The 57,671-nt window shown below is 60.1% G+C and carries 51 protein-coding genes and 1 pseudogene (1 of these 52 running past the window's edge); 16 read left to right on the plus strand and 36 right to left on the minus strand.

From position 1 onward, the window contains the following. On the plus strand, window positions 1–193 hold a 193-nt coding region (locus tag CLV78_RS21735), incomplete at its 5' end, for a transposase (protein WP_146136752.1). A 9-nt stretch (window positions 194–202) separates the two neighbouring features. Here the strand turns inward: CLV78_RS21735 and CLV78_RS21740 are convergent. The 17 genes from CLV78_RS21740 to CLV78_RS21820 form a co-directional block, all read right to left on the minus strand. Beyond that, entirely contained in the window at window positions 203–1,243 is a 1,041-nt protein-coding gene (locus CLV78_RS21740; protein WP_245925241.1) for a response regulator, read from the minus strand. A 55-nt stretch (window positions 1,244–1,298) separates the two neighbouring features. Beyond that, window positions 1,299–2,678 (minus strand): sensor histidine kinase, encoded by a 1,380-nt coding sequence (locus tag CLV78_RS21745; protein WP_245925243.1) that lies wholly within the window; start codon window positions 2,676–2,678, stop codon window positions 1,299–1,301. Beyond that, window positions 2,630–3,781 carry a methionine adenosyltransferase gene (metK, locus tag CLV78_RS21750; protein ID WP_106207972.1) on the minus strand — a complete coding sequence of 384 codons (1,152 nt, stop codon included), beginning with the start codon at window positions 3,779–3,781 and terminating at the stop codon, window positions 2,630–2,632. The genes CLV78_RS21745 and metK overlap by 49 nt, the downstream gene beginning before the upstream one ends. A gap of 29 nt (window positions 3,782–3,810) precedes the next feature. Then, on the minus strand, window positions 3,811–4,728 hold the full coding sequence (locus tag CLV78_RS21755) for a glycyl-radical enzyme activating protein (protein ID WP_106207974.1): 918 nt from the start codon (window positions 4,726–4,728) through the stop codon (window positions 3,811–3,813). A 54-nt stretch (window positions 4,729–4,782) separates the two neighbouring features. After that, a complete protein-coding gene (locus tag CLV78_RS21760; protein WP_106207976.1) occupies window positions 4,783–5,085 on the minus strand; it encodes a BMC domain-containing protein in 303 nt (100 codons plus the stop codon). 15 nt (window positions 5,086–5,100) lie between these two features. Next, entirely contained in the window at window positions 5,101–6,780 is a 1,680-nt protein-coding gene (locus tag CLV78_RS21765; RefSeq protein ID WP_106208075.1) for an aldehyde dehydrogenase family protein, read from the minus strand. After that, a complete protein-coding gene (locus CLV78_RS21770) occupies window positions 6,780–7,283 on the minus strand; it encodes a GlcG/HbpS family heme-binding protein (RefSeq protein ID WP_158263631.1) in 504 nt (167 codons plus the stop codon). Before CLV78_RS21770 ends, CLV78_RS21765 begins: the two co-directional genes overlap by 1 nt. A gap of 22 nt (window positions 7,284–7,305) precedes the next feature. After that, complete coding sequence (locus CLV78_RS21775) at window positions 7,306–7,572, minus strand: EutN/CcmL family microcompartment protein (RefSeq protein WP_106207980.1); 267 nt, start codon at window positions 7,570–7,572, stop codon at window positions 7,306–7,308. 10 nt (window positions 7,573–7,582) lie between these two features. Next, window positions 7,583–8,371 carry a hypothetical protein gene (locus CLV78_RS21780; protein ID WP_106207982.1) on the minus strand — a complete coding sequence of 263 codons (789 nt, stop codon included), beginning with the start codon at window positions 8,369–8,371 and terminating at the stop codon, window positions 7,583–7,585. 1 nt (window position 8,372) lies between these two features. Next, the gene (eutJ, locus tag CLV78_RS21785) at window positions 8,373–9,203 is read right to left on the minus strand and encodes an ethanolamine utilization protein EutJ (RefSeq protein ID WP_106207984.1); all 831 of its coding nucleotides are present in this window, start codon (window positions 9,201–9,203) and stop codon (window positions 8,373–8,375) included. A gap of 16 nt (window positions 9,204–9,219) precedes the next feature. Then, a complete protein-coding gene (locus tag CLV78_RS21790; RefSeq protein WP_106207986.1) occupies window positions 9,220–9,897 on the minus strand; it encodes a phosphate propanoyltransferase in 678 nt (225 codons plus the stop codon). A gap of 84 nt (window positions 9,898–9,981) precedes the next feature. Continuing rightward, the gene (locus tag CLV78_RS25010; RefSeq protein ID WP_281261161.1) at window positions 9,982–10,452 is read right to left on the minus strand and encodes a BMC domain-containing protein; all 471 of its coding nucleotides are present in this window, start codon (window positions 10,450–10,452) and stop codon (window positions 9,982–9,984) included. A 44-nt stretch (window positions 10,453–10,496) separates the two neighbouring features. Beyond that, window positions 10,497–11,318, minus strand: a complete 822-nt coding sequence (gene pduB / locus CLV78_RS21800; protein ID WP_106207990.1) for a propanediol utilization microcompartment protein PduB — start codon at window positions 11,316–11,318, stop codon at window positions 10,497–10,499. A 27-nt stretch (window positions 11,319–11,345) separates the two neighbouring features. Next, entirely contained in the window at window positions 11,346–11,639 is a 294-nt protein-coding gene (gene pduA, locus CLV78_RS21805; protein ID WP_106207992.1) for a propanediol utilization microcompartment protein PduA, read from the minus strand. A gap of 82 nt (window positions 11,640–11,721) precedes the next feature. Continuing rightward, on the minus strand, window positions 11,722–12,846 hold the full coding sequence (locus tag CLV78_RS21810) for a 1-propanol dehydrogenase PduQ (RefSeq protein WP_106207994.1): 1,125 nt from the start codon (window positions 12,844–12,846) through the stop codon (window positions 11,722–11,724). A gap of 157 nt (window positions 12,847–13,003) precedes the next feature. Beyond that, on the minus strand, window positions 13,004–15,544 hold the full coding sequence (locus CLV78_RS21815; RefSeq protein WP_106208077.1) for a glycyl radical protein: 2,541 nt from the start codon (window positions 15,542–15,544) through the stop codon (window positions 13,004–13,006). A 28-nt stretch (window positions 15,545–15,572) separates the two neighbouring features. After that, window positions 15,573–16,163, minus strand: a complete 591-nt coding sequence (locus tag CLV78_RS21820) for a DJ-1/PfpI family protein (RefSeq protein WP_106207996.1) — start codon at window positions 16,161–16,163, stop codon at window positions 15,573–15,575. Between the two features lie 660 nt (window positions 16,164–16,823). On the opposite strand from CLV78_RS21820, the gene CLV78_RS21825 reads away from it, so the two are divergent. The 3 genes from CLV78_RS21825 to fucO all read left to right on the plus strand — a co-directional run bounded on the left by CLV78_RS21825 (window position 16,824) and on the right by fucO (window position 20,309). Next, window positions 16,824–17,735: a DUF7973 family transport facilitator gene (locus tag CLV78_RS21825; RefSeq protein ID WP_106207998.1), complete on the plus strand. Its 912-nt coding sequence runs from the start codon at window positions 16,824–16,826 to the stop codon at window positions 17,733–17,735. Window positions 17,736–17,840: 105 nt separating this feature from the next. After that, window positions 17,841–19,049, plus strand: coding sequence for an acetate/propionate family kinase (locus CLV78_RS21830; protein ID WP_106208000.1), 1,209 nt, complete (start codon window positions 17,841–17,843; stop codon window positions 19,047–19,049). A 111-nt stretch (window positions 19,050–19,160) separates the two neighbouring features. Beyond that, the gene (gene fucO / locus CLV78_RS21835; RefSeq protein ID WP_106208002.1) at window positions 19,161–20,309 is read left to right on the plus strand and encodes a lactaldehyde reductase; all 1,149 of its coding nucleotides are present in this window, start codon (window positions 19,161–19,163) and stop codon (window positions 20,307–20,309) included. Between the two features lie 166 nt (window positions 20,310–20,475). Here the strand turns inward: fucO and CLV78_RS21840 are convergent, their stop codons facing one another. The 9 genes and pseudogenes from CLV78_RS21840 to CLV78_RS21880 all read right to left on the minus strand — a co-directional run bounded on the left by CLV78_RS21840 (window position 20,476) and on the right by CLV78_RS21880 (window position 28,470). Beyond that, window positions 20,476–21,183, minus strand: a complete 708-nt coding sequence (locus CLV78_RS21840) for an IS6 family transposase (protein ID WP_106208004.1) — start codon at window positions 21,181–21,183, stop codon at window positions 20,476–20,478. Between the two features lie 56 nt (window positions 21,184–21,239). After that, a pseudogene (locus CLV78_RS24650) lies at window positions 21,240–21,413 on the minus strand (isomerase); the annotation flags it as partial. A 1-nt stretch (window position 21,414) separates the two neighbouring features. Then, window positions 21,415–22,068, minus strand: a complete 654-nt coding sequence (gene otnC / locus CLV78_RS21850) for a 3-oxo-tetronate 4-phosphate decarboxylase (RefSeq protein ID WP_106208006.1) — start codon at window positions 22,066–22,068, stop codon at window positions 21,415–21,417. Next, window positions 22,065–23,342 carry a 3-oxo-tetronate kinase gene (gene otnK / locus CLV78_RS21855; protein ID WP_106208008.1) on the minus strand — a complete coding sequence of 426 codons (1,278 nt, stop codon included), beginning with the start codon at window positions 23,340–23,342 and terminating at the stop codon, window positions 22,065–22,067. The genes otnC and otnK overlap by 4 nt, the downstream gene beginning before the upstream one ends. A gap of 50 nt (window positions 23,343–23,392) precedes the next feature. Then, window positions 23,393–24,013: a hydratase gene (locus CLV78_RS21860; RefSeq protein ID WP_245925244.1), complete on the minus strand. Its 621-nt coding sequence runs from the start codon at window positions 24,011–24,013 to the stop codon at window positions 23,393–23,395. 174 nt (window positions 24,014–24,187) lie between these two features. Then, complete coding sequence (locus tag CLV78_RS21865) at window positions 24,188–25,069, minus strand: dihydrodipicolinate synthase family protein (RefSeq protein ID WP_106208012.1); 882 nt, start codon at window positions 25,067–25,069, stop codon at window positions 24,188–24,190. Between the two features lies 1 nt (window position 25,070). Further along, the gene (locus CLV78_RS21870) at window positions 25,071–27,029 is read right to left on the minus strand and encodes a TRAP transporter permease (protein ID WP_158263632.1); all 1,959 of its coding nucleotides are present in this window, start codon (window positions 27,027–27,029) and stop codon (window positions 25,071–25,073) included. Window positions 27,030–27,036: 7 nt separating this feature from the next. Next, the gene (locus CLV78_RS21875) at window positions 27,037–27,414 is read right to left on the minus strand and encodes a hypothetical protein (RefSeq protein ID WP_106208016.1); all 378 of its coding nucleotides are present in this window, start codon (window positions 27,412–27,414) and stop codon (window positions 27,037–27,039) included. A 72-nt stretch (window positions 27,415–27,486) separates the two neighbouring features. Next, on the minus strand, window positions 27,487–28,470 hold the full coding sequence (locus CLV78_RS21880) for a TAXI family TRAP transporter solute-binding subunit (RefSeq protein ID WP_158263633.1): 984 nt from the start codon (window positions 28,468–28,470) through the stop codon (window positions 27,487–27,489). A gap of 168 nt (window positions 28,471–28,638) precedes the next feature. Between CLV78_RS21880 and CLV78_RS21885 the strand changes: the two genes are divergently transcribed. Continuing rightward, complete coding sequence (locus CLV78_RS21885; RefSeq protein ID WP_106208019.1) at window positions 28,639–29,430, plus strand: FadR/GntR family transcriptional regulator; 792 nt, start codon at window positions 28,639–28,641, stop codon at window positions 29,428–29,430. A gap of 708 nt (window positions 29,431–30,138) precedes the next feature. On the opposite strand, the gene CLV78_RS21890 is transcribed toward CLV78_RS21885, so the two are convergent. The 6 genes from CLV78_RS21890 to CLV78_RS24830 form a co-directional block, all read right to left on the minus strand. Continuing rightward, window positions 30,139–31,935 carry a DUF3604 domain-containing protein gene (locus tag CLV78_RS21890; protein ID WP_106208021.1) on the minus strand — a complete coding sequence of 599 codons (1,797 nt, stop codon included), beginning with the start codon at window positions 31,933–31,935 and terminating at the stop codon, window positions 30,139–30,141. Between the two features lie 4 nt (window positions 31,936–31,939). Beyond that, window positions 31,940–33,859: a DUF3604 domain-containing protein gene (locus CLV78_RS21895; protein WP_106208023.1), complete on the minus strand. Its 1,920-nt coding sequence runs from the start codon at window positions 33,857–33,859 to the stop codon at window positions 31,940–31,942. 235 nt (window positions 33,860–34,094) lie between these two features. Next, on the minus strand, window positions 34,095–34,946 hold the full coding sequence (locus tag CLV78_RS21900; protein WP_211301053.1) for a SphA family protein: 852 nt from the start codon (window positions 34,944–34,946) through the stop codon (window positions 34,095–34,097). Window positions 34,947–35,687: 741 nt separating this feature from the next. Then, window positions 35,688–37,352 (minus strand): alkaline phosphatase family protein, encoded by a 1,665-nt coding sequence (locus CLV78_RS21905; RefSeq protein ID WP_106208027.1) that lies wholly within the window; start codon window positions 37,350–37,352, stop codon window positions 35,688–35,690. Between the two features lie 113 nt (window positions 37,353–37,465). Continuing rightward, the gene (locus CLV78_RS21910) at window positions 37,466–39,106 is read right to left on the minus strand and encodes a sulfatase-like hydrolase/transferase (protein ID WP_106208029.1); all 1,641 of its coding nucleotides are present in this window, start codon (window positions 39,104–39,106) and stop codon (window positions 37,466–37,468) included. Window positions 39,107–39,129: 23 nt separating this feature from the next. Further along, window positions 39,130–39,261, minus strand: coding sequence for a hypothetical protein (locus CLV78_RS24830; RefSeq protein WP_281261162.1), 132 nt, complete (start codon window positions 39,259–39,261; stop codon window positions 39,130–39,132). A gap of 103 nt (window positions 39,262–39,364) precedes the next feature. Here CLV78_RS24830 and CLV78_RS21915 point away from each other — a divergent pair, with 103 nt between their 5' ends. Then, the gene (locus CLV78_RS21915; RefSeq protein ID WP_146136754.1) at window positions 39,365–40,363 is read left to right on the plus strand and encodes an AraC family transcriptional regulator; all 999 of its coding nucleotides are present in this window, start codon (window positions 39,365–39,367) and stop codon (window positions 40,361–40,363) included. Between the two features lie 846 nt (window positions 40,364–41,209). Here the strand turns inward: CLV78_RS21915 and CLV78_RS21925 are convergent. Beyond that, window positions 41,210–42,730: a winged helix-turn-helix domain-containing protein gene (locus CLV78_RS21925; protein ID WP_146136755.1), complete on the minus strand. Its 1,521-nt coding sequence runs from the start codon at window positions 42,728–42,730 to the stop codon at window positions 41,210–41,212. A gap of 675 nt (window positions 42,731–43,405) precedes the next feature. Here CLV78_RS21925 and CLV78_RS21930 point away from each other — a divergent pair. Next, complete coding sequence (locus tag CLV78_RS21930; RefSeq protein WP_158263634.1) at window positions 43,406–44,191, plus strand: transglutaminase-like cysteine peptidase; 786 nt, start codon at window positions 43,406–43,408, stop codon at window positions 44,189–44,191. Window positions 44,192–44,550: 359 nt separating this feature from the next. Here the strand turns inward: CLV78_RS21930 and CLV78_RS21940 are convergent, their stop codons facing one another. Continuing rightward, window positions 44,551–45,258: an IS6 family transposase gene (locus tag CLV78_RS21940; protein ID WP_106208039.1), complete on the minus strand. Its 708-nt coding sequence runs from the start codon at window positions 45,256–45,258 to the stop codon at window positions 44,551–44,553. Between the two features lie 260 nt (window positions 45,259–45,518). Between CLV78_RS21940 and CLV78_RS21945 the strand changes: the two genes are divergently transcribed. From CLV78_RS21945 to CLV78_RS21955, 3 genes are all read left to right on the plus strand, one after another. Further along, window positions 45,519–46,136, plus strand: coding sequence for a TetR/AcrR family transcriptional regulator (locus CLV78_RS21945; protein ID WP_146136756.1), 618 nt, complete (start codon window positions 45,519–45,521; stop codon window positions 46,134–46,136). A 64-nt stretch (window positions 46,137–46,200) separates the two neighbouring features. Further along, window positions 46,201–47,760 carry a DUF1254 domain-containing protein gene (locus CLV78_RS21950; RefSeq protein WP_106208043.1) on the plus strand — a complete coding sequence of 520 codons (1,560 nt, stop codon included), beginning with the start codon at window positions 46,201–46,203 and terminating at the stop codon, window positions 47,758–47,760. 507 nt (window positions 47,761–48,267) lie between these two features. Beyond that, window positions 48,268–49,212, plus strand: a complete 945-nt coding sequence (locus CLV78_RS21955) for a Vgb family protein (protein WP_146136757.1) — start codon at window positions 48,268–48,270, stop codon at window positions 49,210–49,212. Between the two features lie 71 nt (window positions 49,213–49,283). Here the strand turns inward: CLV78_RS21955 and CLV78_RS23725 are convergent, their stop codons facing one another. Then, complete coding sequence (locus CLV78_RS23725; protein WP_146136758.1) at window positions 49,284–49,985, minus strand: M48 family metalloprotease; 702 nt, start codon at window positions 49,983–49,985, stop codon at window positions 49,284–49,286. Between the two features lie 479 nt (window positions 49,986–50,464). Between CLV78_RS23725 and CLV78_RS21965 the strand changes: the two genes are divergently transcribed. Then, window positions 50,465–50,845, plus strand: a complete 381-nt coding sequence (locus CLV78_RS21965; RefSeq protein ID WP_146136759.1) for a hypothetical protein — start codon at window positions 50,465–50,467, stop codon at window positions 50,843–50,845. Window positions 50,846–51,143: 298 nt separating this feature from the next. Here the strand turns inward: CLV78_RS21965 and CLV78_RS21970 are convergent, their stop codons facing one another. Continuing rightward, window positions 51,144–51,551, minus strand: a complete 408-nt coding sequence (locus CLV78_RS21970; protein ID WP_245925245.1) for a c-type cytochrome — start codon at window positions 51,549–51,551, stop codon at window positions 51,144–51,146. Between the two features lie 958 nt (window positions 51,552–52,509). Here CLV78_RS21970 and CLV78_RS21975 point away from each other — a divergent pair. The 5 genes from CLV78_RS21975 to CLV78_RS21990 all read left to right on the plus strand — a co-directional run. Then, window positions 52,510–53,157: a hypothetical protein gene (locus CLV78_RS21975; RefSeq protein ID WP_170111685.1), complete on the plus strand. Its 648-nt coding sequence runs from the start codon at window positions 52,510–52,512 to the stop codon at window positions 53,155–53,157. Beyond that, the gene (locus tag CLV78_RS21980; protein WP_211301054.1) at window positions 53,157–54,473 is read left to right on the plus strand and encodes a hypothetical protein; all 1,317 of its coding nucleotides are present in this window, start codon (window positions 53,157–53,159) and stop codon (window positions 54,471–54,473) included. Before CLV78_RS21975 ends, CLV78_RS21980 begins: the two co-directional genes overlap by 1 nt. Window positions 54,474–54,520: 47 nt before the next feature. Then, window positions 54,521–55,084: a hypothetical protein gene (locus CLV78_RS24320; protein WP_211301055.1), complete on the plus strand. Its 564-nt coding sequence runs from the start codon at window positions 54,521–54,523 to the stop codon at window positions 55,082–55,084. Window positions 55,085–55,105: 21 nt separating this feature from the next. Beyond that, window positions 55,106–57,019 (plus strand): hypothetical protein, encoded by a 1,914-nt coding sequence (locus CLV78_RS21985; RefSeq protein WP_106208051.1) that lies wholly within the window; start codon window positions 55,106–55,108, stop codon window positions 57,017–57,019. Between the two features lie 150 nt (window positions 57,020–57,169). Beyond that, window positions 57,170–57,671: the 5' portion of a tyrosine-type recombinase/integrase gene (locus CLV78_RS21990; RefSeq protein ID WP_106208053.1), read on the plus strand. 761 nt of this gene lie beyond the right edge of the window; the window shows 502 of its 1,263 coding nt (coding positions 1–502); the start codon lies at window positions 57,170–57,172; its stop codon lies beyond the right edge, outside the window.

The raw sequence follows: 57,671 nt of genomic DNA on the forward strand, positions 1-57,671 counted from the left end.
CCCGCCCAGGGCGAAACGAAAGAAGCCCGCATCCTACAACAGGCGCCTCTACAGGAAGCGCCACCGCATCGAGAATGCCTTTGCTCGCTTGAAGACTTGGCGCCGCATCGCCACCCGCTACGACAGATGCGGAGACCTGTTCCCGTCTGCCATCTGCATCGCAGCCATCGTCTTCTTTTGGCTGCCAAAATGAGTCCTGACCCTAGTTCGCCAGGCGGGCTTTCGGATCTTTCAGCTTGCGTCGGTATTCTGTCGGAGACAGGCCCACTTCTTTCTTGAAAGCCTTGCAGAAGTAATTTGCATCACTGAACGAAAGGTCGAGTGCGACATTGCCGATCGGAAGATCGCTGCCGCCCAAAAGCTCCTTGGCCCGGGTGATGCGCTGCTCTCTGATATAGGAGACGAAAGTGGCGTCCATTTCCTTTCGGAATAGCCGGCTCAGGTAGCACGGGCTGATATGGGCAAAGTTCGCCGCACCCTCGAGGGTGACCCGCTTATGAAGGTTGCGCTCGATGAAGTTCAATACATCCTGAACATGGTCCGATGTGCGCGCACCACCCTGGCCCTTCACCTGGAAAAGTTGGTCGACGACCTGGAAGGCAAGCTCCTGCACCTGGAAATGGCTTTGGATGTCAAGATTCTGGTCCAGGAGATGCCGGATGCTCCCGGCAAGTTCGGGCGTCACCTCCAGACCACGGGATTGCAGGCTGTCTGTCAGAGCATCGAACAGGTCTCGCACAGCGCGATGCAAAGGCGCCCCTTCCGTGCCGAAAATATCCTGCAAGTGGCTGCGCGCCATCGAGAGGCAGTCGCGGTAGCGGTTCTCGTCGGCCAGTCGCGCAAACTCGTCGGTCGCCTTGCGAGCTTCCTGTTCTTGCCGCGGCGCGGCGTCGCCAATGCAGGCCGTCACGGCACTCAGAAGTTCCGCGGTTCTGATCGGCTTGAGCAAAAAATTGTCGGCCTTTAAGTGAATCGCCTCTTTCATGATGTCGAAATGGTCATAGGCGGTAAGGATGATGACGCGCGTCGGAAGCCCGCGGTCGCGGATGATCTGGATGATCTCCAGACCGTTCGGACGCGGAATGCGAATATCCACCAACATAAGGTCGATATGCGTCGTCTCGATCAGTCTGACCGCCTCGGCTCCATTGCGCGCCTCGCCGACGACCCTTACGCCGTCATGCTTTTCTTCGAGGATTTTTCGCAGCGCCCTGCGCTCCAGTTCCTCGTCCTCGACGATCACGACATCGAACATTTTCTGTCTCTCGTTTCCTGTTCGCATGTCCGGTCGGTAAAGCTCATACGGCCCCCGGATCAAAGTCGACCGGAAGCCGCAGACGAACAAGCGTTCCCTTGCCGTCGCGATAGGGGCTCACGATCTCAAGCCCATGATCCTCGCCGTAGTAATGACGCAACCGGCTATCGATGTTGCTGATGCCAATGCTGCGGCGCTTTCCGTCGCCCGCGGTTCCAGCCAGTGCCTGCATCTTGCGTTCGTGCGTGATGCCTTCACCGTTGTCGCTGATATCCACGACGACATCCGATCCCGTCAAATTCGCCGAAATCTCTATCAGACCGTCGCTTTCGCAAGGCTCGATGGCATAGTTGATGCAATTCTCGACAATCGGTTGCAGCGCCATGAAAGGACAGGACACATCGCAGACCTCATCCGGAAACGCGATCTTGAAGGTAAAACGATCCCCAAGGCGAACCTGCAGCAGATAGAGATAGTTTTTTACGTGCTCCAGTTCGGTGCCGAGCGACACGAAGGGCGATCCGCTCTTGCGAAGGATATACCGCATCATGTCGGCGAAGGCATGAACCGTCGATTCCGTCTGCTCGGCATCCTCGACGAGGGCCAGCCTGCCGATCGTGTTGAGGACGTTGAACAGGAAATGCGGGTTGACCTGGTATGAAAGCGCCTGAAGTTCCGCCTCCCGGAGAGAGCTTTCCAGTTCTGCCCGAAGCTTGGATTCCTCCATCAGTTTCAGCTGGTTACGATAAAGTTCCTCGGAGATTGTCTTGTTGTAGCTCTCTTCCACGATATAGGAGGCGAAGTAGTGGAGCGAATAGGCCGCCGCGCGCAGCTGTTCGTAGGTGATCTCGCCGGTCTGCCCAAAGAGACCAAGCAGTTCCTTGTTCTCTCGCCAGGCCTGCTCTGTCGGGAACAGCCCGGAGAGGTCCATCAGATTGGGCATCGTTTCGCCGGGCGCCAGTTTCACTTGTCCACAGGTTGCCGCTCCCAGATATTCGCCGCGGATCGAAATCGGCGCGGAAAAATCCATCAGCCCGCAATGGCATTTGTAGATTGACGGCTCACCAGTCGACAGTGCCGCCTGACCGCCGACCGCATCACAATGGAAACACCGTTGCTGCCACTCGGGGTGCTTTCGGATCGCATTGCAAAAGGAACTGAACCCGCTCGGCTTGGTGATCGGTTCGCCCTTCGGGTCGACGATCACCATAGCAACGCCGACGGCCGTGCTGAAATTGTCCTGAATTTTCTGAAGCGTCTCGACGCTCATCAGGTCTTCCAGCTTGCGCCGACGCGCCTTCTTCGCAAGCAGGTCATCGCCCATGAGCGCGAAATCGGGATCTGCCGGCGCGCGTGGCTCCAAAGCGGGAGGACTCAGTGGCAGGCTCTGCGCAGCTCCTTGGTCCGATCCGTCCGTTCCCATGCGAAATCCTCCACTTCGCGCCCAAAATGACCGTAGCTCGCGGTCTTGCCGAAGATCGGACGTTGAAGATCCAGGGCTTCAATCATCCCGGATACGGACAGAGGGAAGATCTGGCGGATAGCCCGCTCCAGTGAGTCCGTATCGACATCGCTGTCGGCCGGGACCCTAACACCAATCATCTCGGGGGTGAATTGCCCGATTGCGAAGGCAAGCGAAACTTCGCAACTGGGCGCAAGCCCTGCGGCAACCACGTTTTTGGCAATGTATCGCGCCATATAGGCCGCTGTGCGATCGACCTTGGTCGGATCCTTGCCCGAGAAGGCGCCGCCACCGTGCCGCCCGATGCCGCCATAGGTATCGACCATGATCTTGCGTCCGGTCAGTCCGGTATCCGCCGCCGGTCCTCCGTCCACGAAACGTCCGGTTGGGTTGATCAGCACCCGCGTATCGTGACGCAGCCAAGGCCCAAGCACCGGGACCAGCACGTGCTCGATCACCCCGCGCAACATCTTCTCCCGGGGAATGTTCGGATCGTGCTGGCAGGACAATACGAGACTCGTGAGTTCGACCGGTCGGCCGGCATCGTCGTTGCGAAAGGTGACCTGCGCCTTGCCGTCCGGACGCAGCCAGGGCAGTTGCCCGCCATGGCGCAGTGCCGCCAGCGTTTCAGTCAAGCGGTGCGCATAGTGGATCGCCGACGGCATGCAGGAGGGGGTTTCGTCACAGGCATACCCATAGAAGATCCCCTGATCGCCGGCGCCGAGCGCCTCATTGTTGTCGGCACCATCGACACCTTGCGCGATATCGGGAGATTGCGCCTGCAAGTCTCTCAGGATGAAGCAATTATCGGCATCGAAGCCGAGCGCGGGGTCGCTATAGCCGATCCTTCGCAGCACCGACCGCACGACAGGTGGAATGTCCACCCGCGCCGTCGATGTGACCTCTCCTGCGACATGCAGCGTGTTGCCCGACGCAAGTACTTCAACGGCCACGCGCGCCGTCGGATCCTGCGCCAGATAGGCGTCAAGAATGGCATCCGAGATCTGGTCGCAGACCTTGTCAGGATGGCCTTCGGTTACCGATTCCGAGCTCACATAGGTCATCGCCTTCGCCTCCCGACCGGATTTCTGTGTCAACCGCCGACCACGCAGGTCAGCCCTTTGGCCTCAACCAATGTCACGAATGGCGCCATGTCCGCCGGTTTCAGATCGGGCACGCCGTTCATCGGATAGTCCTGGCCGAGCAGCGCGTATTTGTTCTCGCCATAGCTGTGGTAGGGCAGCAGGTGCACCGTATCGACGCCGGGCATGTAGGTGGCGAAGGTGCTGATATTGTCGATGGCCTGCGCGTTGTCATTGACACCGGGCACGACCGGAACCCGCACCACTGTATGAGAAAGCGTCGCAATGCGTAGCGCGTTTTCAAGGATGATCCGGTTGTCGACACCTGTATTGGCGCGGTGTACGTCGGGATCAATGGATTTCAGGTCCATAAGAACGGTATCGACATGCGGGATCACATCGGCGACCGTTTCGGGCGAGGCGCAGCCGGTGGTTTCCATTGCCGTGTTCCAGCCCTCCGTGTGGCAGGCCTTGAGCAACTCGCGGGCAAACTCGCCCTGCATCAACGGCTCGCCCCCCGAAAGCGTCACCCCGCCACCCGACCGCCGGTAGTGGGTCGCGTCCCGGCGTAGCACCTGCATTACCTGCTCGACGCTCATCCGCTTGCCGGCAAGCGTCAGCGCATCGGTCGGGCAGACCTCCACGCACTTGCCGCACTTGATGCATGCGTCCCGGTCGACGAAACCCGGGTTTGCTCTCGAAAGCGCCTGCACGGGGCAAACCGGCTGGCAGGCGCCGCATTTGATGCAGCTGGCATCGCGATAAAACAGATCCGGCTCTAGGGACTGCGATTCCGGGTTGGAACACCATTTGCAACGCAACGGACAGCCCTTGAGAAAGACGATGGTGCGCACGCCGGGCCCGTCATGCAGAGAATAACGCTGGATGTCGAAGACGATGCCTTCGCAGTCGAAATCGGGGGTGCTCATCGGTTTTCCTTGTCTTTTCTTGTTCTTTGGCTGCGCATTGCTGCGGGTGTTCGGTCAAAAAACGGTTGGCTGCCCGGCCTCGATGGCCTCCATCGCCGCTCTCACGGCAGATGTTTCACCAAGCACGGCGAGGGTCGTGGTGGTCTGCGGGCAGGTTCCGTTGAGTTCGACGGTGAAGACATCGGCAGCCTTCTCCGCCACATCGGCAAAATAGAAGAGATCGGGCACCGAGGTCTGCACCAGCCCCATGGCGGACACCGGATGCGCCTCCACCCATTTGCGCACCTGCGGCGAGACCCGCCGCTGGAGCATGTCCATGACGCCATTCTGGGGAGAATTGATGATGCGTGCATTCATTGTGGCTCTCCCGTCTCAGCGCACGTTCAGCGCTTCGACCATCACGCAGCGGCGCTTGCGAGCGAAGGAGCGGGCAGAGGTCAGCCCCTCGCCGGTCGGTCCGGCAATGGTGAAGGTTCCGAAACCTTCGCCGCCGACACCGATCCCGGCATAGGACGGGCCATTCTTGACGAAGATCGTGGTCTGGATGAGCTTGGCCATCCTGGTCAGCTTCCGAACATTGGTCGAATGCATCATCGCCGTGTGCCGGTTGCCACCCTCGAGCGCGACGGCGAGGTCGATCGCCTCATCGACATTCGCGGCACGGACCACCGGCAGGATCGGCATCATTAGTTCCTCGACGGCAAAGGGGTGATCCTTGCCGGTCTCGACGAGGATCACCTTCGTATCGTCACCGGCGGAAATCCCAACTTCCCTGAGCAGATGCACCGCACTCTTGCCGACGCAATCGGTGGCCAGGCCGCCATTTTCGTTCAGAACCCGTTCTTCCAGGCGCGCAATCACCGCCGGGTCGGAGATCAGCATCGCACCGCATTTCTGCATTTGCTTGATAAGGTAATCGGCCACCTGATCGACGACGATCAACTCCTTCTCGGCGATACAGGGCAGGTTGTTGTCAAAACCGCAGCCGTTGATGATGTCTTGCGCCGCCTTGTCAAGATCGGCTGTCTCGTCCACCACGACGGGCGGATTGCCAGCGCCCGCGCCGATGGCCTTCTTGCCGCTGGACATGACCGTCTTGACGATGCCTGGGCCGCCTGTGGCAACCAGCATCCGCACCAGCGGGTGAGACATCATCGCGTTGGTGTTCTCGATCGAGGGTTTCTGCACCGTCACGATCAGGTTTTCCGGGGCGCCAAGCGCGGCAAGCTTGCGGTTCAGCAGCTTGATCAGCAACAGCGATACCCTGGCGGCGCGCGGGTGGACGCTGAATACGACAGAGTTGCCCGCGGCAAGCATCCCGATAGCGTTGCAAATGATCGTCTCGGTCGGGTTGGTCGTGGGCGTGATAGCGCCGATCACGCCGAATGGCGAGTATTCCACCAACGTCAGCCCACCATCGCCACTCTGCGCGCCGGTGCTCAGATCTTCCACGCCGGGTGATTTCTCGGCGGCGAGCCGGTTCTTGATCACCTTGTGGGCCGCGTTGCCCATGCCCGTCTCGTCGGCCGCCATGCGGGAGATCCGGTTGAGGATCGCGGGGTCCAACGCGACCGCGCGAATGCCATCGACGAAGTTTCGCCGGGCTTCCATCGAGCAGAAGAGATATTGTTGTTGCGCAGCATGGGCGGCCTCGACCGCAGCGGTCATGGTGTCGAACACACCGTCACCGAGCGCGGTGAAACCTGTCTCGGAGAGCGCTTCGATATCCTCTGCAACGGTTTCCGCAGCCGGGAGTTCCTGGGGATCCAGCTTCTGGCTGAGCGCGCGGACGACGAGATCACTCACCATGGTATCGGTCGTGTCGTCCCCGGTCTTGGCCTTCGTCCAGCAGCAGCGCTTAGATCCCGGCACATAATCGGGCGTTGCACCCTTGGCTGCATCATCCTGGATCCCGGCTAGCAAATCGGCGACCAGTTCTGCCGCGAGCCCCGAGGAAGTTTCGGCGGGTTGTGCAGCCTGGGGGGTCGCCGGGGCGCTCCCAAAGCCGGCAAGGACCCGATCCACGGTGTTGGTGATTTCTGCGTCTTTCATCATCTCTTCTCCGTCTTCGGGCCTGGGCCCGCCTGTTCGAATGCTTCGCCCAGGGCATGCCGGGCAATCTCCATATCTTCATTCACGCTTCCGCCGCTGATGCCGATGGCACCGCACAGCCGGCCCTTTCGGGCAAAGGGGATGCCACCGCCAAAGACCACCACACGTCCACCCAGATTGGCCTCCACGCCAAAGAGCATCTGGCCGGGTGCGGCCAGTTGGCCGAGCGCGTCCGTTCCCATGCGGAAGGCCGCCGCCGTCCATGCCTTGTCCGTGGCAAGCTGGGCCGAGGCCGGAAGGATGTTCGCCATACTGTGAAACAGGATCTGGCGACCTTCCCGATCGGCCACGGACACCGCGACCGGCACGCCGATAACGCGCGCATGCTCCTCGGCCCGGGCCGCGATCCTACAAGCCTCGGACAGCGTGACATCTCCGGAATCCGAATACAGTGACGCGAGTGCTTCACCGAGAAGCCGGTCAATGATCGCTGCCGTCTGCATCACGCCCTCCTCCTTGCCCCGCTCAATGCGTCTCGACCGTGTCCACGATGCCGACGATGCTGGCATCCGCGACCGACCCGTCGAGCGATTCCGTCATCCGTGCCGCGCTGCTGGTGGTCACGATGACGATCTCGCCATGCCCTGCACCAACTGTGTCGACAGCAATCTCTGTGAAGCCGTCAGGCTCCGTTTTCTCGTTGAGCCGGGCCACGATCAGCAGTTTCGAGCCCGAGAGGCTCTGGTCCTTGCTGGTGGACACCACGGTTCCGATAACGCGTCCCAGATGCATCTTCCTCTCCTCACTCCCGCACGAGCTGAACGCTGCGCGCCCGCAATTCTTCCGCCGCCAGCGGTGTGACCAGCACGTTCCTGGCAAGGCGAAGTGTGTCTGACGCGACGGTCTTCGCCTCGTTCCAACCAAAGACCCGCCGCTCGGCACGTTCGACCGGTGTGGACGGAACAACCGGCGCTGGCATTGCCGAGCCAGACACGGCTTCGGCCAAGCGCGAAGCCCAGACAAATTCGACACCGAAGGCTTCAAGTCGCTCCAATTGCCCGGCCAGCATGGATTGATAGGCGGGCGTGCCGCCAAGGCCGCGCGCCAGCCGTTCCCGATTCGCCGGGCAGCATCCGTCACGTGCGGCGATGACCCGCTTGCCGCGCTCCAAGGCGCCAGACAGCAGCCCCGGCAATGCGCTATCGGCCAACCCGCCGGCCACGCGCGCCGCCAATGGCAGGCTCAGGGCCGGGACCAGCACCAACGCATGACGCATCAGGCAGGCCTCGATCTCTTCAGGCGACAGCGCGGCATCGCTTGGCACCAAGGGTTCAACCCCGCCGGCCAGCCCGCGCAACTGCTCGGCGCCGATCAGCCCACCGGCACACGTGCTACGCCAGATCTCCAGCCGCCAGCCCCTGGCCGCAAGCTGCGCCATCGAGGCGGTCGCCCCGCGCAGGCCCAGATCCGTTCCCGACAGCAACACGAGCGCCGAACGCGCGCGTATCCGCAGCCGCTCCACGATGCGGTCCGAGAGCAGATCCAGCAGCGCCTTCTGCACCAACAGGTCGAGATCCGGGCGGTCAGACATTTCAGGCCGCCTCTGGATACATGGCGATGCCCAGCGGCGTGACCAGCAGCGGCTCTGCCGGTTTAACCACTTGCTTGCCAGTCTGGTTGGCGAAAACGTCCTTGAACTCGCTGAAGGCGCAGGCGCCGCCGACCACATGGATTGTGATGATCTCGGGGTAGTCGACCAGCACGCTGTTGACGATAGAGGCCATCTTGTCGACCACAGGCCGCACCAACGCGAAAACATCGCGTTCGCTGTCGGAATCGAGCTTTTCCGCTTCTGCTTCGGCAAAGGAGATGCGCTTGGCCCCGGCCAGAACCAGCGTCATATGGGTACCCCCGGTCGCCTCGTCGAAGGAGGCCAGCACCTCGCCGCCCCGCAACACGCTGATCCCCGTGGTCCCGCCGCCCACATCGACAACGGCTCCGTCCCGCAACCCAAGAAAACGGGCGGCAGCGGTGGGTTCGTCAACGATCTCGGCCAGTTCAAAGTCGGCCGCCTCGACCACGTTTCCGATTGCCTTGGAACTCCCCGGATGGATACCCGGCGGGATCGCGGCGGCGGCGCGGGTCAGTGGCCGGCCGAGACGCGCCTCCAACTCTTCCTTCATGTTTCGAACCGCGTGAACGGCGCCCATGTAGTCGACCACGATGCCGTCCCGAACGACGCTGGAGCGGTGGGTGATCCCGGCAACGGGGCGGTTCTGGGCGTCAAGCACGGACAGGACGAGATTTGCCGTGCCAAGGTCGACTCCTACCTTCAGCGGCCCGTCCGCCCATTGCTCAACCGGGGCTGTGGAGCGGAACCGGATCAACCCGGCGAATTCGCGCAATGTCAGCTCGGTGTTCATGGATCGCTCTCCCGTCTCAGGCCCTGACGATCCGAACACGGTCGTCGTTCTTCAGGCCCAGCCCGTTGGCTTCCTCCACGTCGATATGCAGCTCCAATGTCGATGCTTCGGCGGTCCGGATGGCTACGTGGTGCAGCACGCCACCGCGCTCGCCCTCGGCCAGCACATCGACCTCTTCACCATTGACCAGGCCGAGCCTGGCGGCAGTCTCGGGCAGCATGTGGATATGACGCTGGGCGATGATCAGCCCGCTTTCCGTTTTCACCACCCCGTGCGGGCCGACAATCTCGACGCCTGGCGTATTCTCCAACTCGCCGGACATTCGCATCGGCGGGTGGATGCCGAGCACGAAGCCATCGGCCTTTGAAATCTCGACCTGCGTTTCCTTGCGCAGGGGGCCGAGAACACGCACCTTGCCGATCTCGCCCTTGGGGCCACGCAGGATGACGGTTTCCTCGGCCGCATACTGGCCGGGTTGCTTGGACGCCTTCTTGCGGGTCAGCACCGCGCCCGGGCCAAACAGCGCGTCCATGTCTTGCCGGGACAGGTGAATGTGACGGTTCGAAACGCCAACCGGAACCAATGCGGGATCTGTTCCGCTGCTGTCACCCGTTGCGGCTTGAACAGCGGCCGCGCGGCCCTGTTCGAGCAATTCGGCGACGATCCGGTCAATCAGGCTGTCTGTGGCTGCCATCTTCCTGTCCTGTGTCTCTTGTTTTCTTGGATCCGGATGGTTGGTCCGGCCGCCATGGAACCAATCCACGGCGGCCGACCCTTCTCAATGAGCGGTCGTTGCCGGTTTGCGGGGCTGCCGCGCCGGCGTCTTCTTGACCTCTTCGGTCTTTTTGGCCGGGGCGGCCTCGGTCGCCGGTTTGGCGGCGGTCGGGGCCGCAGCTTTTTCCGGTGCCTTTTCGGGAACCGGCTCGGGCTTGGGCGCTTCGGCCGGTTTGGCTTCGGCTTTCGGCTCAGGATCGGCCGGGCGGCCGATTGTGTCGACGCTGCCCACCAGCCCGTCGATCCCCTCGCCGGGCCGCGCGATGACCTTGGTGGCAATGACCCGGTTGACCCGGCTCGCGGCCATCTCTCCGGCAGCAACAGCTGCCTTCATCGCGCCGACCTCGCCCTGCAGCTTGACGGTCATCATGCCACCGCCCTTTGCTGACTCGTAGCCCACCAGCTCGACGTTCGCCGCTTTCACCGCCGCATCCGCGGCTTCGACGGCGGCGACAAGTCCGACGGTTTCGATCAATCCCAGACTTTGCTGTGACATGATGGTTCTCCTTGCTCAGCCGATCAGATGTAGGGCGTGGTCGAGGACACCAGAGGTGCCGCATCGAGCGTGCCCAGGAGCTGCTTTCCGACATCGCGCGCCGCCTGGATCGACTGGCGAACGGCACCGGAATCCCCGCTGAAGGTGAAGATCACCTCGTTGGAGAAGCTCGTGCCCTTGGCAGGCGAGGCATAGCCCACCGCCTCGACCGTCGCGGCCTTGGCTGCGGTATCGGCCAGCATGACGCCGATGGCCGCCGGGGCGCCGACGGTAATGCCGAAAGCCTGCCCGACCGGAGCGCCAAACGCCTTGTTCAGCGCGAAACTGGCGCGGGCGGTGTACTGGAACTCCAGGTGTCCGGCCGGCGAGCCATAGACATCGCCAAAGGTGCGTTCCAGTTCGCTCAGCGTGACCTCGACCGCGCGGCGGGCGTCAGAGACGTCCTGTGCACCGAAGAGGATCAGGCAGCCATGCCCGGCCCCGCCTTCGGTGTCGCGGGCCAGTTCGATCAGCACAACCTCGCTGTTGGTGGCCTTCACCGCCTCATCAGCGGCGAAGATGTGCGGGCCGGCACCGGTGCGGGCGCCGACGATACCGATCGAGCGGTATTTCTTGTCGATGCCCATCTGCTCATGCAGCAGCGGGTCGACATTGGCGATCACCATTCCGATGGTGCTGCCGATTGCGGTGCCCACGAATTCGGTCAGCGTACATTGTGCTGCCGGTTTGGCGGGCGCCGCGGGAGCCTCGGCCACAGGCGCGGCCGGGGCTGCCGGGGCGGCGGCATCGCCACCCATCTTGCGGAGAACGTCCCCCATCAATTGTTCGACAAGATCGTCTTTCATGACCGATCCTCCTTTGTTTCTCTGGGATTACTCGGCTGCCACGGCGGCGGGATGCGGAAGGATCCGCTCCACTTCGGTGTGCGGCCGCGGGATGACATGGACCGAGGCCACGGTGCCAACCTTCTCGGCAGCGACCGCGCCGGCATCAGTGGCGGCCTTCACCGCACCGACATCGCCGCGAACCATCACGGTGACGAGGCCGGAGCCGATCTTCTCATAGCCGACCATGGTCACGTTGGCCGATTTCACCATGGCGTCCGCCGCTTCGATCGCGCCGACCAGACCTTTGGTTTCGACCATTCCCAGTGCTTCCTGTTGCATCGTATTCTCCTTGCTCACGATGTTCCGATTGTCAGTAAGTTGCTGTTTCGTCTTTGGGTTTCCTGCGTTGGCTCATCCTCCCTCACTCCTGTCCGACCAACCTGGCGAGCAGGGCATCCAGCTCGGCATGTATCGGTTTGCGTGGGTTGCTGGCCGTGCAGGCATCGGCCAGGGCTGCCGCGGCGATCTCGGACCGTCGGCGGCTGAATTCTGTCAAATCGCACGCCATCGCCCGGAGCGAAGTGGGCATACGAAGTTGCCTGTTGAGCGTCTTGATCTCGCGGATCAGCGCGCAGACACCGGCCCGGGTGCTGGGCACATCGAGCCCGAGGTGACGGGCGAGGCGGGCGTAACGTTGTGCGGTCGCGGGGTGTTCGGCATTCCAGGCGATCACGACAGGCAACAGCAGCGCATTGGTGCGGCCATGCACAAGGTGCAGCGTCGCGCCAAGCGCATGGGCCAAGCCGTGGTTGATCCCGAGGCCCGCAGCCGTGAATGCCAACCCGGCAAGGCAGGAGCTTTGATGCATCGCATCGCGCGCTTCCATGTCATCACCATTGTTGTAAGCGCGAGGCAGATAGGTGAATGCGAGGTCTAGCGCCTTCTCGGCACAGGCATCGCTGAAATGGGTGGCGCCGGTCGAGACAATCGCCTCGATGGCATGGGTGATCACGTCCATGCCTGTATCGGCGGTTACGGATGCAGGCGCAGTGCGGACCAGCTCGGGGTCGAGCAGGGCGATGTCCGGAACGAGATCATTGGAAATCAGTGGGAACTTTCGGCCGCGTTCCGGGTCGGAGACGACTGAGAAAGCCGTGACTTCGGATCCGGTGCCGCTCGTGGTCGGAATGGCGACGAGGCGGATCTGTCGCTCCGGCGCCATTTCCCGAAGGATTGCCAGCATCGCCTTGGCCGCGTCGATGGGCGAGCCGCCGCCGAGGCCGATCAGCACGTCCGGCTCGAAGGCTCCGAACTGTCGGGCACCGGCGGAGACCGTCTCAAGCGGGCTTTCGGGAACGGCGTTGGCAAAGACCTCGACGGCGCATCCGTCGAGAAAGCCGCGCACCCGGTCCAGCGCTCCAGAGGAGGCCATGAAGGCATCGGTCACGATCCCGACCCGCTGACCGCGGAAATCGTGCAGGCGCTCCAGCAATCCTGGGCCGAAGACGATTTCAGTCTTTGGAAAGAAGCTATTGTAGCGGGTCATCTGGTTTCCTGTGCGGGCCTGTTCGGGCCTGTGTGTGATCGGGTTTCGGTGTGTCGGTGGACGCGACCACCAACGGCCAAGTGAGGGGAGGCAGCCGTTGGTGTCGCGACCGTGGAGGCCCCGCAGGTTTGAGAACCTGCGGGATCCCTTGGGAGGATCAGAACTTCTGTTCTGTGCGGCTGATGATGTCGTCCTGCACTTCCTTGGCGAGCACGACGAACTGAGCGCTGTAGCCGGCCACGCGGACAACGAGGTCCTTGTGTGCATCCGGGTTCTTCTGCGCTTCGATCAGCGTGTCCCGATCGATCACGTTGAACTGCACATGCATGCCCTTGTGATCGAAGTAGGAGCGCACCAGCGAGGCAAAGTTCTGCAGACCTGAATCTCCTTCGAGTGCGGAGGGCAGGAACTTCTGGTTGTAGAGCGTTCCGTTGGAGGCAATGAAGTGGTCGAGCTTGGCCACCGAGTTGGCAGCTGCCGTCGGCCCGTTCACGTCCTTGCCCTGACGCGGCGAGACACCATCGGCGAGCGGCGCCTTGGCCGGGCGGCCATCGGGCAGCGCCGAGACATCCTTGCCGAAGAGCACGTTGGCCGAGACCGGGTAGATGCCGGCCTGGAACTGACCACCGCGCGGGTTGGTGTATTTCTCCACCTCCTTGCAGTAGGTCTGCGCGCAGCGACGGGCGATGAGGTCGACGGCGTCGATGTCGTTGCCGAAAGCCGGGGCGCTGTCGAGCAACCGCTGGATCTGGGCAAATTTCGACGTATCTGCCGGGCCGCCCGTGTCGTTGGCCAGCGTGGCGTAGACCTCGTTCTTCAGCGTCGCCACATCGGTGGAGCCACTATGGGCCAACACCTTCTGGACAGCGGCGTAGACACGCTCCTCGGTCATGTCACCTTTCATTGCCGCCGCGGGGTTCGCCTCGCCCACGGCCATGCCAAAGTTGGCATCCAGAGCCTCCTTCAACTCGGCGATGGAGATCTTCTTGTCGTCAAAGACGAACTTCTTCATCGCGTAGACCGAGTCGCCGGTGTCGGCGACACCGAAAGCCTGTGGGCCGGTGAAATTGTAGATCGCACCACCTTCCTGCACCGACATGCCGCGTCCCATGCAATCGTCGACCATGGCCGACTGGAAGGGCAGCGGGGCGCGCTCGGCATGGGCGAGGTCGACACAGTTGTCGGCTTCGACCAGGTAACGGACGAAATACGACATCTGGGCCTGGTAGGCTTCGTAGAAATCGTCGATCGACGCCCACTCGGTCATCGGCTTGGTCACCGGACCGAGCTGCTGATCGCCAACCTTGCCGGCGTTCATGGTGATTTCCATCACCTTGGCAACGTTGAAGAAAGCGGCGTCATGCCAGCCTTCGGTCTTGTGGATTGCCTGCGGCTCCACGCAACCGACGATCCCGTAGTCGCGGGCATCTTCAAGCGAGACACCACGGTTTTGCAGCGATGGGATAATCACCTCGTCATTGTAGACCGCCGGCACACCAAGCCCGAGCCGCACCACTTCGGCGGCGCGATAGAGGAAGGCATCCGGAGAGCCCTGCCAGACACGGATCGAGAAGGACGGCGCGGGCAGACGGACATGGCTAACCGCCTCCATACACATGTAGGAAACCTCGTTGGTGGCATCGAGCCCGTCCGGGGTCTGGCCGCCGACGCAGAGGTTCTGGAACACCGCGTAACCGGCAAAAGCCTGGGCCGAAACCTCGTCGCGAGTCTTGTTCACGTCGTTCAGCTTAATCCAGATACAGTCGATCAGTTCCTGCGCGAAGGCGCGGTCAATGCTGCTGTCGGCCTGAAGGAACGGGTTCATGTACTGGTCGAACCGGCCCGGAGAGATCGAGTGACCGCTGGATTCGATCTGCAACATGCACTGAACGAACCACATCGCCTGGCAAGCTTCCCAGAAGGTCCGGGCACCGTGCTCGGGCACACGGGTACAGTTCTTGGCGATCTGTTCCAACTCCGCCTTGCGGGTCGGGTTGCTTTCGGCTTCCGCCAGTTCGGCGGCCTTGGCGGCATAACGATGAGCGAAGTTGATCGCGGCGCTGTAGCTGACGATGACCGCGTTGTAGAATTGCTCCTTGCGGATCGAAGCCGGGTCCATGGGATCGAGCTTCTCAAGCTCCATCACGGCATCGGCGATGACACCTCGGAAACCTTCGTCGAGGATCTTGCCATAGTCGACGCAGACATGGCCGACGCCACCGTAGAAGTAGTTACCGACCGTGAAGACACCGGCTGCCTGGCAATCCTTGGCTTCCTTGGACATGTAGGACGACGCGAGATCGCTCGTGGTCTTGCCGGGCCAGTATTTGAAGGCCTCGTGCAGTTCGGCGGCGGTTTCCTTCGGGATCTCGAACGGGTCGGCCACGCGATTCGCCATGGTGTCGAACTCGGCCTCAACCCAGTCGAAGGAGAATTCCGGGCAGATCTCGGTCGAACGCGGGTTCTTGGTGATGGAGCCGACGATCAGTTCATCGTCGCGGATCGTCACCGGAAGCTCGTTGAAGATCTTCTCGGCCGCCTTGGCGCGCCGTGTGATCGCAGGCAGGCCTTCGCTTGCCTTGAAAGCTTCGGTGACCAGCACTGCGCGCTCGGACTCCACATGGGGCCGCGCGTTGAGGATCTGGTCCTTCAGACGCTTGATGCGGTCTGTCGGTTGGGAAAATCCCTTCTCAATCATGGTTTCCTCCAGGCGATTTGCCATTTTCTCAGGTCAGGGTTTCAGGTGCGATGCGCTGCACGAAGCCGCGCAGCAGTTCGGGGTGCCCCGGCCAGGCCGGGGAGGTCACAAGGTTGCCGTCGGTGACGGCCTGCTCGGGCGCGACCTCAACGAACTGGCCGCCAACGGCGGTGATTTCAGGAGCCACTGCCGGATAGGCGGTGAGCCGGCGCCCTTGCAGGATGCCAGCGGCGGCAAGGATCTGTGCGCCATGGCAGATCGCAGCGACGGGGCGTGCATCGGCGTCGAAGGCGCGCACGATATCGAGCACCCGCTGGTCAAGCCGCAGATACTCGCAGGCCCGCCCACCGGCGATATAGAGCCCCGCATAATCGTTCGGCTCCACCATCCCGAAGTCGGCAGTCAACCGAAACAGGTGGCCCGGTTTCTCGCTGTATGTCTGGTCGCCTTCGAAATCATGGATCGCCGTCTTGACGACATCGCCCTTGCGTTTACCGGGGCAAACGGCATCGACGTCCATTCCCAGCATGATCATCGCCTGAAACGGCACCATCACTTCATAATCTTCGGAATAGTCTCCGACGATCATCAATATGCGGGCTGGTTTCGAGCAGGTCATTTGGGACTCGGTTACGATGGTATTTTCGACCTCGTATAAGCTGATCCCAAAAGCCGACTTCCTCAACGCGAGGAAATTGACAAACGAAGGGAAAAAATTGCCAAGCAGTCAGAATCAATCTAATCGCCCGTTTTGAAAGGATTTTTCCAAAAGGTCCTGAAAACCGGGCGTTGTGGTCGAGGACAAGCCGTTTCCGAACGGGTAAAAATTTGCACTCGGCACGTGCGTTTTTTTGCCATTTATCCGACCGTGAGTACTACGATGCACCTGCCTCCGGTGACGGACAAACGCTCCATCGGAAATGCTGAAGCCATTTTCCACATATATATCAATATTATAGAGGGAAACTGTCTACCTTATGCGGATGGAAGCCCGGACCGAAGGAGGCAGACAAGAATCCCCCAATCTTTGGCAAGTCCGTCTCGTTGACGGTGCAATTCACTGCTCTGTAAGTTCCGTCACCAGCGCCCCCTGATCGGAGGCTATTCGTCACCACCAGACCATGGCGACGAGAGTCGGAAATTCACCTTGGAAATTTCATTTCCGAGAGCGAATTCCCTTTGGCTGAAATGATCGGTCCAATGCGACGGCGCAAGAAAAACGAGGAGCGGCAGAATTCCAGAAACCTCCGGAACTGTCGGAAACGGAAGAGAGGATGAAATGACTGCTATTGGACTACTCGCCGCCTTTGGCGCGGGAATTTTCGGCGCCGCGATCGGCGCGTTGCCCGCCTTCGCCTTCGTTGGCCTTCTGACACTTTTTGGCGTAGGCATCCAACTCGCGATTGCGCCTGAGGCCACCGACTTCTTCAATATCCCCTTCGGCGTCTTCGGCCCGCATGTCGGCGGCTTCGCTTCGGGCGTCGCCGCAGCAGCCTATGCCGCCAAGAAGGGCAAGCTCGACAGCGGCCGCAACATTGTCACCGCCGGCATGGGCCTAAACGCACCCGACGTGCTGCTGGTCGGGGGTATTTTCGGCATTCTCGGCTATGTCATCATCTTCTTCATCGCCAGGATCCCCGGCTTCGGCGACGGGCTGACCTGGACCGACTATCCCGGCATCACGGTGGTGATCTCCGGCTTCATCGCGCGGTTCCTATGGGGGAGCTGCGGCTTCTGCGGCAAGGCAGAAGAAGGGCGGAAGTTCTTCCAGCCCACCGACGCTACCAAGTGGTTGGCCTTCCAGAGTGATTTCGGGCAGCTCACCATGATTGGGCTGGGCGGCGGGCTTATCGCCGGCTGGCTCGGCGTTACCTATGGTACGCCCGGCGCATTGTTGGCCTTCGGTGTCTCGGCCGCCAGCTTGATGTTCCTCACCGTCGGCGTGCTGACGCCGGTGACCCACCACATCACCCTGCCCGCCGCCATCGTCGGCGCCGCCTCCGGCAGCCTGATCTGGGCCGCGTTGGCCGGTTTGCTCTGCGCGTTTCTGGGTGAGTTCTTCGCACGCGCCTTCCTCGACCATGGCGACACCCATATCGACCCGCCGGCCTGCACAATCGCTGCCAGCACCATGTTGTTCAACTTCCTGACGGCCATCGGGATGTGGGCTGCACTGCCGATGCCGGTCTGACGCGCCATCGAGGTCAACTGTGCGGACAAGCCCACGGCAGTTGATCGGACTTCAACAGACCGGCGCGGTCAGACGCGTCGGTCTTGCTTTTCCAGAGAAACCTTCATGATCCTCACTATCAACTGCGGCAGTTCGAGCCTGAAATACAAGCTTTATCCTTCCGACCTCTCAGACGTTCTGGCACAGGGATTGATCGAACGGATCAGCGCTGCGAATGCGTCGTGTTCCCACGAGGCGCGCGGGCAGAAGGTCAGGTTGACCCCGAACCTTCTCGACCAGTTGTCAGCATTCGAGCTGATGGTTTCCAACCGGACCGACCCCGAGATCGGCGTGATCGCCAGCCTGGAGGCCGTGACGGGCATCGGGCATCGCCTGGTTCACGGGGGGACCGAGTTCACCGGATCGATCGTCGTTGGAAATGACGCGATGGAGCGGCTTCGCAAATGCGCATGGCTCGCGCCGCTTCACAATCCGGCCTGCATTGCCGGTATCGATTTGGCACGCGATCTTATTCCCAATGCCCCGAATGTCGCGGTGTTTGACACCGCGTTCCATCAGACCCTTCCAGCCAAGGCACATACATACGCCTTGCCCTACGAGCTTTGCACCGATCACGGCATTCGGCGCTTTGGCTTCCACGGGATCTCCTGCCAATTCGTTAGTCGTGTTGCCGCCCAGGTCCTCAGCCGGCCGATCGAGGATCTCTCCATGGTGGTCTGTCACCTTGGCAACGGCGTCACGATCGACGCCGTTCAGGGCGGGCGCTCGGTCGATACAAGTCTCGGCTTCGGCACGTTCAGCGGCATCCCTATGGGCACGCGGTCCGGCGACTTCGATCCGGCCATTGTCTTTCACCTGGTGAAGACGCTCGGCATGTCGATCGAGGACGTGGAGAAGATGTGCTACACGCAAAGCGGGCTGCTGGGCTTATCCGGCCTGAGCAACGACATGCGCGAAATACTGGCGGCCGCCTCCAACGGAGACACGCGATGCAGCCTAGCGTTGGACAGTTTCGTGTACAGTATCCGCAAAACCATCGGGGCCTACGCCGCGGCGATGAACGGGCTGGACGTGTTGGTGTTCACCGCCGGAATCGGGGAGAACAGCGCGACGATCAGATCGCGCATCTGCTCCCGCCTGGGCGTTCTGGGCATCGCAATCGACGAGCGGACCAACGAGATCGCCGGCCCTGAGCTTCCCAATATCACCGCCGCAGACGCAAGCGTGACGACCCTCGTCATCCCCACGGACGAGGAAAGGATGATTGCCACTGAAGTCCGCACCCTGATGTCCCGCCACCAATCGGCGGCATGAGGCGCGCTCCGGCGCGCCCATCGGGACCAAGACCCCATCAGGCCTACAGGCCGACCGTTTGCAGGCCATACACCCCGGCCCTGCACCGGAATGAAACCACAGGAGACACAAATGCCACGAATGATCCTCAACGAAACCGCATATTTCGGCGCTGGAACACGCTCGGAACTCGTAGCGGAGGTCCAGCGGCGCAACTACAATAAGGCCCTTATCGTCACCGACAAGGTTCTGGTCGAGGCCGGCATCGTCAGCAAGGTCACCGATCTGATGGATGAGGCCGGCCTGACCTACGAGATCTTCGACGAAGTCATGCCAAACCCTACCATCGAATGCGCCTTGGGCGGGATCGAGGCATTCAAGGCGGCGCAAGCCGATTACCTTGTCGCCATAGGCGGCGGTTCGCCGCAGGATGCCTGCAAGGCGATCGGGATCGTGATCGCGAACCCCGAGTTCGCCGATATCCGCTCGCTCGAAGGCGTGGCGGACACCAGGAACGCAAGTGTGCCGATCATTGCCCTGGGCACCACCGCGGGCACAGCGGCCGAGGTGACGATCAACTACGTGATCACCGATCTGGAAAATCGCCGCAAGTTCGTCTGCGTGGATCCGCATGACATCCCGCAGGTGGCGATCATCGACAGCGAGTTGATGGCATCCATGCCAAAGGCGCTGAAAGCCGCCACCGGGATGGATGCGCTGACCCATGCCATCGAGGGCTACATCACCCAGGCGGCCTGGGAATTGACGGATGCGTTGCACCTCAAGGCCATCGAGATCATCTCCCGGTCGCTACGCGCCTCCGTCGCGGGTGACCCCGAAGGCGTAGAAGGCATGGCGCTCGGCCAGTACGTCGCCGGCATGGGGTTCTCCAACGTCGGTCTCGGCCTGGTTCACGGCATGGCACACCCACTGGGCGCCTTCTACGATACGCCGCATGGTGTGGCCAATGCGATCCTTCTTCCGACCGTCATGACCTACAATGCCGGTTACACCGATGAAAAGTACCGTGACATCGCACGGGCGATGGGCGTCACTGGTGTCGATTCCCTGACGCTGGCCGAAGCGCGCAAAGCGGCGGTGGACGCGGTGCAGCAGCTTTCCACCGACGTGGGCATTCCGACAAAGCTCACCGAGGTGGGCGTTCTCGCACACGACGTCGATGCGCTCTCGGACTCCGCGATGGCCGACGTTTGCACCGGCGGCAATCCGCGCCCGGCCACGCTTGAAGACGTCAAGGCGCTCTATCGCGCGCTGCTCTGAGCCACGGCTCCCTCCTTCGAAACGTTCCATCGTACCGTGCCGCATTCCGCGTGTTGGGACATGCCACAAGACAGCCTGTCGCAGCAACTGCGGCAGGCCTTTAAGGGACAAGAAGGTGGTGTCAGACAAATTCGAACCAGTCTCTGCAACGGCGGATCGCTGTCCCTTATGCCGCGCCAAGTTGACGCCACTCTGCGAGGGCGGCGGCACGGTTCTTCTTGAAGTTCGCTCGTGAGTGGAAGCTTCTCTCCGAGTTGAAATGGTTGAAGACAGAGGCGTGGATGGCGGCGAACAGCTGCAAACTTCGGATTCTCCGAAAACGCTGCATTGCCCGTTCTCGTCGTCGGAACGGCAGGTGCGAATTCTCAGCCCGGTTGTTCAGCCAACGGCCGGTTTCTTGCAGCGCCCAAGCGCCAATCGCCTTCAAGACCGCCCCGTAAGAGCGAAGCAAATCAGTGACGATGGTCTCCGGCCGACCGTAGGGGCGCATTGTTTTCTTGAGGAATCTCAATGCCGCCTTCTTGTCCCGCCTCTTCGTCACGAAACTTTCCAAAACCTCGCCTTCGTGGTCGACGGCCCGCCAAAGGTAGTGGTGCTCGCCGTTGATCTTCACCAACATCTCGTCCAGATGCCAGCGCCACTGCGGTCCGGAACGCAGTCGCTCAGCGCGTTTCTGGCGGATCTCAGACGCGAACATCGGCCCGAACCGATGCCACCAGAAACGGACGGATTCATGGCTGACATCGACGCCACGCTCGTGCAATAGGTCCTCTGATTTTCGGAGCGACAGCGGGAAGCGAACGTAGAGCATCACAGCCAGGCGGATGATCTCGCGGTTCGTCTTGAAGCACTTGAACGGGTCACGTTTTGCCATCTGGGAACGCTACTCAGCCCCCTGCCCCGCCAAAAAACCAAGTTGCTCTGACAAGACCCCAGCATGGTCAAACCGGTCTCGTTGAGAGCCGCCGCGACCTCCCGGGCCGGGACGTCAAAGGGCCAGTGGCATTCGACCGCGTCGAACCCGGCGGATTTCGCGGCACGGATCGCCTCGGGCAGAGCGCGTTCGATCCAGAGGAATCCCAGATTGGCGGAAAACCGGGTCATGTCAGTCTTCCCACTCGACATTGAACGTGCGGACCAGCCCGCCGATCTCGGCCTCGGAGAGCATGTTCGGGTGAAGCCCCCGGGTCAGGATGGCGAGTTTTGCTGTCTCTTCGAGTTCTTCCATCGCATAGCAGGCCGCCTCGATATCCTTGCCCGCGACGACCGGACCATGATGGGCCAGAACTACCGCGCTGCGCTTGCCCGCAAGTCCGCGGATCGCGTCGCCCATCGCAGGATCCCCGGGCATGAAATAGGGCAGCAGCTTCACCTTGCCGAGCTTCATGATGCCATAGGCGGTGAGCGGCGGAAGCATGTTGTCCGGGTCGGTCTCGGGCAGCATCGACAGCGCGACCGAATGGGTCGAATGGAGATGCACCACTGCACCGGTCTGCGCAGGCCGCGTCTCATAGAACGCCGCGTGCAACGCCACCTCCTTGGTGGGTTTGTCGCCATCGACATGCCGCTGGTTCTGATCGAGCACCGAAAGCCGGGCCGGGTCGAGCCGGCCGAAACAGCTTCCGGTCGGCGTAACCAGCAGGCGGCCATCTTCCATCCGGGCCGAGATGTTGCCGCTGGCGCCGGGGGTCAGACCGCGGTCGTAGAGCGATTTGGCAAACAGGCAGACCTGTTCGCGCAGGCGGGCCTCGGCGCTCATGTCATCGCCTTGAGCCTGGCCAGCGCCTCGGCGAAGAAGCCCTCGGAACCGAAATTGCCAGATTTCAGCGTCATGGCAATCTGCCGCCCGCCGGACATGCACCAGGTCCACGGCACGCCGGGGGCGATCTCCTCGCCGACCTCCATCGCGGTCACACCGAGCGCCTTGGTCACCGCGCCGGAAGTCTCGCCACCGGCAATGACGAAACGGCGGGTACCGCCGTCGCGCGCATCGACCGCGAGCTGCGCCAACGCCGCCTCGACCAGCGCGCCGGCCCTGGCGCCGCCAAGCTCTGCCTGTACCCGCGCCACCTCGTCCGGTTCGGCGGTGGCAAAGACGATCTTGGCGGTATCGGCAGGTTGCGCGGCAAGCCACTCCCGGGCGAGCTGAACACCATCGGCAGCCAGCGCCAGCGGATCGAGCTTGAAAGCCGCCGCCTGCGGCAGGAAGGCGGCCACCTGCGCCCGCGTCATCGCCGAACAACTGCCCGAGAGCACGATGGCGCCCGGTCCGACCTGCGGCGGCGCGGCGCGTTTCGCCGCCTCGGTGATGAGGCCCTCGCGCAGGTAGATGGCAGGGAGCGGCATGGCGACGGCGCTGCCGCCGGTCATCAAGGGCATGTCGCGGCAGGCCTCGGCGATGACCTGAAGATCCGCGTCGGCCACCGCATCCACCACCACATGGGACACGCCCTCGGCGGCGAGCATGTCGAGCCGCGCCTTCAGCGCCTCGGCCCCGCGGGCAACGGTCAGCCGGTTGACCAGCCCCACCGCGCCTGTCACCTGCGGCGTCAGCAGGCGCATCAGGTTGCTATCCCGCATCGGCGTCAGCGGGTGATCCTTCATCGGGCTCTCGGCCAGCGGCAGTTCGCCGACGAAAAGGTTGCCCATGAAGATCGACCGGCCATTTTCGGGGAACGCGGGGCAATAGATCGTCTGACTCGCGCCAAGATCGGCCATCAGCGCTTCGGCCACCGGGCCGATATTGCCGTCGGCCGTGCTGTCGAATGTCGAACAATACTTCCAGAAATACCGCCGCGCTCCGGCCCGTTTCAGCCAGTCCAGCGCCGCGCAGGTCTCGGCCACCGCCTCGTCCACGGGTTCCGTGCGGCATTTGAGCGCGATCACCTCGATCCCCGCCAGGTCACACGCCTCTGGCGCCGTGTCAGGAACCCCCATCCGCAAGGAGACTCGCACACCGCTCCGCGCCAGCAATCCTGCAAGATCCGTAGCCCCGGTGAAGTCGTCTGCGACGCAGCCCAATTCGACGCCCATACCGTTGTCTCCTGTGCTGTGGCGGTTCAAACCTCTTTCGCCCGGAAAAACTACCTCAGATGGGCTTCCACTCTCCCAAGCCCCTCGATATCTCCTCGCAACACGGTTCCTGCCGGTAAGAGGGTCATCGGATGAAGCGAGCCTGTGATCAGGGTCTGACCCGCACGGATTCCGCCGCAGTGATCGCCCAATATGTCATACAACAACCTTAGCGCCGCTATTGCCGAACCGCCGGGAACGCTGCCATCGTTCTCGAGAAGAACAGCGTCCCCACAGGCCATGCTGGCCGACACACTGTCAAAATCGCTGCCATCCCATCCGTTGATCGGCGTGCCGAGGATCAATGCGTGGTTAATACCCAAATCTGACAGTTTGACGAACGGGTCGGCCGCGAGCGGCCCGGCGATCCGGCTATCAACCAGCTCGATGACGGGCCGAGGACGGAAAAAGGCCTCGGGTCGCGCGGGGAACCCGTCCTCGGGGAGATCCTGAAGTATCTCGAATCCCACTTCCAGTTCGACGCCAAGCGTATCGTTGACCTCGTGCCGTGATCCGCTGGCAAACACCCGGCTTGCGAGTATCGGAGCAATGGCAGGTGGTTGGTCGCCTTTTGGCGGAGCAATCTTGAAGCCGCCAACCGGTCCGAGCCGGAAGGAAACCTTTTGCTGCACCGCCCAGGCATCTGCGTGCGTGGTCGGGATTGGGCCCGCCGGCTCGAACCGCGTCCCTGTCTCCAGAGCGCGGATCAGTGCATCTGTGTAACTTTGCAAATTTCTCGTCCTTGAGTCATTCCCAGCCATCGCCCGAACAGCGATTGCAAGGCGCTTGCCGCTGTCTGTCCACAGTCAAGCGGCCGCTTCGACCGTGATGCCCGCGCGGGCCATGATCTCGATCAGGGCATCGTCGATCTCACCCGGGGCAACCCGACAGGGCGCGCGGGAGGGGCCAACCTGCTCACCCTGGAGGGCAGCGGAGCGTTTGGTTACAGTACCGGGATTCCCGTAAGCCAGCATGTCGCGCAGAATGCCGACCGCCTCCTGATGCGCCCGTGCCTCCTCGACCCGGCCATCACGATAGGCCTTGACGATGCCGTAGACATGAGCCGGTGCCACATTGGAGAATCCGGACACGAACCCTTCCAGCCCCAACTCCAGACCGGCAAGGATCAATCCGTCGGAACCTGTCATGGTCTGGATGCCGGGTTGGGCAGCGAACCCCTTGACCTTGTCCAGCTTGCCGGAGCTGTCCTTGATGGCCGCGATGTTCTCGTGCTTCGCCAAGCGCCCCACGGTCTCGGCCTCCAGGTCGTTTCGCGCCTTGCCGGGGATGTTGTAGAGCACCAGAGGCAGGGCGGAAGCGTCGGCAACCGCCTCGAAATACTCCGCCATGCCCTCCTGCGTGACATCGACGAAATAGGGCGTCAGCATGGAGACCGCATCCACCCCGACCTCTGCATAGGCGCGGGTCAGCTCCGCGGTGTCGGCCACCGCACCGAAGGCAGTGCCAGCGATGACCTTGCTGCCGCGGGCGGCACTCACGGTGGCCTCTGCCACCTCCACCAACTCCGCCCGGCTCAGGGCGTAGAACTCGCCGTTGGTGCCGCCGCAGAAGATGCCACCTGCCCCGGCATCGAGATGGCGGGCGACCTGTTCGGCCATGGCGCCGGGGTCGAAAGACCCGTCTTGCTGCATCGGGGTGACGATGGCGGGGATGACGCCTTTGAACATGTCAGTCTCCTTGGGTGACCGGAACGGGTTTCGCGCGCAGGCCGCGACTGAAAAGGCACCAGCCCATCAGCCCGACCAGCCCGGCGCACAGAGCGAACCAGAGAACACTGTCGCTCGGCTGGATTATGATGGCAAAGCTCAACGCTCCGAAAGCGATCCGTTCGGGCAGCCACAGAACCCGGCCCAGCCAGTTCTGCAGGAACACGGACCAGCTGAACGTGGCGATGATCATGCCGATGAAGGCCACCGCGACGCTCATCGTTCCTGCCTGACCAAGGATCGCCTCGTCGCGGATGAACCCGAAGGGGATCACGAACATCACCAGCCCGTAGAAGAAGGCGAGCATGCCGGTCTTGAGGATGTTGCCGCCGGACAAGCCAGCCGCCGCGTAGGCTGTCAGGGCCACCGGAGGTGTCACCATCGAAAGCACGCAATAGTAAAGGATGAAGTAGTGCGCGGAGAGAGTCGGCACGTCGAGCGCCGTCAGGGCCGGCACGAACAGCACCGAGCCAACGATATAGGCCGCGACCGTCGGCATCCCCATGCCCATGATGATGCAGCCGAAGATGATCAAAACCAGCGACAGGAACAGGTTGCCGTCCCCCAGTTGCGACAGCACACCGACGAATTTCAGCACCAGCGAGGACTGGATGGCGATAGCCATGACGATCCCCACCGATGTACAGGCCACTGCGATCTCCGCCGCTTGTCGGCCGGAAATCGGCATCATCCAGGCCAGATCCTTGAGAGCCGGACGCGTATGCGCACGCAGGAACGGTGCGGCCAGGGCAACAGCGATGCCGATGATCGCGGCGTAGTTGGCAGAGTAGCCGGCAAAAAGAGCGATGATGAGGGAGATCGGCCCGGCCAGAAGGTGCAGGCGCGGCCCAAGCGGCGGCACTTCGCGTTCCACCCGCTTTAACGCCCCGAGCTTTCTCGCCCGCAGGTCGATGGTCATGAACAAGGCGAAGTAGAAACCGATCGCCGGAATGAGGCCGGCCATTGCCACCTCGATATAGGGGCGGCCAAGGATCTGAGCCATGACAAACGCAGCCGTGCCCATGATCGGCGGCATCAACTGTCCGCCGGAGGACGAGATCGCTTCGGTAGCCGCCGCCTGTTCAGGGGTCAGCCCGCCGCGCCGCATCAGCGGAATGGTCAGCACCCCGGTTGTAGTAACGTTTGCCACTGCCGAGCCTGAGACGGTGCCGAACATCGCCGAGCCGATGACCGCGGATTTCGCGGCACCGCCGACCATGCGACCGGTAATCCGGAAGGCAAGGTCAATAAAGACTGCGCCACCGCCAGTCATGGTGAAGATCGCACCGAACACCACGAAGAAGGTGATGACATTGAGGCCGACCTGCGCTGGCACATCGAAGATGCCATTTGTCTGCATCGACAGGATGTCCGTCGCCTCGTCTACCGAGAAGCCGGAGAAGGACAGCGCACCTGGAAACCAGTTGCCAAAGAAGGCGTAGAAAAGAAATACCACCAGCAGGATCAGCAGAACCAGCCCGACCTGCCGCCGCACCGCCTCCAGCAGCACGATCGTTCCCGCAAAGAAGGCCAGCTTGTCGGTGAAGAACACTTCGTCGATATACTGCATACGGGTTTGCAACCTGATCGCCTCGCTCGCGTAGTGGGCGCAAAGCGCGAGGCAGGTCGCCACCATGATCCAATCCAGTACGTCCAGCAGCCGCGGCGGGATCGTACTGCCGGCGAACCAGGCCGAACTATGCATCGGTTTGGCCAGCAGAACGATGGCCACCGTGACATAGACATGGAACGGGATGATGGCCATCTGCTCGATCGGGCGGAAGAAGTTCCACAATACCGCAGTCACATAGGCACAACACAAACCCGTCAGGACGACACCGCGCAGGCTGCGCAAATCCATACGGTCATCGAGCGGTGAGGAGATATCCTCGTGGGCATTGGGATTGGCGGTGTCGACCATGATGCGATCAGTCCTTTTCTTCGGGCCGGATGTTGTCGACCTGTCCGTAGATGAACATGGCGTCGATGTAGCCGCCTTCTTCGTATTCGAAGACATGCCACTCATTCTCCGGGAAGTGCAGCAGCGTACCGCCGGTCAGCGCACGCTTACCGTCGGCGCAGTCGTCGGTGGTGCCAAAGCGGACCCAGCCCCCCTTGCTTTCGAGGATATACACACATTCCTCGGCATGGCGATGCGGCGACATCGGGCCGTAATCACCACAGTAGCGGCCAAAGGCCACTGTCATTTCACCGCTCACGATAGGGCCATCCTTGCCGGTCGCCTTGTAAACGACACGCCCGGGCAAGACGTTGGCGGGAAGCGACTTCACTTCAACCACATCCATGGAACTCTCCTGATGTTTTGGTGGCAAGAAAACGGCCCGGCCAGATGGCCGGACCGCTTCGGGAGGGGTGGGTTATTTCAGCCAGCCGCGTTCGCGGTAATAGCGCTCGGCACCGGGATGCAGCGGCACAACGTGGTAGTCGGGCTGAATGAAGGCCTCGGGATCCCAGGTCGCGAAGGCTTGGTTGGCTGCGGCCAACTCATCCTGGTTCTCGATGATCGCCTTGGTGACCTGATAGACGACTTCCTCGTCCACATCCTTGTTGACGATCATGTCGTTGAGGGCGGCCGGGGCGGTGTAGTCGGCATCTTGTCCGTCATAGGATCCCGCCGGCATCGTGGCGGCAACGTAGCCCACATCCTTCATCGCCGCGAGATCGCTTTCCGACCAGGTCAGGAAGGTCATCGGCTCGGCCAACATCACCTCGGTCAGATCCGGGTTGCCGATCGGCCCTTGCGTGAAGATGCCGTTGGCAAAGCCGTCCTGAACCCGCTGGCCCATCTGCGACGACGGCACCTGCACGACGTGGCCGGCGTCACGGTGAGCATCGAGATCCGTACCTTGTGATTTCAGATAGAGGTCGAGCACGACGGGATTGATGGAGCCGGTCGGTTCAACGAGAACCTTGACCGGATCGTCGCCTGTGAGCGCGGCGGCAACTGTGTCGGCGCCAGACTTCTCAACATACTCGCTTGCGCCAGCAGCAACCAGGTAGGCAACCTGCATGCCGGAGAAGACTAGGCGGTTGTTTTCCTGTTTCTTGCCTTCGAAGTCGAGAATGCCAGCGGCGCCCCAAGCCACCGGAAGGCCATTGGCAAAGCCGAAGTCAGTCTTGCCCATCGACGTGGCGGCCGTGTTGGCGACCGACCCGCCGCGCGGGATGATCTCGATATCGAGATCGGTGGCCTTTTCAATAACTGCCTCAAACAGACCCGCATAGAGATAGATGCTCGAACCCGGTTCCTCTGCCTGCATCTTGATCGTTTCCGCTGTCAGGCTCGTCGCCGCCAGCATGGCCGCGGCAGCAACACCCAGACCGATAGTCGAACGCATCATCATCGTTTCCTCCCTTGAGATCATCATAAGTTGCACGCCACATCTATCGTCATCCGAACATATGTGTCAACCAAAATGAATTATTTTCATTTTTGGCATGCCAATTGGGCGATAAGTGGTGTGCAACTCGTACTTCACAAATAGAAACGGGCAGGCTATTATTCTGGCATGCCAATTGATCCAGTGACCACCGATACCGTCCAGAACGGCCCCCTCCGCCCCTCTCGCGTTCTCGCTGAGCGGATCGAGACAGAAATACTTCCGCATGTCGCAGTTGGAGAACGCCTGCCGACCGAGCGGGATCTTTCGGACAAGTTCGGCGTTGGCCGGACGATCGTCCGCGAGGCCCTCCTGGTGCTTGAGCTCAGCGACCTGATCGTGACCCGAAAGGGCTCAGGTTCCATCAAGCTGAAGTCCAAGGCACACACATCCGCCGCCACTCCCCTCGCCGAGCCCGAGATCGGTCCCTTCGAGTTGATCCAAGCGCGCCTGACCATCGAAGGCGCCGTTGCCGCGCTGGCCGCCAACGTCGCCACCGCGACGGACCTGCGGCGCATGAAGACCTCGCTGGAAGAGCACACAAGCATCCTGCAAGGCCCTTTGACTGACGAAACCTTTCACAAGGTTATGGATGTAGACAGCCGGTTTCATCTCGAAATCGCGGAAAGCACGCATAACCTCGCCCTGATCCGAAGCGTCGACTTCGTGCGCCGCTATGTCGGCAAGACCCGCGAGTGGGAAGTGTTCCTGGAAATCTACGAGCGTGACCGGGACCAACTCGAACTTGCTCTGGAGGAACACAGAACGATCTTGGAAAAACTGATGGCGCGGGATGCCCCGGGGGCGCAAACTGCAATGCGTGCCCACATATTCCGCAAATGGGGCGGCTTACGTGGCGAGCTTGAAGCGCGCGGCATGCCTCTCGATACGCGGCTCTTCGAAATCACCGTCGAGATCTGATTGGTCGCGCATCAGCGTAGTAAGAGTATGGCTTCTTTGATCGCCGATCAGAGTCGGATTCCAAGGTCAGCTGATCAGTTCGGGAGAATATTTCAATCCTAAAGATGCGCTTCGTGGTGATCAACATGGCGCACCGTCACGGTACGATCACTCAACCAATCCTAGCGCATCCCAACAGCGAAGGTGCAACGGAACCTTTGATTCCCAATGCTCCTACTGGTGGACTCTTAGAACGTTGATGTGGCGTTGATGTAAAACGCGACATCAATTACCCGATCGGCCGAGGTCGAATTCAAGTCTTTGATATTGTGTTGAATTTACGATTGCAGGGCTCGATACCGATGATACTTGCTTGGTTTGGTGTACACCAATGATTGCTCAATGAGGCAGTCCCGTCACCCGACCAAATCACTCAGATGACTGAGCCGAGCCCAAAGGCGACGATGCTGCAGCATGGGTGAACTGGTGCTTTGCGGACATTCCCGACCTTCGGCCAATCGCTCGGACACGCGAGAACGGCCCTAAACTGTCGTTCGCGGTTAGGTTTCGAACGTCTGGTTGGACGGCAACAGCCCGGCCGAACCTTGGAGGTCGTGGAGCAGCATCAATCGGAATAGCGGTTTCGCTTCAGATCAATCGCATGCATCGAATGGCAATGCTACAAGGAGACCTCCGATCCGAACACGGTAACAGACCCCTTTCTTCGGATCAGTTTGTCGGCGAATAGAAGATCGGTGATCCCCAGGCCCGCTCCTGGATAACCGCCGGAACATCTTCCAGAAGAGGCCGGTTGTTGCGCACAGCATCATAGGTCGACCAGCGCGGGGTCGGGATTTCGAGCACTCGGGCATAATAGAAGGCAATGGCCTGCGGGTCGTAGTCGTCATCCGTCCAGCTTCCCATCAGCGCGGGCGCTCCGATATCGTTGGTGAACATGGCCGTTTCGAGATCCACCGTGTTGCCTACCGGTGGAAGCTTGCCGGTGGCCGGATCGATATCTCGTCCCGAGGACCAGACAACGTCGATGATCTTCTCGTTGGTATCACCGTACTCATCGACCCACCCCTTGATAATCTGGATTCGGTCCAGATTTGCGCCCATCGGATCCTTCTCTGCATGGACAGTGAAGGTCGGCGCCGCAATGAGCGGTGGCATGTTGCCCCCCATGTGGGTCCCGAGCAGGTAACCCTCCTGAGCCATCGCCAACGGGTCCGCCGGATCGGACAGCCCGACGCCGCCGAACATGCGGATCTTGATACGCGGACCGGAGGTGGCAAAGGTCTCACGCCGCTTCATGGCGTCCCAGATCGCGGCACGGGTGTTCTCCGTGGCCCAGACGCCAGCGAGAGATCCGATCGAGAGGTCCTTGCCGTCGATCCATCCGGCCACGCTGCCTGTGCGACGGCGTTCGACACTACCGTCCTCGGGCCCATGCGCACCGATGAAACTGTCCTCGGCGACCGCCGACATCATGCCGTTGTGGTTGTCCGTCCCGCCGATGAAACCGTATTTGAATGGGTTCACGCCAAGCGTGAACTCGTATCCAATCCCGTCAATCAGCCCGCCACGGACAAAATCGCGTTGGTGGAAGATGCGGCCGGAATTCTTCTGGATCGAATCCGCATTCTCGAATCCGGCGAACTCGTCGGCAGCCCAGAACTTGCGGTGCACCTCGGAGTTGCCCTTCACCTGCATCATCTCGATCAATGGCTCGTAGGCCTGCCGGGTACGGGCGTATTCGAGATCCATCGCCTCACCGAAGCTGTCACTGCTTGGGAACATCCGGCCTTTCGAGGCATTGGAGTTGTGGGGGATTGCGAGCAGCCGCCGTCCCTCGGCCTCTTGCGTCTTCATCCAGGCCCAGAGGTTCTCCTCTTCGTTGATGTCAATGTAACTCGGCACGCTGGCGGGCACGTTGTTGTCACGGAAGAGCACATTGCGATGCAAGTTGGCGCCATTGGGAGCGGCCGACCATTCAAAGCCGATCAGCGCGGTGAAAGTGCCGGGGTCATTCGCCTGCTCGGCAGCCTCGACAATCACCTGCCACGCCGACTTCGACGTCTCTGGTCCGGCGAAGAAGGGCGGATGCTGAGGAGTCGCTGAGCGGTTCGAAGAGACGACGTACTTGATGAACCATTGCTGGCGCTCCTCCAGGCTTTCCAGCCCGCGAAGCGCGACGAGATCCTCGTTGTCGTGACCTGGTGCGTCCTCGAACAGGGTCGAATACATCTCGCCGAGATACTCCGCGTGATCTGTGACAGCAGCGAAATCGAGCGGTCGCTTGTGCTGAGCGGTCGTGCCGTCCGGCAAGGTCACCGGCTCACCCCGCGCGAAGGCAAGGCTATCCGCCGGCATCAGGCGGGTCCCACCAATGAAGGCGTCGAGCGAAAAAGCCGTGTGCAGGTGGGTCTCGCCGAAATAGGCGTTTCGCAACGGGTTGGGCTCGGCAACGGCGAGGCTCGCCGTAGCAATCATCGCAACGGTCGAAAAAAGGTGTATGCGCATCAACTCAATCCTTTGTTGCGGTGTGCCACATTGGAGAAGAATAGGCCCGTTCCTGGGTTATCATTTTGGCTTCGTTGGGCATTTCGACGCCAAAACGTACGGCGTCATAGGCTGTCCAACGCGGCGTCGGGATCTCGATGACGCGGGCATAGTAGAACGCGCTCCGGGCAGGATCCCAGTCGGGATCTTTCCAGACGGTGCCCAGTTCGGACGCCCCGATGGTATTGGTCCAGGCCGGGATCGACAGGTCGACCGTATTCCCGACTGGTGGGAGCATGCCGTCGGCTCCCGGCACGCGTTCATCGGACCAGGCAACGTCATACACCCGTTCATGCTGCTCCCCGTTTTCGTCGAGCCACCCCTTCACGATCTGGATTCGGTCCAGGTTCGCGCCCATCGGATCGCGCAGCGCATAGACCAGGAAGGAAGGCGCTCCCTCGCCGGCCGGCAGGTCTGCACCCATGGGCACGCCCTTGGTGTAGCCAACCAGAGCAAGGTCGCGACGGAGTGCGTCCGTCGCTTCGAATAACCGTCCGCCAAAGAAGCGGACCCGAATCCGCGGCCCGGTGGTAGCATAGCTCTCGCGGCGTTTCATGCCGTCCCAGATCGCCCCGCGCGTGTTGCTTTCAGCCCAAACCGCCGTAAGGCCGCCGGTGATGTATTGATGGGACATGAGCGCGGTCGACCCATCGGCAAAGGTCTTGGATACGTGATCGGCGCGGTGCGGGCTCGGCTCGTAGGCCGTGAACTTGCCATAGAAATTGTCATTCTCCGGCGCGGTCAGCCCGGTATGGGTGTCAGAGGCGCCGACAAGACCGAACTTGAAAGGGTTCACTCCCAGCTCGGATTCCAGTGCAAGGCCACGTCCGAGGCCGGAGCGAACATACTCGCCTGGTAGCATGTCGGGTGTCTTCATTTCGGAGGCGTCAAGATTGCCGTAATCCCAGGTCTCGAAATCCGCAAACGCGTCATCGGGAGAGAGCATCGGATGCGCCTCTCCGTCGCCCTTGATCTGGGTCGCCTCATAGAGCGGTTCCCATTTCTGACGGGCTTCTGCGTAAGCTGCATCGAGTTGGGCCCCGTCGGCAAAGTCATCCTTCAGAGAGAACATCCAGCCATTTGACAGATTTCCGTTATGGGGGATGGCCAGTACGTTGCCGCCGGTCAGTTCCTCGTAGTTCTCCATCCAGGCCCAGAGGTCGCGCGGGTTAGGCGAGCCGATTGGAGGCGTCGTGGTATAGGGTACTATCTGACCGGCGCGTTCCGGCCCACCGCGGAAAATGACATTGCGGTGCAGGTTGTTGCCTTGCACCAGCGAGGTCCATTCATAGGCGATGAATGTGGTGAACTGCCCGGGATCGTTAAACTCCTCCGCCGAGGCGATGATGTCGTCCCAGACCCGGGCATATGCGGGGTTGCCGGGTTGGTAGTTCAACGCTGGGGAGACCTCGCCCTGCGCGAAGGCCGCCACGAGTTCCTGCGCCGCTCGCATGGCGGTCTCGCCGCCGGCATTGAATTTTTCATTGAAATAGCGCCCCTGTTCGTCGGCCATTATATTCGGAGCACCGCCAATGATATCGGTAATTGCCCCCATAGCATCAGAGTGATCCGTGATCATGAAGAAGTCGAGCGGCCGGGATAGCTTCACCGGTTGGCCTGTGTTCGAGGTCACCTGATCACCCCGGGCAAAGCGATAGGCATCGCGGGGCATGAGACGCGTACCGCCGCCGCCGGCGTCCCCGGACAGTCCGGTATGCACATGAGTGTCGCCGAAGAAGACTTGGGTGGGATAGGACCGGTCTGCATAAGGCGAATAGGGCCGACCGGCCGGTCCGTTCAGCCCCTCGGGATCTATCGCATCCTGGGCGGAGCCGAGACCTGCTGTAGAGGCCAGAACTGTGACGAGTAGAAATCGTAAAAACATCAAAGCCGAAACTCCTGTCTTGTTCAATCCTAAGAAGGTAGCACGGCGATGTCCTTTTCGTTGCATCGCTTTGTCCGACTGACCGAAGGCAATGAAGGCGGGCAGGCTGCGAACGGACGAAATGATCTAGAAACCGGCAAAACGGGATTCTTCGTATTTACCGGATAGTAGAGTGCATGTTCGGGACAACCATGCCTTTCTTGAAAGAGAGTTCGTCTTAAAGGTCTCACAGGGCTCAAAACACGAACCCGAGCGTCAGCCAAGCCTTGTCGCTCTCGAAGCGTCGTCGCGCACCGCTCTCGACGATATACTTGGCCTTCACGTTCATTGGTGTGTTTCCGATCATCGTGGACCATGTCCAGATCGGTCCGATCCCATAGACCTCCGCCTGCAGGCTGTCTGCCCCGGTCACCGTGCGCATGTTCTCTGCGCCCGCACCGCTGTCATCATCAAGCTGGCGATAGGCATTACCGGTCACGCCGACAGCCATCTTGTTCGAGAAATGCTGCATCACCGTCCCCTCGAAATGGGCTTCGGGCGCGCTCTGATACTCGGTGGCTTCGTTCTTTGCGCTGAAGGTCACACCAAGCGAACCAGTAGGTTCCATCCCCTTCATCGGATCAAACCAGGTCAAGGACCAGGTCGGGTCGAATGCGAAACGGTTCTTGCCGGTGCTGAGCACGTCGATGTTGCGCCCCTGAACATCGATCGAGGCAGTGTCATAGGCACCAGTCGGCAGGAAGAACTGCAAAGCCAAGGTCTGGTGCAGGTTGCCTTTTGTCCAACCAAAGATTGGCGCGATTGTGATGTCGGAAAACGAGTTTTGCTGGTCACTGAGCCCGCCCGTAAACCCACTCGCGATCTCGCCGTTGAGATCCATACTGGACCATACAAAGGGGATGTTCAGATTGAGTCCGACGCGCGCGCCGGCCAGTGACGCGTCGAACACGCGCGTCGCATTGAACTTGTAAAGCGTGACGTCCAGAGACGGGTTTTCCAGAATGGCGCCCCCCATGGACACACTCGGCGCCGAACCGCTGAAATGCACGAAATCATTGTTGATGTAAGTCCCCGTCGGAGGCAGCACGCCCGCCATGCTGTCGCGGCTGCCGAGAAGGTAGGTCTAAAGTCCTCCCTCGACAGCATACGCTTGCTGCCCGCAAATCGATGACAATAGAATGATTGCAGCTATCCGAGAGCAACTGTTGGTCACCTCTGACGCCTCTGATTTCTTTGATTCCCGACGAGGGAACCTGTCCACGCATGAGTTATCTAACATAGAGTCCCGCAATAATCTGTCGTCCGAGCGTCAATGGGGGAAGGGTGCATTTCGACAAAACTGGAGATACGCGGGGCCTTTGTCGAGAAACACAACGTATAGCCACATTCTAGGAGTCAAAGCGGTCACTCGTTGACTAAATGGCGAACTTCCGCCTTCCGCCCATCTAAACTGATCGTGCGAACGGCCGCTACCGAGCGCAAGCCGTCATCCGAGAGTTTCCATCAGATGTCTCCAAGGTCGGCATAGCTTCCGTTCGAACAGGCCGCAGCATTCGGGACTCTGGGCTCACAGCCGACTTGCGGCAGCGCAGAGCGCTGCACTTGAAATGCCCTCTGAGAGCGGACATCGGCGCCGTGTAGGTTATTCTCGATCTTCAATCAGTTAACCCGATCAGCGGACCTTCGACGGCTGAAAGCGGGCGCCGGTCGAAAAGGCCCGGAATGACGGTACCGAGCCTGAAGCCGACTTCGGAACAGAGCGTGGAAATTCACAGCAAGGGCGGAAAGCTGTCGCTCGCGGAGAAATGAGGCCATGATCGGCGATCTCTTAGTCCACGATCTCTCGCAGGACAGTGCCCGAAGCGCCGCTTGGTTGTGTCGTGGTGAATATGTCCGCCAGTGTCACGGCTACATCTGTCGTCGCAACCCTGCGAGTGATCCGCTTTGCTTCGATGCCGGGTCCGGCGAAGATGATTGGCACGTGGGTGTCATAGCGCCATGGCGATCCGTGCATGACCGCGATTGCGCCCGGATCGAGCAGGAAGGAGTACGGTGATTGCACCACGTAAACGTCACCGGATCGGGCCGGATGGAAGTTCCGCCGGATCGGCGCCTCCAGGAAGTCCCCGCGCTGCTCGGGGAACGGCACGCTTGGCATCGCCATGGCGATACCGGGTTGCGCGTTGAGCCGGTCGACGATCAGCCGCTCGATCACGCGGGTCTCGGCCCCGGCTGCGGCAATCGCCTCGTGGTCCAGATAGATATATGGCCGGAAGAACGCCTTGATGGCATCCTGCACACCAAGCTCGGCCGCAATCTGGGCGTTCAGACTGTCCTCCAGCGCCGTGTGTCCGTTCCGCGCGGTCTCCATGCCCAGGTCGATCATGTGTTCCGGCATCTCCGGCATGCCGTGATCCGCCGACAGCACGTAGAGCACCTTGTCCGCGCCGATCTCAGCATCGAGAAAGGCAAAGAGATCGGCGAGGGTGCGGTCGAGGGTTCGAACCATCTCCTCGTTCTCGAGGCTCGACGGGCCGAAGAAATGGTTGGTTGCATCCACGCCAGAGAAACTCAGTCCGAGAAAGTCCACCGCGTCATCCTTGCCGAGCGTCTCGCCGAGAACCGCGGCCTTGCCGAAGGAGGCCGTGAGCTGATCTCCGAGCGGGCTCAGCAGGACCTGCGTGTAATAGAGGCCGTCCTCGGGAGCGCCATAGGGATGCGGAAAGCTGCGCCCGAAGCCCTTGAGATCGGTCTCGTAGGGCCGGTCGTCATTGTCGGCCAGCAGATAGCTGTCGATGGGGTCGCTCAGCGTCCATTCGGTCCCGATCGCGGCATCGGCGGGACGGTCCGCGTTCCACGCGATCACCCAGTCCGGATAGGCATCGTAGTAATAGCTGCTGGTCTGGAAGGCCCCGGTCTCCGTCGCCATCCAGAAGGCCTTGCCCACATGGCCGGCCATGGCAACCGCCGAGCGATCCTTGCCGGAAATGCCGATGATCTTCGACTGGCCATTATTCGATTTGTAGAGCTCGTCTCCGAAGGTCGTGGCGAGGAGATTTGCCGGCGACCGGCCGGAGGTGGCCGCGGCGGCTTGCGTGGGATCAAGCTGGTCGCCATCGCCGTCAAAGCCGGGCACCGGCAGGGTCACATGTTCGGGATCTTCGATGTTGTAACCCAGACGCCCGTCGGAGCGGTTGTACCAGGCGTTGCCGATCATCCCGTGCTCGGAGGGATGGGCGCCGGTGGCAAGGGTGGCATGACCGACAATCGTCTCGGTATTGGCATGAAGGTGATGGGCATCGGTGTACCAGACGCCGCCTTCCATCAGGCGGCGGAAGCCATCGGGGCCGAAACTGCTTTCATAGCGGCTCAGGAGATCTCCGCGCAGACCATCGACCGTGATCTGGACGATCAGCGTGATGTCCCTAGCATGGGCCGCGGGGGCGAAGATCGTCCCTGCCACGAGGGATGCCGCGAGAAGTGATCTGAACATGAGCCGGGTGTCCCTTTCTGAACGAGACGCGGCCGAGGAACCGGCCGCGTCGGTATGCGTCTGTGTCGGGAGATATTGCGCCGCTCGGGCGGCGCCACGTCTTTTCGAGGCTGCTACTGCCAGGAGGTGAAAACCTCTCGCGCCAGCTCGCTTTCCGGACGCAGGTTCTCGATGCCTTCATAGGGCATGCCCGTGCCAAGCGGCAGATGCGGGTATTTCGCGATCATCTTCTGGTGCCGCTTGACCATGTCCTGGAAGGAGGCTCCGGACCAGAGCGCATTCCCGATCTGGGCATGTTCCTCGCGCGGGTCGCGCAGGATGTTGTAGACGGGTGCGGCCGCCCCGGGCACGCCGGGCGCAGGCAGGTGCATCTTGAACTCCTGCTTCACGACCGAGCGCATGATCGCCCCTTCGTAGACATACACATAGTCGCGCCGCGAGTTGCCCTCACCTTCGAGCAGCAGGGGCGTCTGGTCGACCCCGTCGATGATCCGATCCCGCGGGATGTAATCCATCGCGTTGCCGATCCGCGCGAAGGTCGTGAACAGGTCCGACACATGCACGATGTCGCCCACGGCGCTGTCCGGTGCGAGCACGCCCGGCCAGCGGATGAAGGCATCCGTGCGCACGCCGCCTTCGAGATGCTGTGTCTTGCCCCCCCGGTAGATCAGCTGGTTCAACCCCGACGTGCCCTCGTAGTGATACATCAACCCGTTATCGGCCATCAGCATGACGATGGTGTTGTCGGCCTCGCCAGTCTCGTCGAGCCTGGCCAGGAGATCGCCGATCCAGCTGTCCAGGAGCTGCAGCTTGTCGGCATGGAAGCCGCCATTTCGGGAGATGGCCTGTTCGGGATAGGCGAAGTTCAGCGGGTAGAGCGGCCAGTATTGCAGGAAGAACGGTTCGTCTTCCGCGGCCAGACGGTCGAGCTGTTCGAGGATCTGGCGCTGGTAGCGCTCGTTCATTTCCTCGTACTTGGCCTGTGTCCATTCCTCGCCCGGCTCCATGTCCACCTCGCGGGCCATGCCCCCGGCTTCGGCTTCGACACCCGTGACAAGGCCGTAGGGCCGGAAGCGTTCGTCCAGCCCGAACTGGTTCGACTGGCCGGACAGATGGTAGCCCAGCATGTTGTTGGCGTCCTTGGCCTCCCGGATCATCAGGCTGAGCTGCACCTGCTGGTGCAGCGGGAAGGCCGCCCAGTCGAACCCCTGGTTGTGCGGATAGGCCTGCTCGATATCGCCCTGGTGCCACTTGCCAACATGGGCGGTGTTGTAGCCGGCCTGCTTCAACACTTCCGCAAGGGTCACCTCCTCGGCCGGCAGGCCCTCACCGACAAGCGCAACCTTCACCTCCTCGACCCCGGCGCGAATGGGGTGCCGCCCGGTCAGGAAGGCCGTGCGGGTCGGGGTGCAGGACGGTTCGGTGTACATGCGCATCAGGGACAGGCCGTCCTGCGCAAGCTGGTTGATGTTCGGCGTGTCGATCCCGGTGACGTAGTTGAGCTTTCGGCTGCCCATCTGGCCGAAGCTGACATCGTCGATCAGGATGTAGAGGATGTTCGGAGGCTTGCCACCATTGGCCTCCCAGATCTCGTTCAGGCGCCCATCGATCCGTTCATCCTGTTCAGCCCAGGCCTCCCCGAACTGCGCTTCGAGATATCGGTATTCGCCATCGCGGATGATTTCCCCCTCCTGCGCGAGAGCTGGAGCCGTGGCCAGCACGCAGAGTGCTGCCAATGACAGAGTTTTCTTCATGGCATTTCCTTCTTTAACTGGGATCACGTGTCAGTCTCGTCCGCTTGCAACCCGCGCGCGATCAACTCATGGCACGCGCCCGATATCGATTTGTCCTGTGCGGCGGCATAGTCGCCAAGCTCTTGCCGCTCGCCAATCGTCAGAAACGTGACCACTCGTACTGTCCGGGCAGTGTCAGGTGGGAGCGGAGGCCTGCCTCCAACCCGTCGATGGTCACATCTTTCAGCCAGTGTTCAATTCCTGTGTCGCGAGTTATCCTTGCCGGAAAACTACCTGTGCGGGAAAATGGACCACATCAAAAAACAGCCAACTGCTGCCGGGACGCTCCCGAACGACACCGTCGAGATGTGCCTTGCCGATCCGAACCTGCTCGACCGGGTGTCCACCTGGAGTCTCGATTTCCGGCAGCTCGAACCGGGTCCCATGACAACCAGGATCCGGCTTCGGCAGGGGCGTGTCCTGAACCTTCTGGAGATCGCGATGGACCGTGCTGTCCATCAAACCGGACTGGCCCCGCCCGGGACGGTTTCATTCGGAATCCCCCTCAGCGAAGGCATCAACCATTGGCACAATCGGCATCCGGACCCGGACGGGCTGTTGTCGTTCGGCACGACAGATGGCTTCGAGGGGGTGAGCAACGCCTCTTTTCAGGGGCTGACCCTGTCCGTGGATCAGTCAGCAATTGAGGCGCTGTGCGCGTCCCTCGGTGTCCCTTTTCCGACCTCCTTGGCTGCTGGAGGCGTGGTGGCCGACACTGCCGGACATGCGTCCTTGCCTTCTATAACCCGAAAGGTCCTCGCCTATCTGGACGGTGGATCCCCGTCATGTCGGAACACTGAGGAAGAGATCCTCGCGGCTATGCTGAACACTTGCGCGTCGCACCGATCAATCACCGATCGCAGCACAGCGCACGCAAGGGCGCGCGCGCTTCGAGTTGCATTGGAGTTCATGGAGCAAAGCGCAGAGGAAAATCCACCTCTCAGCCTGATCTGCGAGACTGCAGCGGTTTCCGAACGTACCTTGAACCGTGCCTTCAATGAACGCTTCGGCGTCGGCCCGAAGGCGTATCTACTGCGATTGAGACTGGGGAGGGTGCATCAGGACCTCTTGCGACACGATCCAGCAGAGTTGGTTTCGTGTATCGCAAACCGTTGGGGTTTTTGGCACATGGGCCAGTTTGCAAAGGACTACCAGGCCCACTTTGGAAAGCTGCCCTCGGACACGCTCCGCCAAACCACGACCCATAGACCAGTCTAAGACCTGCCTCCCGCCGTCGTACGGGTGACGAAGCAGCGATCGACCACTTGCTCGGCTCTTGTCCAGATGCGCATCGGCGGAAAAGTTGTCACTTGCCGACGGCACCCACCCTCTGTCCGGTTCCACATACAAAACGAATTTTATCTTTTACCCGCCAAGCTGCAGAGCATTCGGTTGCGATCAAAGGGCGGGTCTTGGCCGTTTGTGCTCGTTTGCAGCCGGCGTCAGAAAGTCAGGTTTTTTGCGCAACTCAGACATCTGGCGCAGGTACAGCGAACGACCGGCTTCGAGATAAGCTAATGTGGCGGCGTTCAATGGCCGCTTTCGGGAAATCGCACTGCACTGCCGCGACGTAGTCCGAGATTTGATGGGCGCGCGGCCCCATAATTCGCTGCGTCAGCATCAGGCTGCTTAGTCCGCATGAGAGACACCCGATGCGCGCGCGGCGAACGACTGGTTCAGATTCGGAGCTATGCGACCCGGCTCAATGACCGGTTTGCGGAACTCGTGCTGCGGTGCCGCGCCGATCCCTGCATCTCGGGTGCCACGCGGACGCAGATTTCACTGCACCAGCATCAGGCGGCTTCGCCCGGGGAACACCCATTCAAAGTCCACGCTTCGAAGGTCGACTTCTTGCAGAAACGGCCGATTGGGACCGCCGATCCGCGCGTTTGGGCGCGAAGGTCGGCTTTCGCAAGAAGCTGACCTTAAATAGAATTGGCTCTAGTCCCGAGTTGCGGACGTTTCTGCCGCTCACCTTACCCACCCCGTCAGGCCGCTTCCTGCGCAAAGCGGACACTATGCCTGAAGTACGTTTCGTCCGGTTGTGGAGTATTGGCAACGGGCTCAGTCTGGAACTCCCACTGCTCTTAGAGCATGGCACAGCAACAGCGACGTGGACTCCCAAGCCAACCAGTTTTCAGTTAGACTTTGCCATTGCAGGATCTGGAAATCGGGGTATTCCGCCAAGAATCGTTTGGCTGAGGATTTCGCGTCATCCAAGCGGCCCAGTTCATACTGACAAGTAATTAGGCACATCTGCAAGAATGCGTTGGACGGATGTTTAGCAAGACCCTGCCTTGAGGCATTCAGGCACTCGGCGTATTTCCCTTCAACTAGCAGTGCCTTGCAGATTGCCATGTCGCATCGGAAGCTCTGCGGATCGTCAGGTGACAAGTTGAGCGAGGTGTTGGCATAGGAAATCGCTCTATCTGGATCGCCGTGGTAGGACTCCATCAGTGCTAGGCTGGCCCATGCCCAGGCAAAACTCGGACATTGCCTTGTCGAGTCCTCAAGTAGCGAAATCGCGCGTCTTGCCTGATCGCTCATGAAACCGATGACATAACCTGCGTATGCCCCCGTCTCGGCGTCAACGTCAGGGTTCACAAGAGCTGCCTCAGCAAGACGCAGCGAGTGCCTTCGCTGTTCGTTGGTTGGCGACGCGAAGCGCCAGCCGATGAGTGTTGTGCACCAAGCACGGACTGCCATCGCACGGCCATAGTCCGGCGCCCGAGCGATGGCTGCATCCAGCAGTTCGATCGCGGCCTGAATGTCCTGTCCGTTCAGTGCTGCTCTCGCTCTCAAGTAGAGATCGTATGCGGTTTGGTCGCGCGGCGGCTTACGGCTTGATCGCCGAATTTCGGCACGCTGGATCTCAGACCCGATCCGACCTGCCGTCTCGGCGGCGATATCGTCCTGAAGTCGGAAAACTTCTCCAAGATCGGTTTCGTAGCGGCTCGCCCAGATTTGGATGGCATCGTTGGTGTCTACAAGGCGAACCGTCACGCGGACCCGGCCTTCTGCACGGCGGATGCTGCCTTCGAGAATGTAGCGCACGCCCAACTCTTCTCCGACCTGACGGGGATCGAATTCTCGATCACGGTATCGAAATGAGGAATTCCGGGCGATCACAAAAACCCACGGTACAAACGATAGCGCGGTAATGATCTCTTCGCTCAATCCATCCGCGAAATAATCTTCTTGAGCGCTACTCGACATGTTGGTGAACGGAAGGACAGCGATCGAGGGCCGGTTGAAATAGTCGCGACGGTCAATGGAACCAATAAGCTCAATGCCACCAATGTACTTGTACCCCTGCCCACGGACCGTTTCGATAAATCTTGGTCGTTTTGGGTCGTCGTCGAGAGCCTGCCGGATGTCATGGACGTATTCCTTTACCAACCCCTCGGTTACTGCGAGATCGGCCCAAATCTCGTCCAGTATCGTTTCCTTCGTCATCACGCGATTGGGATATCGCACCAACAGGTTCAGCAGCTTTGTCGCTTTGGAGCCGAGTTGGATCGGTCGTTCGCCTTTCCACAGGCGCCCGTCAGATAGATCGAACCGAATTTTTTCCCTGTTTGTCATGACTATGGCCGCACTGAACTGGCTACTCTTTGATAGTATCACACCCGACGGTCCGGCGCGCCGATTGTCAGCCTTCCGAATGTCTGCATCTCAACGAAGGCGATATGGATAGATGAAAAGCCCATCCAGTCTCGTGCAGGGTCTAGAAGTTCAGGACCATCCACACGAATCCACAATAATTCCACCTGCATCCAACGACAGCGGCAAACCTCGGGTCCAGAATAGGGCCAGGCTTCTCGGGGTTTCTGAGTGGCCATCACTCAAAGGAGAAAATGATGTCCCGATTGAAATTGACGGCAGCGTTCGTTCTTTTCGCATTGAGTGCGCCGCTCCAGGCCCAAGTATTTGAGCGACCGGAGCCCAAGGTCGGCTTCGCTTATCCGGATGAGTACTGCACGAACCGTGGTGTTCGCGTCGATGTCCATGGCTTCGCGTGCCTCAGAGTCGACGGAGGATCATTCTTGGCTAAGTGCGAAATCTCCCTCAATAATCCAGTCTGGCGCGCTACGGGAGAGTCCTGCGAGCCGGATCCGAACTCTGAGAGTCACTCAGTACTCCCAAACTGAGACTATCAGTTGACGCTTTCATTGGCGGGGCCCCTGTAGAGCCGGCCCATTCCAACGCAAAGTACATGATTTCACTTCAATACGTGAGGAGGAAATGTTGCGAGTAGCAATGTCAGCAGCAGTTGCTCTTGTTTCGGCCAGTGCGACCGCGGACTCACAACCATACGAACGCTTCGCTTCTCAAACGGGAGTCGGTCAGCCGCACTACCACTGCAAAATCAAGGACTCCAGGGCAAGAATCCAGGATTCTGCCTGCCTAGCCAACGGAAGGCCATTCTTCGAGGCTAACCACGACAATCCACTCAACAGTTCAGCATGGCACGGGTTCGGGAGATCTCAGAGCGCAAGCGCCACAGGTGACCGCGGCAATCATACCCTTCCCCGACGAATGGTGTTGCCCGTGGTCGAGATCCGCGACGTTTTCGAACCATACGCTTCGTATTGCCGCCGTTATCCAGGCCACTGCGATCTGTCCGGCGCGGGTGTTTTGGAACTCAATCCGGATTCAATTCGCTCCCTAGAATTAGCTAATTCGAGTGTCAACCTTGCGATCAACATCGGCGCCAGCGATAGAGATCTTTACGGTCATGAAGATTATTGGGAATACCCATCGCGCGGGATAGGCGATTGTGAGGACATCGCTTTATTCAAGAGGGAACACTTGGTTCGGTTGGGAATACCACGTGGTGCAATGACAATTGCCCTTGTCCATCATCGGAAAGAATTGTTTCCGCATGCGGTCTTGATGATCGAAACCACAAAGGGCACCTATTTACTCGACAACTTGGAAAACGAAGTCGTTCTCTGGTACGAAGCGCCTTACAACTTCGAGGCCCGCGAAAGAGCGGGTGGCTCTTGGGAACGGTATGATCAGAGAATCTGGAAGTACGAGTAAGGATATTGCCGGCCCAACCAAGCTACGGAATGGTTTGGGAACAGATATTTGCAGACATCCAACAAGAACTCTCAAATGTATGAAAGATCGGCGAAACTGCCGATTGTCTAAACCGCGGCATTGGTCAATATGGGCTCTGAACAGACGCTGCGTCCAGATGTAAGGAGCGTCCGGTCAGGGATGGCGGACGATTGCTGTCGCCCGCCAAAGCCTCAAATGTCTATCTTTTCGGCGATGCTCAGCTCGTCATCGAGCTCGACACCGAGGTGTCTGACTGTGCTGTCCACCTTGGTGTGCCCAAGCAGGGGTGCTGTCAGACAAATTCGAACCGGTCTCTACAAGGGCAGGATCGCTGCCCCTTATGCCGCGCAGAGACCGCGCCACTCGGCAAGAGCGGCGGCACGGTTGAACTTGAAATTCTGTCGTGAGTAAAGGTGGCGCTCCTGGTTGAAATGATTGTGGACCGAGGCGTGGACGGAAACGAATATCTGCAAACTTCGCATACGACGGAAGCGCTGCATTGCCCGTTCTCGTCGTCGGAATGGCAGGTGTGAGTTCTCCGCCCTGTTGTTGAGCCAGCGGCCAGTTTCCTGCCGATCAGCCGCGCCGACCTCCTTCAACGCCGCTCCGTAGGACCGGAGCTTGTCCGTTACGAAAACATGCGGTCGACCATTGCGCTTCATTGATTTCTTTAGGAATTTCAATGCAGCCTTCTTGTTCCGCCGCTTCGTCACGAAGCTCTCGAGCACCTCGCCCTCGTGATCGACGGCCCGCCAGAGGTAGTGCCGCTCGCCATTGATCTTCACGAAAACCTCGTCCAGATGCCACTGCCATTGCGGCCAAGCCCGCATCCGTTCGGCGCGCTTTCGACGGATCTCGGCTGCGAACACCGGGCCGAACCGGTTCCACCAGAAACAAACGGATTCGTGGCTGACCTCGATCCCGCGCTCGTGCAGCAGATCTTCGACATTCCGAAGTGACAGAGGGAAGCGAACGTACATCATGACCGCAAGGCGGATGATCTCCTCGCTCGTCTTGAAATACTTAAACGGGTCGCGTTTCGTCATCCGGAGACGCTACTCAGCCCCCTGCCCCGCCGCAAACCGGTTTGCTCTGACATGACCTCTGCCTTTGTTAGTTCTTGCCCTTGTGTCAACGAATCCTGAGGTGGAACGTGCGTAAGAGCGATTGCTCAAAGGATTTGCGCGAAGGAAGGCATTTCGGATGAACGGATTGCAAAGCCATAGACTTCTGACATTCTGTCAGTTGTACTGACGCCATGTCAGAAATGCAGATCGCCGATTCTACTAACCCAACGGTTAGACCCATGCCGCCAAGCAAGGCTGCGATGACGCGGTCTGCCATTCTTGATGCCGGGTCCGATTTCCTAAGGACACGTCCGTTTCGCGATCTCACCGTCGGCCTTCTCATGGCCGGTACGGAGTACAGCCGCCCAACATTCTATCTCTATTTCAACGATCTCCATGGACTGATGGAGACTCTCCTGGGCGAGGTGAAGGGCGAAATCGTAGACGGTGCCCGAGCTTGGCTTTCCAATGAGGGCAATGCGATTTCCGGACTTCAGCAGAGTCTCGCGGCACTGGTCGAAGTTGCCCATGAGCACGGCACAATCCTCAAGGCGGTCGCGGATGCAGCGCCCAGCGATGCGCGGCTCGAACGTGTCTGGGATACATTCCTCGCATCCTTCGATGAAGTTGTTTCGGCCCGTATCGCACAGGACCAGGCGGCTGGTCTCACCCCAGAATTCGATCCGCTTCCGGTAGCTCGTGCCCTGAACAGAATGGACGCCGGCGTCCTCATTCAGGCGTTTGGTTCTGTCGAGAAGGCCGAGAAAGACAAGGTGCTTTCGGCGATCATGCGGATTTGGCTCTCGACGCTTTATCCGTTTGACGCGACAGCGTCGCTTGAACGGATCGGGGACTAAGCATCCCCCAATGGCAAAAGAGGAAGCTTGGTATCAAGCCAATCAACGAAAGGGAGGAATACAAATGGCGTTTGCAAGATCACTGGCCGCTGCGGCCGGTTTTGCCACTATCACGGGGGGGCTCTGGGTCGCGCCACTGACGGCGCAGGAAGTGCCAACCATGGAGATGACGACAGAAATCCCAGAGGGTGTGACAACACCCGACAACCTGCAGACGCGGGTGGGCGAATTGAATTTCTTCGACGGTGTGCCCGATGTGGAGTCTGCGCAGAAGATTTACAACCTGCTGGACTTTACCCACGCCTATCAGGCCGTGCTCGACGGCACCAAGATCGCCTCGATGCAGGCGATGCGAAACGGCATTCTGGAATTCGGCCCTGCCAACACCACGGCGATCCTGTTCGAAGGGCTGATGGATTCCAAGGCGCTGTTCCTGACAGCGAACACCACCAGCGTCTACATGACGGCGTGGCTGGAGATGGGCGACGAGCCCATGGTGATCGAGACGCCGCCGAATGTGCTCGGCTTTCTCAACGATGCGTGGTTCCGCTATGTCGTCGATTTCGGCAACCTCGGGCCGGATGAAGGACAAGGCGGAAAGTTCCTGATCCTGCCCCCCGGCTACGAGGGCGACGTGCCAGAGGGATATCACGTTGCCCAGTCGAACACCTATGGCAACTGGGTGCTGTGGCGCGGCTATCAGGAAAACGGGACAACCGAAAAGGCGGTCTCGCAGACGAAAGAAATGTTCAAGATGTATCCGCTGTCGCAGGCGGATAATCCCCCGGAGATGAACTTCGTCAACGTTTCTGGCGAGTTGTTCAACACGATCCACCGGATGGACACCGAGATCTTCGAAGAGATCAACGCAGTTATCCAGCGCGAGCCGCTAATCGGCGAGCGGCCCGAACTGCTGGGCCACCTTGCCGCCATCGGGATCAAGAAAGGGGAAGAGTTCGCACCGGATTCCCGTATGCAGCCGATCCTCGAAGCGGCAGCCGCCGCCGGTGCGGTGACGGTCAAGACACTGATCTCCAAGCCGCGCGACGAACGCTTCTACTGGTACCCGGGCGAAAGCTATTGGCAGACGGCTTTTCCGGGAGGCGCCTATACCTGGGAACTGGACGGTGTGACGCTGCACGACATCCGCGCGGCCTTCCACTTCTATGCCACCGGCATCACCCCGGCGATGGCCCTGAAGAAGGTCGGCAAGGGCTCGCAATATGCCTTTACCTACCGCGACTCGAACGGCAACCCGCTGGATGGCGCAAAGACCTACCGCGTCCACGTTCCGGCGGATGTGCCGGCCAAGGACTTCTGGTCCTTCACGCTTTATGACAACCAGACCCGTTCGATGCTGCAGACCGACGCCCAGTTCCCGGCGATCGGCAGCAACGATACCGGTCTCGCACAGAACGAGGACGGCTCCTACGACATCTACTTCGCGCCGGAAGCACCCGAGGGCAAGGAGAGCAACTGGGTCCAAACGGTGCCCGGCAAGGGCTGGAACACAATCTTCCGGCTCTACGGCCCGCTGGAGCCGTGGTTCGAGCAGACGTGGCGTCCGGGTGACATCGAGCTGATCAGCTTTGCGTCAACCGGTGAAGAATGCTCTTGCGAGTAGTCAGTACCTGACCTTCGCGCACATTGGCTTGGGCGGTGTCTCAATGGCGGCGCCCAAGCTTGGTTTACCTGAATGCGGGCATCCGAGCATGAGCATCAAATGGCGCAAGGTCGGCAAAGCTGCCTCTGGCGCGATCCGCAGCATTTGGAACTATGGGCTCGTCGCTGGCGTTCGCTGCGTCTGGGACCAAGGTCCGCCGTCGGGATAGGCGTGCCAACGAACTCATGCCGCATCCGCGAAATCAACAAGTGGCCCCAACGGCAGCACTGCGCAGGAGGCGGTCGGTCGGTGTGGATGAATGGACCGGCGGCTTTGCCGACTATGGGGACATCTGACGAAAAGGCTCAGATGTCCGCTGTGCGCGAAGCGTGTCGGTAAGAAGTTGAGCAACGTCATGGCCCGAAAGTTACCCCCGTGGTATTTTTCCACCGCTCATTTCGCCCGGCCGTTCTTCGTTGCGGTGGGGGCGGCAATTGTTCGGTAGGCAGTCGTGCGAGGAGTTGGATTATGTCGTTTCTATCTACATCCGCCGTTGCGATTACATTCTTCCTTTTCCTTGGATCGCAAGTCTCAGGCCTTGAGGAACTCCCGTTCGACCATTTGGTTGTGGAGGCACGGATCGAGAAGCCGTCCAACTTGTTGTCCTACGGTCATGGTGCTCTTTGGGCCGTGTCCCGTTTTGAAATAGTCAGGATTGATCCAATAAACTTGCGCGAAGTGCGCCCAATAGTCGGGACAATGACTTCATATCCGGCTTTCGGGATTGGCGAAGGAGCCGCCTGGGTCGCGCAGGTCAAGGATGGGACGCTCTACAAGCTGGATGGCAGGTCCGGCGACCTGCTTCTCTCGGTCCGGGTTAATGCGTCCTACGCGCAAAGCGGTCTTGCCTTCGGCGACAACGCTGTCTGGTTGCTGACACTGGGAGACAATCAGGCGTTGGCGAGGGTTCTTTCTGCTTTTGACGTCGAAACCGGCAACGTGCGTAGCCGTCTTGATCTTCCAGCGCAGGGTTTCGGCGTCTCATATGCCAACGGCAACGTGTGGGTGACATCCCAGTCGGGAAATGAATTGTACCGTGTAGACCCCGCCGCCAACGCTATCCTTTCCACGATCCCGCTTCGCGACCGGCCCGGCCCCGTTGCCGTGGGCGGCGATAGTGTTTGGGTTCTCAATCTCGGCGACGGCACGGTTCAGAGAGTTGACGCAACAACGGGTGTTGTCACTGCAACGATAGAAACTCCCCTTCCGCGAGCAGACAGCCATATTGCGTTCGGAGGTGGGTATCTGTGGATCACACCCGACAAAAAATCGCCCCTGATACAGATCGATCCAAACACCAATGAGGTTCTTCGGAGCTACCACGGCGCATTTCCAACTGGCTTGGATTTTGGTGATGGCGCGATTTGGGTGAGCGAACGGAACCACATTTTGCGCCTTGTGCCACCGGAGTAGACCCCCTGCCCAACCGCAGTCTCAAGATCCCGTTCATGCTCGCGGATCCGTGGCAGATCTCAATTGGCTTGTTAGTTGCTGGTGCTCAGCCCGCAATCGGTAGCGGCCTTTGGGGATGTCCAACCCCTCCTGATTGCGTCGGCTCTTTCCTTGATCTTTGGATGGCTACCGCCGTCATGGTCAATCAGGTTTCGGGATACTGACAGGGCATCATTGAGCGAAACGCCCAACACACGAAGACCTGCACCCGCAAACGCATCCGCTTCCAATTCTGCCCACGGCCCGCAGACTTGGTCCAGATGGTCGCAATGGTGGTGTCCAAGTTCATGGAGTATCGCAAAGGCCGCTCCGGGTTTGCCGAATTGGCTATCGATGTTCCTGTCAAAAAGAACGACCCTCCGGCCTTCGCACGCACCCGCCATAGCATTGTGCCCAATGTTCACCAGCATCGGGACCACGTCGCAATCTTCGGCTTCGATCTCCAGTGCCTCACATGCAGTCCGAATGAGTTGCCGGTATCTTCTTGGTGCAGGTTGTACTTCGAAGAAATCTGTTCTGTAGAACACCACAAGCTTGCCATCTGGCGTTTCGAAACACTGGTTGATCACACCCGCGCCTCCGCTCGGATCTTGAACACATGGCGCGGAATAGTTCGGTGTTTGCCGGGTCTCGATTTCTTGTCCGATGACCTTGCCATCGAGAGTTGAAGTTAAGTCAACTAGAGAGACAACTGATGCGGAGGCCAGCAACCGACCAAATCTGCAGATGCTCATCGTTGCTCCTCCTTCAACCAAAGCCCTCCCAACCTGGCCGTATCCCCTTCATCGGAAGCAACCGTCGCCGAGACGAAAAGAGAGATCGTCAAAACAATGGTTTCTAGGGCACGCCACATCTCCTCCTCCTTTCTCTACGTCGAAGATTGTCGATGCGGGGCCAAGGTTACCGAGATTGCATATCGGTCGCCATGACATCGCTCAACGCGAGTTCCCCACATTCGCGAAACCGGACCTTGCCCAAATCAGGATCAACGACCGCTTTGCGCAATTAGCGGACGTCATGTCGTCTCTGGATTGCCCCGACGCGGGGACATATCCCGAAAGTCGAGTTTGCCGACGGTTCGGTCATCTGAGCGTTTTGATCGGATGTCGGCTATGAAGTCCAATTGAAGGTGGGTCGCTTGAGGCGCGTCAAGGCAGGATTGCCCGACGTGGTGTAACATTTTGGCGTTCACGACAGCTATGCGGAGGCCACAATGAGACAGTTATTCAAGATTGTAGCGTTGAGCGCGTCTACGATCCTGTTGGCAACGGCGACGTTTGCTACCGGAGGAGGATATTCGGAAGTCACGGATAAGGCGTCTTTCGAGGAGAAATTTGTTGGTGTGAAGATCATGGACCCAGAGGACGACGCGAACTATTTCGTTGTTCGAGATGACGGGTCAATCGAAGGTGTCTGGAACGGCAAGGAACTAAAGGGCGAATGGCGTTGGGAAGACACCTACTTCTGCCGTTCGCTATCTGCACCGCGACCAGCCCCCGAAGATTGCCAATCTTGGTCGATCTCAGAGGGAAAGGCCCGTCTGGTTCGCAATCGCGGTGACGGCGACGAAACCATCTACGCGCTCGGCAAGTGACGAGAAGGCCAGACATTGTCCGCAATCTGCCCAACGGCCGGACCGCGCAGATTGCGGTCTGTTAAAGCGGGCGAATGGACCGTCTGGTTTGCCGACGTTGCGGTCATCTGACTAGATTGCTCGAGCGTCGGGTCCGAACGGACACTGACGAGCACTGCGGCCGAAAAACGACCGTGTCGTGGATACCGACCGCTGATCGCTTCGCATAAACGCTCACGGCAAAGACATGCAACGCGTCCGCGTCGCTCAGTGCATTTGCGCGGCAATCAACCTAGCCATTGCAAGCCACACTCCGCGTCTACTTCTGGATCGATTTTAGATAGTAGACGAGCGACAGGATGCGTCCGCTGGCAACCATTCCAGCCGTCTCTCCGCGCTGGCTGGTCGCCGAAGATTGAAAACGCTCACCCCAGATGGGCATCGCACTTCCGTGTGCCCGCACTCCATCACGGCCATCAATCGTCGTCAGAACCGCTTCGTAAGGGAAGTCGCCGTCATTTCCTTGCGACAGCTCCAACAGACTTGGGGTGGAAATACTCAGGAGGTCCGCAAGGGGACCGTCGCCCAATGCACTCTCGCCATGACAACCGGCGCAAGCGACAAGATACTCCTGCTTGCCAAGCTCAACCACTCGCTCTTGTGCAAGCACCACCGCCGGTACGAGCAAAGTGCAAAGCCCTGCGATGAAAGAAATCAGTTTGTTCATGTTCAACTCCTTCCAAACTGAAACAGGTAGTGGAATTATCGCACTAGAAAGACGGAACTGTCGCTGAGCTATATCAAGCCAAAGTTGCCGTCGAACTGGCTGGCCTTCACCAAAACGGACATTGCCCAAGTAAACGCCAACGACCGCAAAGCGCAGACAGCTGCCACCAACGGAAGGGCTATGCACGGCTACGGGGCCCGTACAGCCGTCGCTGGCCGAACAGAGGTGATGCGACATCGACAAATGTCTGCAATCGGAACTCCTCGCCTACTCAAAACGATTCGATGTAGTTCGCAGTTGAGTCCGATTCCGGCCGTGGTCCGGCGCGTGGAGAGCTGACTGGCGGTGTGTGCTGCGAATGCCACAGTGCAAGACCGTTGCAGATGCTTCCACAGTGCTTCCACGAGAATACCAACGCAGGAGCGCGGAACCGTTCTAGAAACACTATATAGCTGATTTTAGGTATTTTTCTTGGTTGCGGGGGTAGGATTTGAACCTACGACCTTCAGGTTATGAGCCGATAATACAACGATTCCAATACGTTAGTGAAATCAGGCGCTTAGCTGGTAAGCCTTTGATTTCGCAAATTTCCTTTCCCGGCGCTGGGCGGCGTTGGACGATTTCCGGGTGCACCGGACGGAGAAAAACGGCGTATGCGGGTTGATGTGGCGTTGAGTTGACCATGGCAAGATGGCGATCAATGCAATCAGTTCGGCCAAATGTTGCGTCGTTTATTGGGGGATGCGGTCACACTTTGCAGTTGTGGCCATTCCTGCGACGAGAGCGCCTTCAAAGCGATGGCCTGGAGGCCGAAACGTGGAGAATTTTCGGATCAAGAGACGTTCCGTTTCGCCGGTGAAACAAACCCTGACGAAATGGCCGAATTTCCGGAGGGATCGAATGCTCCCTTGCACATCTTCAGATCGGAACGCATGATCAGCCCGAAGAGGCGAGACTGTTGAATAACCTACATAAATCTACGGACCGGCAAAGTGCTGTTCGGCTACTAGCCTGCATAGACGCAGGTGGCCACGAGCCGCTTCACGGCCAATGGGATCCGGAAGTTGTCGCCGTGCTCGAGGGGCAAGCGCGTCTGCAGGCATTCGACTTTTGGATGCGGTATCCGGATTACCTCGCGAACGAACTGCTCGATGAGTTCGAAGGTGGCGGCGGGAACGATCTGATCGAGATCGCAAAAAAAATCTTTGACGATCGGGAACCAGACCTGAGACATCTGCCGATGGTTCGCTATCATTTCGGAGCCTTCGAGCCACTCGACAACGCGCTGGCGATCCTCCGAGCTGGTGATCTTATTCGCATCAGGCGGACAGGTCAGCCAGGCCATGTGCGGCAACATATCTACCTTCTCACGCAAAAAGGGCGTTCCGCGATGGCAGAATTGGCGGCGGCGGCACCGGAACTCGCGTGGTATCGTGAGCGGGCGAAACTCGTTGCGCGTGTCGCCGGCAGGCTAGGAGGCACAGCCTTAAAAGATCGTCAGTACCTCCAGGAAGAGTACGCCGAGACCGACCTGTCGCGCCCGATTCAGCCGATAGCTGAGCGCGTAAAGAAGCGGTTGAGTGACCTGTTAGAGGAGAGCAGCTGATGAGTGGAAGCTGGCTGGAAGAGATCTCCGCCAAGACAAACCTAACGCTCGAGCAGGCCAGTGTTCGGCTTCATCGGTGGGGGGTTGTTCCTGATCGACCGGCCCGTCCCGCCCGGTCAATCGTGATAGAGCGTATTGCCTTTTCAGGCGAAAAGAAGGGCAAGACGACGGGAACAATCGACTTCGAATGGGCCGATGTCGGCCCCGGGGTTTGGGCCGTCACTAGCGATCGCAACTTGGTCGGCAAGTCCACGGTGTTGGAGGTCGTGCTGTGGTGCCTCAGAGGCTCGCCCAAGAACCTTCAAGCCGATGTGCGTGGCTGGCTAGCCAAGGTTCGCTTGGATTTTGCAGTAGACGATGAAAGTTACCGAGTCGCTTTCGAATTGAAGGATGATCGGCCTGTTGGAAGGCTTGAGCGTCGCGCACCGAACGGCACGTATCACCAGCTCGACGAATTCGCTTCAGATGATGGTTTCGAACTCGTTGTATCGCGTTTCATGATGGACGCGCTCGATCTCGACCCATTGCCAGCCATGCAGGGTCGCGACGGGGAGAAGGAGGTGGTTCAGCATGGATGGGCCGCGCTCTCAAATGCGTTTTATTTCGGAGGTGACCACAAGATTCTTCTGGGAGATACGTCCATGGCTGGGCTCCCAGCCAGAATGCTCCAGATGTATATCGGGCTACCATGGGCCAGCACGAAAACCTTCGTTGCCACTGCCAGCAAGGAGATCGAGCAGAAGCGCGCAAAGGCAGAGAAGGCGCTGGAGCGTTCGAGATCGGAGGCGCAGGTGGCCCGCGCGCGCCTGGAGGCGGAACTGGCTGCAGCGCAAAAAAACCTAGCGGACCTGCCTTCGGAGACGACTTCGGCTGAGGCCCTGAACAAGGCCGGCGAGGCCGTTGCGGAGGCGACGCGCCGGATGTCGGAGTTGCAGGCTCGTGCAGCGGACGTCGAAGCTGATGCAGATCGTGTGCGCCGTGTCGCGATGGATGACGAGCGCGCCGTACGGGATCTTCGTGAAACGATCGTGGCCACCCAGTTCTTCAACGGATTGAACCCGGAGTGCTGCCCCCGGTGCGAAACCCATGTTACGAAAGCCCGAGTAAGGGCGGAGACAACAGAACTCGTCTGCTCACTGTGCGCCGAGAGTATTCCGGAGGATCGCTTCGAAGACTTAAGCGAGACGCTCCACGAAGCGGAAGCCCGTGCAGTCGCTTCGAAGGCTCCGCTGACCGTGCAGCAGAGGATGCAAGAGCCTCCAAAACAGCTGCTCAAATTGCGACGAGATCACTCACGGATGCGCGAACATCCCTAGATGAGGCGACAAAAGGAGCGGATTTCTCCGCGCGCCGGAAAGCCGAATTGACCGTCGCCCGCCTTGAAGGCGCGCTTGAAGAGCGAAGCGCAATCCCTGAGGAATCCGAGGCTCATCCAGATGCCGCGCTGATTAAGGCGGCGGTGAAGGAAACCGAAAAGGCCTACAAGGCTGGGCGGACGGATATTCTCAATGCACTGAATGACGAGATCTTTCTTCTCGGCCGGCGATTGGGCATCGAAGCTTTGGAAAAGGTCGAGTTGAATAGCAATAGCTCTCTTAGAGTTTGGAAAGGGGGAGCCGCCACGTCCTTCTCCAGCGTGACGGCCGGGGAACGTCTAAGACTTCGTCTTGCGACTGCGATCGCACTTCTGCGAGTCGGGCGTCAGATGGGAATTGGTCGCCATCCGGGTTTGCTGATCATCGACTCACCTGCATCTGAGGAAGTGAACGAACTCAACCTTCAAGCGCTTCTAGGCGAACTTCGCATTATTGCCAAAGATACGGAGGGGCTTCAGGTATTCGTGGCTAGCGCGAACCCAGACGAGATTGTGCAGGCGCTTGGCCAAGAGTGCTGCCGCATTGCCCGAGGCGAGAGCTATGTGTGGTAGCCACCTTCGCCGGCGGTCCAAATGAGTGTGACCGCCGCACTCGAGGCGAGCTTGCGAGCCAGACAGGTACCAACTCTGGTCGAATTGGGTGGCGTTCCCGCGATCCTCGCCGATCGGGACGCCATCATTGATAGTCCGTTTTTCGACATTCTGTTGCAGAGCATTGGTGCCGGGGGATCCGAAGATCACGCAGCCCTGCTCGATTTTGTGATCGACGGGTTTCTGGCGCAACAAAAGCCACTCGTCTTCCGAGACGCGGTGAACTCTCTCCTCGCCAATCGCGACCTGCGACAGATCACACGCCCGAAACTTGTAGGTGCGCTGCAAGCTCGGATCGATGGCAAAGCCATGGACGACCAGGCGTTGCTGGCCGCATTCGCGTTGGAGGGCCTGTTTCAACTGGCGTTGGATGACGATAGCACGCGATGGCGTACGCTCATTGTCTTGAATGACTTGCAGAGCGATGATCCAGGCATCTTCGTGCGACATGCGGCGAAAATTGCCGGGGTAGCGTACCATCACTGGAGAGAAACAAGCCTTCGCGATGCGTTGGTTCGTCTTCAGGCGAATGACGAGGCAGAGGATGAGGCGACTTTCGAACTGGCGATGATTGCCTTCGCGGATGCCTTGAATGGCCACACCGAGGCTGATGTCGGCACAGGCATGCGCGAGGCACGCGGGCTCTTCAAGAGTGTCTTGCGCCGCAATCCAGCTCGGCTTGACGCCTCAATATACGTTGCCGTCATCGACGTGGTCCTCGCCTTCACTACGAAAGTGAGCGGAGGGCTTGGAGTTCATGTGGAAACCCTCGGTCGATTGCTCGCGGAGCGGCATGATCAGCTTGGAATGGGCGACGTTCCGGGTTGGTTGGAGCCGCGTGTTGATCGCGAAGTCGAATGGTGGCAGCTCCTTTGTGTGATGCGATCGGTGGCTTCCAGCATCTGCCGACCAAGTTGGCTTAACGCCGGTCGCGTGATGGAGCAGGTCCTTGCGGTGTATGACGCCGAACAAACGATCGCCGTCGGCGGAGGATTGAATATCCTATTTGCACCGAAGATCGAAGCGGCCTTCATCCGAGAACGAGGACTCGCGGGTCACCTCCATGAACTTCTGGCCGACAGCGAATGGGCTCCCGAATATCGCCCAATTGCTGAGAAGCTTTGTGAACGAATTGCGCTCAGCGCCGCAGGAGATCCACCATCGCGACTAGAGTGGGAGGGTGGCAATTTCCCGCGGCTCAGCGCCATCCTCCAAGATTCTGACGCTTCGAGCCGCATTCCAGACGATATGGCCGTCGTTCTGGAGAGGTCTCTTGCCGACAAAAATGCTGCGGAAAGCGGGAAGCACCTGCCGGACGTCCAGAAGATCTGCAAGCGAATCTCTGGGGATTTCGTCGACGCAATCGACTACCGAGGCGAAATTAAGCATGCCTACGACCAACTCATTCGGCAGGTTGTTGTCTTCTGCGAGGATAGGCAGCATGCCGACTTGGCGCAACTCGGCGAGCGGGGAGCTTACCTTCGAAGTGCAGACGCTGTGGAAAACGATCTGCAGCGTGATCTGAGAGAATGGCTTCGCGGAAACATGTCGCCGGTGAAGGTTCTTCCGGAGGTGCCCGGAATCGCCGCAGGGCGGTCAGATCTTTATGTGGACTTCGGAAATACACAATTCATCATAGAGTTGAAACGACACTTTGGAGCGGTCGATGCTGACGTGGCCCGTACCTACCGGGCACAGGCGGTTGCCTACCAGGCCACTGGGCCGAAGCTAGGGGTGCTCGGGATCCTCGAACTCGCCGAACGCCCTGGTCCTCCCCCGAGCCTGACCGAATGTGTATGGACAGAGGCCTATGTACCTGAAGGCAGTCATCTCACCCGTCATCTCGTTGTCTTTCGAGTGCCAGGGATGCTGAAGACGCCATCCAGACTTAAGTAGCCGTCACCAACTAACACGACCACTGTACCGGGTGGCGCGCCCTCGTCCCCTTTCCGCCACCCTGCGCCACCCCGCCACCCCTTGCTTTGTGCATCACTTGATATCGGCGCGAATCTACGCGTCATGTCAGAGACAAAGGAGGCGAGTTGCATGGTCAACCGACTGCGATTGAATGAGAAAGCCGTTCGGGATGCCGAACCGGCAGTGGGGCGGGACTACCAGATCTTCGACACAGAGGTTCGCGGGTTCGCGGTCTGCGTCTACCGCTCAGGGAGTCGGGCGTTCACGCTGGACTACCGCCATGCCGGTCGGCAGCGGCGGATGACGATCGGGCGTTGGCCAGAATGGTCGACAACTGCGGCGCGGGAGCGGGCAAAGGACCTGCGGCGGGAGATCGACGCCGGGTCGGACCCGCTCGCCCAGCGCGAACTGGGACGCGAGGCGCCGCGGTTTCAGGATCTGATCGACCGCTATGTCGAGGTGCACCTGCCGAACCTGGCGCCGACCAACGCCTCGGACCAAAAGTCGATGCTGAAGAAGCTGGTGGCCCCCGACTGGGGCAACCGGCTTGTGACCGAGATCACGCCCTACGATGTCGAGAAGCTGTTGAACAAGATCGCCGCCGGTCGGTCGCGGCCTTCCAAGACAAAAC

Origin of the sequence: Aliiruegeria haliotis (assembly GCF_003003255.1) — a bacterium.
GTDB lineage: Bacteria > Pseudomonadota > Alphaproteobacteria > Rhodobacterales > Rhodobacteraceae > Tropicimonas > Tropicimonas haliotis.

Bases quoted from the DNA above. Each gene is read 5' to 3' on its own strand.
- CLV78_RS21760 (WP_106207976.1), bottom strand. From the start codon at position 5,085: ATGAATGCACGCATCATCAATTCTCCCCAGAATGGCGTCATGGACATG.
- otnK (WP_106208008.1), bottom strand. From the start codon at position 23,342: ATGGGCGTCGAATTGGGCTGCGTCGCAGACGACTTCACCGGGGCTACG.
- CLV78_RS21825 (WP_106207998.1), top strand. From the start codon at position 16,824: ATGACTGCTATTGGACTACTCGCCGCCTTTGGCGCGGGAATTTTCGGC.
- CLV78_RS21865 (WP_106208012.1), bottom strand. From the start codon at position 25,069: ATGTTCAAAGGCGTCATCCCCGCCATCGTCACCCCGATGCAGCAAGAC.
- CLV78_RS21840 (WP_106208004.1), bottom strand. From the start codon at position 21,183: ATGGCAAAACGTGACCCGTTCAAGTGCTTCAAGACGAACCGCGAGATC.
- CLV78_RS21765 (WP_106208075.1), bottom strand. From the start codon at position 6,780: ATGAAAGACGCAGAAATCACCAACACCGTGGATCGGGTCCTTGCCGGC.
- CLV78_RS21770 (WP_158263631.1), bottom strand. From the start codon at position 7,283: ATGCAGACGGCAGCGATCATTGACCGGCTTCTCGGTGAAGCACTCGCG.
- fucO (WP_106208002.1), top strand. From the start codon at position 19,161: ATGCCACGAATGATCCTCAACGAAACCGCATATTTCGGCGCTGGAACA.
- metK (WP_106207972.1), bottom strand. From the start codon at position 3,781: ATGACCTATGTGAGCTCGGAATCGGTAACCGAAGGCCATCCTGACAAG.
- CLV78_RS21830 (WP_106208000.1), top strand. From the start codon at position 17,841: ATGATCCTCACTATCAACTGCGGCAGTTCGAGCCTGAAATACAAGCTT.
- CLV78_RS21775 (WP_106207980.1), bottom strand. From the start codon at position 7,572: ATGCATCTGGGACGCGTTATCGGAACCGTGGTGTCCACCAGCAAGGAC.
- CLV78_RS21985 (WP_106208051.1), top strand. From the start codon at position 55,106: ATGAGTGTGACCGCCGCACTCGAGGCGAGCTTGCGAGCCAGACAGGTA.
- CLV78_RS21910 (WP_106208029.1), bottom strand. From the start codon at position 39,106: ATGAAGAAAACTCTGTCATTGGCAGCACTCTGCGTGCTGGCCACGGCT.
- CLV78_RS21950 (WP_106208043.1), top strand. From the start codon at position 46,201: ATGGCGTTTGCAAGATCACTGGCCGCTGCGGCCGGTTTTGCCACTATC.
- pduB (WP_106207990.1), bottom strand. From the start codon at position 11,318: ATGAAAGACGATCTTGTCGAACAATTGATGGGGGACGTTCTCCGCAAG.
- CLV78_RS21970 (WP_245925245.1), bottom strand. From the start codon at position 51,551: ATGAACAAACTGATTTCTTTCATCGCAGGGCTTTGCACTTTGCTCGTA.
- CLV78_RS21945 (WP_146136756.1), top strand. From the start codon at position 45,519: ATGCCGCCAAGCAAGGCTGCGATGACGCGGTCTGCCATTCTTGATGCC.
- eutJ (WP_106207984.1), bottom strand. From the start codon at position 9,203: ATGAACACCGAGCTGACATTGCGCGAATTCGCCGGGTTGATCCGGTTC.
- CLV78_RS21930 (WP_158263634.1), top strand. From the start codon at position 43,406: ATGTCAGCAGCAGTTGCTCTTGTTTCGGCCAGTGCGACCGCGGACTCA.
- CLV78_RS23725 (WP_146136758.1), bottom strand. From the start codon at position 49,985: ATGAGCATCTGCAGATTTGGTCGGTTGCTGGCCTCCGCATCAGTTGTC.
- CLV78_RS21955 (WP_146136757.1), top strand. From the start codon at position 48,268: ATGTCGTTTCTATCTACATCCGCCGTTGCGATTACATTCTTCCTTTTC.
- CLV78_RS21820 (WP_106207996.1), bottom strand. From the start codon at position 16,163: ATGACCTGCTCGAAACCAGCCCGCATATTGATGATCGTCGGAGACTAT.
- CLV78_RS21885 (WP_106208019.1), top strand. From the start codon at position 28,639: ATGCCAATTGATCCAGTGACCACCGATACCGTCCAGAACGGCCCCCTC.
- CLV78_RS21755 (WP_106207974.1), bottom strand. From the start codon at position 4,728: ATGAGCACCCCCGATTTCGACTGCGAAGGCATCGTCTTCGACATCCAG.
- CLV78_RS21895 (WP_106208023.1), bottom strand. From the start codon at position 33,859: ATGTTTTTACGATTTCTACTCGTCACAGTTCTGGCCTCTACAGCAGGT.
- CLV78_RS21925 (WP_146136755.1), bottom strand. From the start codon at position 42,730: ATGACAAACAGGGAAAAAATTCGGTTCGATCTATCTGACGGGCGCCTG.
- CLV78_RS21875 (WP_106208016.1), bottom strand. From the start codon at position 27,414: ATGGATGTGGTTGAAGTGAAGTCGCTTCCCGCCAACGTCTTGCCCGGG.
- otnC (WP_106208006.1), bottom strand. From the start codon at position 22,068: ATGAGCGCCGAGGCCCGCCTGCGCGAACAGGTCTGCCTGTTTGCCAAA.
- pduA (WP_106207992.1), bottom strand. From the start codon at position 11,639: ATGCAACAGGAAGCACTGGGAATGGTCGAAACCAAAGGTCTGGTCGGC.
- CLV78_RS21815 (WP_106208077.1), bottom strand. From the start codon at position 15,544: ATGATTGAGAAGGGATTTTCCCAACCGACAGACCGCATCAAGCGTCTG.
- CLV78_RS21980 (WP_211301054.1), top strand. From the start codon at position 53,157: ATGAGTGGAAGCTGGCTGGAAGAGATCTCCGCCAAGACAAACCTAACG.
- CLV78_RS21940 (WP_106208039.1), bottom strand. From the start codon at position 45,258: ATGACGAAACGCGACCCGTTTAAGTATTTCAAGACGAGCGAGGAGATC.
- CLV78_RS21780 (WP_106207982.1), bottom strand. From the start codon at position 8,371: ATGTCTGACCGCCCGGATCTCGACCTGTTGGTGCAGAAGGCGCTGCTG.
- CLV78_RS21870 (WP_158263632.1), bottom strand. From the start codon at position 27,029: ATGGTCGACACCGCCAATCCCAATGCCCACGAGGATATCTCCTCACCG.
- CLV78_RS21810 (WP_106207994.1), bottom strand. From the start codon at position 12,846: ATGACCCGCTACAATAGCTTCTTTCCAAAGACTGAAATCGTCTTCGGC.
- CLV78_RS21905 (WP_106208027.1), bottom strand. From the start codon at position 37,352: ATGTTCAGATCACTTCTCGCGGCATCCCTCGTGGCAGGGACGATCTTC.
- CLV78_RS21745 (WP_245925243.1), bottom strand. From the start codon at position 2,678: ATGGGAACGGACGGATCGGACCAAGGAGCTGCGCAGAGCCTGCCACTG.
- CLV78_RS21880 (WP_158263633.1), bottom strand. From the start codon at position 28,470: ATGATGCGTTCGACTATCGGTCTGGGTGTTGCTGCCGCGGCCATGCTG.
- CLV78_RS21790 (WP_106207986.1), bottom strand. From the start codon at position 9,897: ATGGCAGCCACAGACAGCCTGATTGACCGGATCGTCGCCGAATTGCTC.
- CLV78_RS21890 (WP_106208021.1), bottom strand. From the start codon at position 31,935: ATGCGCATACACCTTTTTTCGACCGTTGCGATGATTGCTACGGCGAGC.
- CLV78_RS21965 (WP_146136759.1), top strand. From the start codon at position 50,465: ATGAGACAGTTATTCAAGATTGTAGCGTTGAGCGCGTCTACGATCCTG.